52 protein-coding genes, 2 tRNA genes and 1 other RNA gene (2 of these 55 only partly in view) are annotated in these 55,821 nt (G+C 74.3%); 27 read left to right on the forward strand and 28 right to left on the reverse strand.

Features of this window, described 5'->3' with window-relative positions; translation table 11 throughout:
* The 5 genes from J0910_RS01280 to J0910_RS01300 all read left to right on the forward strand — a co-directional run.
* A protein-coding gene (locus J0910_RS01280) for an ImmA/IrrE family metallo-endopeptidase (RefSeq protein ID WP_420156669.1) crosses the window boundary here: on the forward strand, positions 1-311 show its final stretch. The gene continues 559 nt to the left of window position 1, outside the view; 311 of the gene's 870 nt are visible here — the last part of the coding sequence; the start codon falls outside the window, past its left edge; the stop codon is at positions 309-311.
* Positions 308-922, forward strand: coding sequence for a PIN domain-containing protein (locus tag J0910_RS01285; protein ID WP_420156670.1), 615 nt, complete (start codon positions 308-310; stop codon positions 920-922). The genes J0910_RS01280 and J0910_RS01285 overlap by 4 nt, the downstream gene beginning before the upstream one ends.
* A 1,266-nt stretch (positions 923-2,188) precedes the next feature.
* A complete protein-coding gene (locus J0910_RS01290; protein WP_420156671.1) occupies positions 2,189-2,641 on the forward strand; it encodes a hypothetical protein in 453 nt (150 codons plus the stop codon).
* A gap of 267 nt (positions 2,642-2,908) precedes the next feature.
* Positions 2,909-3,424, forward strand: a complete 516-nt coding sequence (locus J0910_RS01295) for a hypothetical protein (protein ID WP_420156672.1) — start codon at positions 2,909-2,911, stop codon at positions 3,422-3,424.
* Positions 3,425-3,512: 88 nt separating this feature from the next.
* The gene (locus J0910_RS01300; protein WP_420161857.1) at positions 3,513-3,692 is read left to right on the forward strand and encodes a hypothetical protein; all 180 of its coding nucleotides are present in this window, start codon (positions 3,513-3,515) and stop codon (positions 3,690-3,692) included.
* 347 nt (positions 3,693-4,039) lie between these two features.
* Here the strand turns inward: J0910_RS01300 and J0910_RS01305 are convergent.
* Positions 4,040-4,112, reverse strand: a tRNA-Arg gene (locus tag J0910_RS01305).
* 245 nt (positions 4,113-4,357) lie between these two features.
* Here J0910_RS01305 and J0910_RS01310 point away from each other — a divergent pair.
* The gene (locus J0910_RS01310; protein WP_420156673.1) at positions 4,358-5,278 is read left to right on the forward strand and encodes an ATP-binding cassette domain-containing protein; all 921 of its coding nucleotides are present in this window, start codon (positions 4,358-4,360) and stop codon (positions 5,276-5,278) included.
* A complete protein-coding gene (locus J0910_RS01315) occupies positions 5,278-6,084 on the forward strand; it encodes an ABC transporter permease (protein WP_420156674.1) in 807 nt (268 codons plus the stop codon). The genes J0910_RS01310 and J0910_RS01315 overlap by 1 nt, the downstream gene beginning before the upstream one ends.
* Before the next feature lie 447 nt (positions 6,085-6,531).
* On the opposite strand, the gene J0910_RS01320 is transcribed toward J0910_RS01315, so the two are convergent.
* The 5 genes from J0910_RS01320 to J0910_RS01340 form a co-directional block, all read right to left on the reverse strand.
* Positions 6,532-7,824, reverse strand: coding sequence for an alpha/beta hydrolase family protein (locus J0910_RS01320; protein WP_420156675.1), 1,293 nt, complete (start codon positions 7,822-7,824; stop codon positions 6,532-6,534).
* Between the two features lie 89 nt (positions 7,825-7,913).
* On the reverse strand, positions 7,914-8,600 hold the full coding sequence (locus J0910_RS01325; protein WP_420161858.1) for a response regulator: 687 nt from the start codon (positions 8,598-8,600) through the stop codon (positions 7,914-7,916).
* A 630-nt stretch (positions 8,601-9,230) separates the two neighbouring features.
* Positions 9,231-10,871 (reverse strand): sensor histidine kinase, encoded by a 1,641-nt coding sequence (locus J0910_RS01330; protein WP_420156676.1) that lies wholly within the window; start codon positions 10,869-10,871, stop codon positions 9,231-9,233.
* A gap of 57 nt (positions 10,872-10,928) precedes the next feature.
* Positions 10,929-11,798 (reverse strand): AraC family transcriptional regulator, encoded by an 870-nt coding sequence (locus tag J0910_RS01335; protein WP_420156677.1) that lies wholly within the window; start codon positions 11,796-11,798, stop codon positions 10,929-10,931.
* A 165-nt stretch (positions 11,799-11,963) separates the two neighbouring features.
* Positions 11,964-13,220 carry an aspartate aminotransferase family protein gene (locus J0910_RS01340; protein ID WP_420156678.1) on the reverse strand — a complete coding sequence of 419 codons (1,257 nt, stop codon included), beginning with the start codon at positions 13,218-13,220 and terminating at the stop codon, positions 11,964-11,966.
* A gap of 176 nt (positions 13,221-13,396) precedes the next feature.
* Here J0910_RS01340 and J0910_RS01345 point away from each other — a divergent pair, with 176 nt between their 5' ends.
* Positions 13,397-14,869, forward strand: a complete 1,473-nt coding sequence (locus J0910_RS01345) for an NAD-dependent succinate-semialdehyde dehydrogenase (protein WP_420161859.1) — start codon at positions 13,397-13,399, stop codon at positions 14,867-14,869.
* Between the two features lie 228 nt (positions 14,870-15,097).
* Here J0910_RS01345 and J0910_RS01350 read toward each other — a convergent pair whose 3' ends face one another.
* From J0910_RS01350 to J0910_RS01370, 5 genes are all read right to left on the reverse strand, one after another.
* Positions 15,098-15,523: an SgcJ/EcaC family oxidoreductase gene (locus tag J0910_RS01350; protein ID WP_420156679.1), complete on the reverse strand. Its 426-nt coding sequence runs from the start codon at positions 15,521-15,523 to the stop codon at positions 15,098-15,100.
* Between the two features lie 63 nt (positions 15,524-15,586).
* Positions 15,587-16,246 carry a GntR family transcriptional regulator gene (locus J0910_RS01355; RefSeq protein WP_420156680.1) on the reverse strand — a complete coding sequence of 220 codons (660 nt, stop codon included), beginning with the start codon at positions 16,244-16,246 and terminating at the stop codon, positions 15,587-15,589.
* 108 nt (positions 16,247-16,354) lie between these two features.
* Positions 16,355-17,101, reverse strand: a complete 747-nt coding sequence (locus tag J0910_RS01360; RefSeq protein ID WP_420156681.1) for a maleate cis-trans isomerase family protein — start codon at positions 17,099-17,101, stop codon at positions 16,355-16,357.
* Positions 17,102-17,141: 40 nt separating this feature from the next.
* Complete coding sequence (locus tag J0910_RS01365; RefSeq protein ID WP_420156682.1) at positions 17,142-18,044, reverse strand: maleate cis-trans isomerase family protein; 903 nt, start codon at positions 18,042-18,044, stop codon at positions 17,142-17,144.
* Positions 18,045-18,122: 78 nt separating this feature from the next.
* Positions 18,123-18,605 (reverse strand): DUF3830 family protein, encoded by a 483-nt coding sequence (locus J0910_RS01370; RefSeq protein WP_420161860.1) that lies wholly within the window; start codon positions 18,603-18,605, stop codon positions 18,123-18,125.
* 328 nt (positions 18,606-18,933) lie between these two features.
* Between J0910_RS01370 and J0910_RS01375 the strand changes: the two genes are divergently transcribed.
* From J0910_RS01375 to J0910_RS01405, 7 genes are all read left to right on the forward strand, one after another.
* Positions 18,934-19,962, forward strand: coding sequence for a D-2-hydroxyacid dehydrogenase (locus J0910_RS01375; RefSeq protein WP_420156683.1), 1,029 nt, complete (start codon positions 18,934-18,936; stop codon positions 19,960-19,962).
* 42 nt (positions 19,963-20,004) lie between these two features.
* On the forward strand, positions 20,005-21,453 hold the full coding sequence (locus J0910_RS01380) for an amidase (protein WP_420156684.1): 1,449 nt from the start codon (positions 20,005-20,007) through the stop codon (positions 21,451-21,453).
* A gap of 265 nt (positions 21,454-21,718) precedes the next feature.
* A complete protein-coding gene (locus J0910_RS01385) occupies positions 21,719-22,237 on the forward strand; it encodes a histidine kinase (RefSeq protein ID WP_420156685.1) in 519 nt (172 codons plus the stop codon).
* 106 nt (positions 22,238-22,343) lie between these two features.
* A complete protein-coding gene (locus J0910_RS01390; protein ID WP_420156686.1) occupies positions 22,344-23,141 on the forward strand; it encodes a DUF4097 family beta strand repeat-containing protein in 798 nt (265 codons plus the stop codon).
* A 23-nt stretch (positions 23,142-23,164) separates the two neighbouring features.
* On the forward strand, positions 23,165-24,130 hold the full coding sequence (locus J0910_RS01395) for an ATP-binding cassette domain-containing protein (RefSeq protein WP_420156687.1): 966 nt from the start codon (positions 23,165-23,167) through the stop codon (positions 24,128-24,130).
* On the forward strand, positions 24,127-24,918 hold the full coding sequence (locus J0910_RS01400) for an ABC transporter permease (protein WP_420156688.1): 792 nt from the start codon (positions 24,127-24,129) through the stop codon (positions 24,916-24,918). The genes J0910_RS01395 and J0910_RS01400 overlap by 4 nt, the downstream gene beginning before the upstream one ends.
* A 64-nt stretch (positions 24,919-24,982) precedes the next feature.
* Positions 24,983-26,188, forward strand: coding sequence for a cytochrome P450 (locus J0910_RS01405; RefSeq protein ID WP_420156689.1), 1,206 nt, complete (start codon positions 24,983-24,985; stop codon positions 26,186-26,188).
* Positions 26,189-26,527: 339 nt separating this feature from the next.
* Here J0910_RS01405 and J0910_RS01410 read toward each other — a convergent pair whose 3' ends face one another.
* Positions 26,528-28,063, reverse strand: coding sequence for a PucR family transcriptional regulator (locus J0910_RS01410; RefSeq protein ID WP_420156690.1), 1,536 nt, complete (start codon positions 28,061-28,063; stop codon positions 26,528-26,530).
* Positions 28,064-28,204: 141 nt separating this feature from the next.
* Here J0910_RS01410 and J0910_RS01415 point away from each other — a divergent pair, with 141 nt between their 5' ends.
* Together J0910_RS01415 and J0910_RS01420 are read left to right on the forward strand one after the other, a co-directional pair.
* Positions 28,205-29,464, forward strand: coding sequence for an NAD(P)/FAD-dependent oxidoreductase (locus tag J0910_RS01415; RefSeq protein WP_420156691.1), 1,260 nt, complete (start codon positions 28,205-28,207; stop codon positions 29,462-29,464).
* Between the two features lie 93 nt (positions 29,465-29,557).
* On the forward strand, positions 29,558-30,016 hold the full coding sequence (locus J0910_RS01420) for a GreA/GreB family elongation factor (protein WP_420156692.1): 459 nt from the start codon (positions 29,558-29,560) through the stop codon (positions 30,014-30,016).
* A gap of 245 nt (positions 30,017-30,261) precedes the next feature.
* On the opposite strand, the gene J0910_RS01425 is transcribed toward J0910_RS01420, so the two are convergent.
* The gene (locus J0910_RS01425; protein WP_420161861.1) at positions 30,262-31,458 is read right to left on the reverse strand and encodes a globin domain-containing protein; all 1,197 of its coding nucleotides are present in this window, start codon (positions 31,456-31,458) and stop codon (positions 30,262-30,264) included.
* 99 nt (positions 31,459-31,557) lie between these two features.
* On the reverse strand, positions 31,558-32,001 hold the full coding sequence (locus J0910_RS01430; protein ID WP_420156693.1) for an RrF2 family transcriptional regulator: 444 nt from the start codon (positions 31,999-32,001) through the stop codon (positions 31,558-31,560).
* Between the two features lie 101 nt (positions 32,002-32,102).
* On the opposite strand from J0910_RS01430, the gene J0910_RS01435 reads away from it, so the two are divergent.
* Positions 32,103-32,534 (forward strand): hypothetical protein, encoded by a 432-nt coding sequence (locus J0910_RS01435; RefSeq protein ID WP_420156694.1) that lies wholly within the window; start codon positions 32,103-32,105, stop codon positions 32,532-32,534.
* Here J0910_RS01435 and J0910_RS01440 read toward each other — a convergent pair.
* A complete protein-coding gene (locus tag J0910_RS01440; RefSeq protein WP_420156695.1) occupies positions 32,495-33,892 on the reverse strand; it encodes a flavin monoamine oxidase family protein in 1,398 nt (465 codons plus the stop codon). The two genes, J0910_RS01435 and J0910_RS01440, sit on opposite strands and share 40 nt — an antisense overlap.
* Before the next feature lie 189 nt (positions 33,893-34,081).
* A complete protein-coding gene (locus J0910_RS01445; protein ID WP_420161862.1) occupies positions 34,082-34,828 on the reverse strand; it encodes a phosphatase PAP2 family protein in 747 nt (248 codons plus the stop codon).
* A gap of 657 nt (positions 34,829-35,485) precedes the next feature.
* Between J0910_RS01445 and J0910_RS01450 the strand changes: the two genes are divergently transcribed.
* The 4 genes from J0910_RS01450 (at position 35,486) to J0910_RS01465 (ending at position 39,967) form a co-directional block, all read left to right on the forward strand.
* A complete protein-coding gene (locus tag J0910_RS01450) occupies positions 35,486-36,163 on the forward strand; it encodes a GntR family transcriptional regulator (RefSeq protein ID WP_420156696.1) in 678 nt (225 codons plus the stop codon).
* Between the two features lie 384 nt (positions 36,164-36,547).
* Positions 36,548-37,657 (forward strand): pyruvate dehydrogenase (acetyl-transferring) E1 component subunit alpha, encoded by a 1,110-nt coding sequence (gene pdhA, locus J0910_RS01455; protein WP_420156697.1) that lies wholly within the window; start codon positions 36,548-36,550, stop codon positions 37,655-37,657.
* Between the two features lie 13 nt (positions 37,658-37,670).
* Positions 37,671-38,669, forward strand: coding sequence for an alpha-ketoacid dehydrogenase subunit beta (locus J0910_RS01460; RefSeq protein WP_420156698.1), 999 nt, complete (start codon positions 37,671-37,673; stop codon positions 38,667-38,669).
* Between the two features lie 11 nt (positions 38,670-38,680).
* A complete protein-coding gene (locus J0910_RS01465) occupies positions 38,681-39,967 on the forward strand; it encodes a dihydrolipoamide acetyltransferase family protein (RefSeq protein WP_420156699.1) in 1,287 nt (428 codons plus the stop codon).
* Positions 39,968-40,080: 113 nt separating this feature from the next.
* Here J0910_RS01465 and J0910_RS01470 read toward each other — a convergent pair whose 3' ends face one another.
* Positions 40,081-40,983: a Gfo/Idh/MocA family protein gene (locus J0910_RS01470; RefSeq protein WP_420156700.1), complete on the reverse strand. Its 903-nt coding sequence runs from the start codon at positions 40,981-40,983 to the stop codon at positions 40,081-40,083.
* A 157-nt stretch (positions 40,984-41,140) separates the two neighbouring features.
* Here J0910_RS01470 and J0910_RS01475 point away from each other — a divergent pair, with 157 nt between their 5' ends.
* Positions 41,141-42,064 (forward strand): DUF6891 domain-containing protein, encoded by a 924-nt coding sequence (locus J0910_RS01475; protein ID WP_420156701.1) that lies wholly within the window; start codon positions 41,141-41,143, stop codon positions 42,062-42,064.
* Here J0910_RS01475 and J0910_RS01480 read toward each other — a convergent pair.
* Positions 42,033-42,623, reverse strand: a complete 591-nt coding sequence (locus J0910_RS01480; protein WP_420156702.1) for an NADAR family protein — start codon at positions 42,621-42,623, stop codon at positions 42,033-42,035. The two genes, J0910_RS01475 and J0910_RS01480, sit on opposite strands and share 32 nt — an antisense overlap.
* A 185-nt stretch (positions 42,624-42,808) precedes the next feature.
* Between J0910_RS01480 and J0910_RS01485 the strand changes: the two genes are divergently transcribed.
* Both J0910_RS01485 and J0910_RS01490 read left to right on the forward strand, forming a co-directional pair.
* Positions 42,809-44,596: a S9 family peptidase gene (locus J0910_RS01485; protein WP_420156703.1), complete on the forward strand. Its 1,788-nt coding sequence runs from the start codon at positions 42,809-42,811 to the stop codon at positions 44,594-44,596.
* 2 nt (positions 44,597-44,598) lie between these two features.
* Positions 44,599-45,330: a GntR family transcriptional regulator gene (locus J0910_RS01490; RefSeq protein WP_420156704.1), complete on the forward strand. Its 732-nt coding sequence runs from the start codon at positions 44,599-44,601 to the stop codon at positions 45,328-45,330.
* Positions 45,331-45,403: 73 nt separating this feature from the next.
* Here J0910_RS01490 and J0910_RS01495 read toward each other — a convergent pair whose 3' ends face one another.
* From J0910_RS01495 to J0910_RS01510, 4 genes are all read right to left on the reverse strand, one after another.
* On the reverse strand, positions 45,404-46,468 hold the full coding sequence (locus tag J0910_RS01495; protein WP_420156705.1) for an aspartate-semialdehyde dehydrogenase: 1,065 nt from the start codon (positions 46,466-46,468) through the stop codon (positions 45,404-45,406).
* On the reverse strand, positions 46,465-47,736 hold the full coding sequence (locus J0910_RS01500; RefSeq protein WP_420156706.1) for an aspartate kinase: 1,272 nt from the start codon (positions 47,734-47,736) through the stop codon (positions 46,465-46,467). Before J0910_RS01500 ends, J0910_RS01495 begins: the two co-directional genes overlap by 4 nt.
* Positions 47,737-47,954: 218 nt before the next feature.
* Positions 47,955-48,554: a recombination mediator RecR gene (recR, locus tag J0910_RS01505; protein ID WP_420156707.1), complete on the reverse strand. Its 600-nt coding sequence runs from the start codon at positions 48,552-48,554 to the stop codon at positions 47,955-47,957.
* A gap of 86 nt (positions 48,555-48,640) precedes the next feature.
* Positions 48,641-48,991, reverse strand: coding sequence for a YbaB/EbfC family nucleoid-associated protein (locus tag J0910_RS01510; RefSeq protein WP_420156708.1), 351 nt, complete (start codon positions 48,989-48,991; stop codon positions 48,641-48,643).
* Positions 48,992-49,181: 190 nt separating this feature from the next.
* Between J0910_RS01510 and J0910_RS01515 the strand changes: the two genes are divergently transcribed.
* Complete coding sequence (locus tag J0910_RS01515; RefSeq protein WP_420156709.1) at positions 49,182-50,324, forward strand: methyltransferase domain-containing protein; 1,143 nt, start codon at positions 49,182-49,184, stop codon at positions 50,322-50,324.
* Positions 50,325-50,386: 62 nt separating this feature from the next.
* On the opposite strand, the gene J0910_RS01520 is transcribed toward J0910_RS01515, so the two are convergent.
* From J0910_RS01520 to ffs, 3 genes are all read right to left on the reverse strand, one after another.
* On the reverse strand, positions 50,387-50,584 hold the full coding sequence (locus J0910_RS01520; protein WP_420156710.1) for a DUF6243 family protein: 198 nt from the start codon (positions 50,582-50,584) through the stop codon (positions 50,387-50,389).
* A 550-nt stretch (positions 50,585-51,134) separates the two neighbouring features.
* On the reverse strand, positions 51,135-53,201 hold the full coding sequence (locus J0910_RS01525; RefSeq protein WP_420156711.1) for a DNA polymerase III subunit gamma and tau: 2,067 nt from the start codon (positions 53,199-53,201) through the stop codon (positions 51,135-51,137).
* A 133-nt stretch (positions 53,202-53,334) separates the two neighbouring features.
* Positions 53,335-53,430: signal recognition particle sRNA small type (gene ffs / locus J0910_RS01530), an RNA gene on the reverse strand.
* A 128-nt stretch (positions 53,431-53,558) separates the two neighbouring features.
* On the opposite strand from ffs, the gene J0910_RS01535 reads away from it, so the two are divergent.
* A tRNA-Ser gene (locus J0910_RS01535) sits at positions 53,559-53,646 on the forward strand.
* Between the two features lie 77 nt (positions 53,647-53,723).
* On the opposite strand, the gene J0910_RS01540 is transcribed toward J0910_RS01535, so the two are convergent.
* The 3 genes from J0910_RS01540 to J0910_RS01550 form a co-directional block, all read right to left on the reverse strand.
* On the reverse strand, positions 53,724-54,989 hold the full coding sequence (locus J0910_RS01540) for a site-specific integrase (RefSeq protein WP_420156712.1): 1,266 nt from the start codon (positions 54,987-54,989) through the stop codon (positions 53,724-53,726).
* A 58-nt stretch (positions 54,990-55,047) separates the two neighbouring features.
* On the reverse strand, positions 55,048-55,260 hold the full coding sequence (locus tag J0910_RS01545) for an excisionase family DNA-binding protein (protein WP_420156713.1): 213 nt from the start codon (positions 55,258-55,260) through the stop codon (positions 55,048-55,050).
* Positions 55,261-55,556: 296 nt separating this feature from the next.
* On the reverse strand, positions 55,557-55,821 hold the 3' end of the coding sequence (locus tag J0910_RS01550; protein WP_420156714.1) for a DUF3631 domain-containing protein. 887 nt of this gene lie beyond the right edge of the window; only the last 265 of its 1,152 coding nucleotides appear in the window; its start codon lies off the right edge, out of view; it ends in the stop codon at positions 55,557-55,559.

Below are 55,821 nucleotides of genomic sequence, written 5' to 3' on the forward strand. Positions count from 1 at the left end.
AGTACCGCGCCCTGCAGGATGATTCCGCCCGGCGCAGAGCGCCGCAACGGCTCCTCGCTCGAGCGATCAGCGCCTACGCCGAAGGCGTATTGTCCGTGCAAGCCATCGCCACCCTTCGGGGCATCACCCGGCAGGAGGCGGAAACGGAGCTGCGGGAGGCCGGCGTAGTGCCGGCCGAACACCCGGTGGCATGGGCCGAACCCGCCGATTTGCCGGACGCGGACGTGGACCTCGCGGCCTTGGACGAGGCCCTCGGGGCACCCGACCACGACACTGATCCCTCTGACGTGAAGACGAGCGGGAACGGATGAGCCACCGGCCGATCATCGACGCCGGTCCCGGCCTGAACTTCCTCTCGGTCAACCAGGAGCGCCTCCTCATCTGTGTCCTGGGCAAGCTGAGTGCTCCGGAGACCGTGCAGAGCGAGGTGTTCAACAAGTCCCGGCGGGATGAGCGCTTTCGAGCCGCCGAGCACCTCTGGCGGAAGTTGACCCCGAACTGGATGCGGATCCTGTCCGACGACCAGACCCCCGAACTCGCGGCCGTCGTCCAGCGCATCACCCTCCAACCCATGGCCGAACGGCTGAAACGCCCCAAAGACCTGGGCGAGATCATGGTCATCGCGCACGCGGTCGTCGCCGCTGAAACAGGCGAGGAAGTCACCGTGCTCATCGACGACGGGCAAGGAGCGCGGACCGCGACCTCGGAGATCAGACGCCTTGAACGACTCCGCCGCAGCGGTCGTCCGGTGGGGGCGATCACCCTGGTCAGCACGGTGACCATCTTGGAGCGGGCCGCACAGGAGCAATACGTCGAGAGCAAAGCGGACATGCGCCGTCTCTACCAACGGCTGCGTGACCTGGATGACGGGCTGCCGCCGATCGAGTCGACCGGATTGCTGTCGCCCGGCCTCTGGTCCTGAACGATCACGGTGGTCTTCCCCGACCACATGCTGCTCGGCAGGGAGACCGTCGAGTGGATCGACTCCCTGCGCGAACTTGGTCCGACGGACGGCCGGCGCATCGGCCTGGCCCTGCTGCGATCAGGGGGCGCTCACGAACCCGCGCTACCAGGCCGCCACAGGGGTTGAGTCCTGCGTCGCGACGAGCGAGCTGCAGGGCCTGGTGGCTCGCGAGCTCGCGATACGGGAAGGAGCACGGGGGTCATCGCACTACCGTCCGCACCTATTTTAGTGACTTATGGAAACAATATATTTCACACACGAACCATTGCGGGAATCAAATCTCCGGTCGACTATTTTTCCGAAACCGTTTTTCCTGATTCGGATACAGTCAGGTGATCTCAGCGAGTTTGCTTTTCAAGTTTGCGCAGGACCAGGGCGGCTTTGGTGAGGTCGCCGATCTTCGAGGGGGCTCTTGGTGATGCGACGCAGAGGCCTCCAGCGTCCGGTCGGCAGGGCCATCGCGCGCTCCCCGAGGCCTCGCATAGCGCGTAGCAGGTCGGCGGCCTTGTCGTCGGTGCTGAAGCGCTCGGGATCCACGTCCCCGGGGCGTTTGACAGGGATGTGCACGCCGGTGCCGGCGCCTTCATGGCCCGGGTCGGCCAGGTCGGTGCCCGCAGGCGGGGTGGGCAGCCACTGCTGTCCGACCACAGCGGTCAGGGCCTGGCGCAGGCTGCGAGACTTGCCGGCGGCTGAGTCGCCTACCGCCAGTATCGGGTGGGCTGTGGGGGCGTCCGGCTGGTAGCGGTAGTTGCAGTGGACAATTCGCCGCCGCCCGGACTCCTCTGGTGACCAGTCGGAGGCGCCGGCATTCACGGTCTCTTGGGTGCGGCGCCAGGTCTCCTCTGTCTCCTCTTCGGATGCAGCAAGGGCGCTTGCCCTGCCCGAGCAGGGGCCGGAGGAGGCCACCGGCGATCCACCGGTCGATGTGCGTACGGTGAGTCAACGGCGCCGGTGACCCCATGTTCGGTGTATCAGCGACGGTGCGCGCCTGGACGGTCGTCCTCTTCTCCGAACTCCCATCCCATTGGACTCTTGGCGGCCCATACGTACGCCGCTGGTGAAACATGCGAACCCCGTTTTTTCGAGAACTTCTTGATCGTGCTGCTATGGGCAAGAGGTCGAGGTGTCCGGTTGCGGACAAGGCGTCGACCGGTGGAGGTGTTATTGTCGGCATCTGAACGAAAAATTTCCTCCAGGGATTGAAGATCGAGAAAGTAGGAGAATGTGAAGATCCGACTTGCCGTCATGGCGTCTGCAGTGGTGCTCACAACAGCACTCACCGGCACTCCTGCCTCTGCGGCAATCATCCCGTGCACGCAAAATAATGTCGACCCGCCTTGGGGGCCCGTGTGCGATCGCCGTCCCACCGACGGAGATGCGGGGGGAGTCAGTGGATCGGTTAGGGTCGAATATTTAAGGAATACCAAATACCATGCTTCGATTCGATTCGAAGCCAAAGGTGAGCATATTTACTTCAACAACAACACTACAACCGGGGCGACCCTGGCACTTTACATGCGGGATGATCTCGGGAGTTGGCGTCCTTATTATAAATATGCACTTGAAGCCGGGGGCTCTGAATATGTCAACGCCAAACTGGGGGAAGATCGTGCGGTCAGGCTTCAGGTGGAAGTTCACGGCCGTGGAACTGCCTGGCTGTCCACGCTCCGCACCTAGGAGCTCTATGCTGATCTTTAATTAGATGGTTGAAGCGAGTGGGTAGGGACCGAGTCCGACTGAGGCGATCTCAGCGACTTCTGATATGGGATGAAAGACCGCACAGCACGCGGACCAGATGAACCGGCGGATATCGCCGTTCCCCGGACACAGTCGTGGAGCCCCGGGTAGAAGGCGAGGTGCCGAATCCCTGCCGGGCTACCGTGAAAGGCTCCACGCGGCCGCCCATGATGCCATCCTCGACGTCCCCGGGGAACTCGTCCTCGAGTGATCCTTGACGGCAAGCTCTTCGAATCCGACCGCTGCTCCCAGCGCAGGCCCGGCGACAACGGGGTCGACCTCTGGTGCAGCGGCCACAAGAGGCGCCACGGGGCGAACATCCGATTCATCGCCGGCGCCGACGGCGAACCCCTGTGGACGGGCGACTCCGAGCCCGGATCGGTCTCCGATGTCACCGCCGCCCGCCTGTACGTTCCGCCCCTGCTGCGCGAGGCCGCGAAACAGGGCCCCATCATCCTGGCCGACCAGGGTCATGAAGGCGCCGGCACCGGCGTGCACATCCCTGTCAAACGCCCGGGGACGTGGATCCCGAGCGCTTCAGCACCGACGACAAGGCCGCCGACCTGCTGCTACGCGCTATGCGAGGCCTCGGGGAGCGCGCGATGGCCCTGCCGACCGGACGCTGGAGGCCTCTGCGTCGCATCACCAAGAGCCCCCTCGAAGATCGGCGGCCTCACCAAAGCCGCCCTGGTCCTGCGCAAACTTGAAAAGCAAACTCGCTGAGATCACCTGAGTGGCCAGGAGGCTTCGACGACTTCCCTGAGAGATCGCCGCCTACCTCAAGCGCCCCGCCACCATCGGAGACACCCTGATACGTCTCTTCAAGTTCGCCGGCCATGAGGTCATCCGTCAGAACCACCTTGGCGGTTGGCCCCGCCATACTCATCGAACACCTGGCGGACGAAGGCCAATCCCACCAGGACTCCTCTATCGTCGACCTCGCCAGGGGCCGGACGCCGCTCTCGAGTCAAGCGGATTCGAGCTCGCGTGATGCCACCGGGTCCCATGTGGCTCCGCAGGTTCCGGGCTGAGGGCGTCATCGCGGTGAGGAAAGAAAGTTGCCTGTACTGCGTCGTCCTAGCCGCGGTTCCGGTGAGGAGCGTCTGGAGCGAAGGCGAGGCCGGTGGTGCATGAAGGAGAACGCGCAGGCGAGGCGGCCAAAACGGGTTCCTGGCCTGTCCGCGCCCGATCGGGTGTGCGGAGTCGCAGGTCAGGGAGTGAGGAGTTGACACCCTGTTCGCACCCACGGGCCGGAGGACGCCCGCATGGCCTTGGGAGACAACCGAGCCCTGACCTGTCACTCCAGGTCAGGGCTCGATCATCGCTGTCTCAAGGCGGCGCACTCGGGAGGACTCGAACCCCCAACCTTCTGATCCGTAGTCAGATGCTCTATCCATTGAGCTACGAGTGCAGATTCTTCTGTTGTCGTCCCCCGGGCGACTTCCCGTCTCCCTGAGGACGAGTAAGACTCTACCACGGTGCGGAGCGGGTTCTGACCGGTTTATCGGGGTGAGCCGGGCCATGCCCGTCGGGCGGTGCGGGCGGGGGCGCTATGCACTCCGGCATAGCGGGACGGGTCCGGAGAGGCGATGTGCCGGGCCGGGGCGCGGGCCTAGCTTCTGGGGCGGAACATCCCAGGACGAGGACGGAGCCGGTGTGCTCACGGTACGCGGATTGACGAAGAGCTATGGCGGGGTGACGGCCGTCGACGGGCTGACCTTCGAGGTGCAGCCCGGGGCGGTGACCGGGTTCCTCGGCCCGAACGGGTCGGGGAAGTCGACGACGATGCGGGTGCTGCTCGGGCTGGACCGGCCCACGGCCGGCGAGGCGCTGGTGAACGGGGTCCGGTACGCCGACCTTCCCCGGCCGGCGCGGGAGGTCGGGGCGCTGCTCGACGGAGGGGCGGCGCACCCCGGGCGGAGCGCCCGCGCCCACCTGCTGGCGCTCGCCCGGGGAAGCGGGATGCCGCGGCGGCGGGTCGCGGAAGTGCTGGAGGAGGTCGGGCTGGCCGGGGCCGCCGGCCGCCGGGTCGGCGGGTTCTCGCTCGGGATGCGGCAGCGGCTGGGCATCGCCGCCGCACTCCTCGGCGACCCCGGGATCCTCCTCTTCGACGAGCCGGTCAACGGGCTGGACATGGACGGGGTGCTCTGGGTGCGCCGCCTGGTCCGCGCCCTCGCCGACGAGGGCCGGACGGTCTTCGTCTCCAGCCACCTGATGAGCGAGATGCAGCTGGTCGCCGACCGGCTCGTGGTGGTGGCGGGCGGCCGGCTGGTCGCCGACGCGCCGCTGTCCGAGCTGGTCGCGGCATGGACGCGCAGCCGGGTCCTGGTGCGCACCCCCGACCCCGGGCGGCTGGCCGAGCGGTTGCGCCGGGACGGGGCCGGGGTCGAACCCGCCGACGGCGGGCTGGTGGTGCACGGGGCGGCGGCCGAGGCGGTCGGGGACGCCGCGCACGAGGCCGGGGTGCGCCTGCACGGCCTCCACCGGGAGGAGGCCTCGCTGGAGCAGGCCTACCTCGAACTCACCGGCGCCGGTGTGGAGTACGCCGCCGGGCGCGGCGGGCAGGAGGAGGGGTGATGGCGGCGGTGCAGCGCATCCGGACGGCCCGGGGCGAGTTCGCCCGGGCCGCGGCCATGGAGTGGACCAGGCTGGCCTCCCTCCGCGCCACCTGGTGGTGCCTGGGCATCGGCGCCGCGGCCATGGCCGTGTTCGCGGTCCTGATGGGGGTCTCCGCGGCGGACCGGCTCGCCGACGACCCGGCCTCCGCGAGCGGGTTCTCCTACGCCCGGCTCACCTCGCAGGGCGTCTTCTACCTGCTGCAGTTCGTCGTCCTCACCCTGGCCGCGCTGATCGCCACCGGCGAGTACGGCAGCGGCGGGAGCGCCGCCGCGCTGCTGGCGGTCCCGCGCCGCGGCCGGCTGCTGGCCGCGCGCACCGCGGTCACCGCCGGGTTCGCGTTCGCCATGGGCACGGCGGTGACCGCGCTCGGCATCGGGGCGCTGCGGCTGGTGCTCGGCGGCGGGGTGCCGCTGGATCCGGGGTACGCGGTCCGCACGGTGCTCGGTGCGGGCGCGTGCATGGCGCTGTTCGCGGCGATGGCGGTCGGGCTCGGCACCGCGCTGCGCGGCACCGCGGCGACCATCGGGACGGGGCTGCTGCTCCTGCTGGGGATACCGATGGTGCTCCAGCTCAGCGGGACGGAGTGGCTCGGCGACCTCGCCGCGGCCTTCCCCGGCTTCGCCGGCATCGAGCTCTACGCCTCCGGCGACGCCGGCTTCTACACCGCGCCGCACGACGGCCCGGTGAACGCGTTCACCGTGCTCGGCTGGGCGGCCGCCGCCCTGATCGCCGGGTACGCGGAGCTGCGCGCCCGGGACGCCTGACCGGGGAGGGGGAGGGCGCGCTCCGGCGGTGCGCTCTGGAACGCACCGCCGGAGCGCGTGCTCCCCGCATCGGCCCGGGGGAGGCGTCGGGGCCCTCGGAGGGACCGCGATCGCCCGGCCGGCGGGCGGGTGCCGGCGCCGGTGCCGCACGCACGCGCGGCGGCGGAAGCGGAGGCGCCCTGCCGCCGGTTCGCGCGCAGACCGGTGGCCCGGCCCACCCGGCGAGGCGCGCGGCGGGCCCTCGTCCGTTCCGGCGGAGAGCCGGGCCCGCACCCGCGAGCGCCAGATCGGCGCTCCGGACTCCGGAAGGCGCCGCACCGGACGGCGGCGGGCGAACCGGAACGGGACGGCGAGACGGCAGGCCGCCGCCCTGCCGCCTCGCCGTCCTGCCGCCTCCGGCGGGGACCGCCGCCCGCACCGCCCCGTCGGGCGGCCCGGGGCGGCCGGTCAGTCGATGAACGACACGTCCGGGTGGTCCGGCGAGGGGCCGTCCAGCAGGGGCCGCTCCTCGCCGCGCAGGTGCTCGTCGAAGAAGGCGGTGAGGTAGGCGCGCTGCGCGGCGACGCTGCGCCCCGCGTCGACGGTGCCGATCGACGCCTCGACGGTCTGCCTCCACACCGGGCCGCCGGTCCAGCCGGCGGCCTCGACCTGCGGGACGTACCACTGGGTGTCGATGAAGCCCATGTGCTCCCCCTTCGCCAGATGGAGTTCGAGCACCTCGCCGGCGGAGGCGTCCCGGAACATCCGCCAGTCGGGGCTGTACTCGCTGGTGTGCGGGTGGCCGCGGCCGCCCGAGGTCCCGGCGCCGAAGAGCAGGAACGGCCGGTCGGCGCCGCGCAGGGTGGACTCCGCCCACTCCTCGTCGCCGACGTGGTAGGCGAGGCTGCCGTCCAGATCGGCCCCGGCGTCGATGCGGTCGTCGGCGAGCATCGCCTCGGCCGCGGTCAGCCCGCCCGCGGAGTGGCCGAACATGCCGACCGAGGAGAGGTCCAGCGCCGCGCCGAGCCCGTCGGGCAGCGGGTCGCCGCCGGCGGCGGGATCTCCCCCGGCGGCCGCCTCCTCCAGGGCGTCCAGCACCAGGCCGGCGTCGGCCACCCGGACCCCGGTCGCCTCCCGGTACATCTCCGCGGTGTCCATCCCGCCGGGGACGGAGTCCCGGAGCACCCGGCCGTCGGGCAGCTCCACCGCGGAGGACTCGTAGGGGTGGTCCATGGCCGCCACCGCGTACCCCCGGCCGGCCAGCTCCTCCAGCTGGGCGGTGGCCTGGTGCCGGGTCTGGTTGAAGCCGTGCGAGTAGAGCAGCACCGGCATCGGGCCGGCGCCGGGGGCGGGGTCCGCGCCGATCGCGGCGTTCACCCGCGACCCGGCGAAGTCGATCGCCTCGCGGGACAGCCCCGCCTGCTCCAGCTCGCCGTCGAGGACGCCCTCCACCGCTTCGGGCACGTAGCGGGCCCGCTCGCCGCCGCCCTCCGCGGCCGGGTACCAGAGGGTGACCATGAGGTCCCGCCGCTCGGCCCCCTCCACCCAGGGGTGGCCGCGCCCCTCGTCGACCAGGTGCAGCCGGACCTGGCCGACCGCGTAGGGGCCGGCCGGTTCGGGCGGGGCGAGGCGGACCGGTTCGGGGTCGGTCGCCGCGGCGATCGCCGCCGGGGCGGAGCAGCAGGCGGCCAGCACGGCCGCGGCCGCCGCGTAGCAGCGGACCCGCAGCCGGCGGGGGGAGGGCTCTCTGTTCTTCTGCATGCCCGGATCCTCGCCGCCGGGCGGTGCCGGGCGCATGACCCGGCGGTCTGCGGCCGGCTACCCCGATCGGCATAGCGGCGCCGGGCGGCTCAGCCGGAGGGCGGGAACGGGTCTCCGGCGACCAGGCCCGCCTCGTAGGCGAGCACCGCGGCCTGCACCCGGTTGCCCAGGTCGAGCCGGGTGAGGATGGACCCGACGTGCACCTTGACCGTCCCCGGGGCGATGCCCAGCCGGTCGGCGATGGCGCTGTTGGACAGCCCTTCCCCGAGCAGGGCCAGCACGTCGCGCTCGCGGGCCGACAGCGGCGCGGTCCTCTCCCGGGCGGCCGCGCCGCGCGACATCCGCCCCTCGGCGCCGGTGCCGCGCAGCTCGGTGATGATCCGCCGCGCGACCTCGGGGGACAGGTAGGCGCCGCCCTCGGCCACCCCGCGCAACCCGGCGATCAGGTCGTTCGGGTCGCCGGTCTTGAGCACGAAGCCGCGGGCGCCGCCGCCCAGCGCCCGGGCGATGTAGGCGTCCTCACCGAAGGTGGTCAGGATGACCACCGCGGTCCCGGGGAGCTCCGCGGTGATCGCCTCGGTGGCGGCCAGCCCGTCGGTACCGGGCATCTGCACGTCCAGCAGGGCGATGTCGGGGCGGTGCCGGCGGACCTGGTCGACGGCCTGCGCGCCGTCGGCGGCCTCGCCGACGACCTCGATCCCGGGGGCCGCGGACAGGATGGCGCGCATGCCCGCGCGCAGCATCCGCTCGTCGTCGGCGAGCACCACCCGGATCACCGGGCCCGCGCCGCTCCGCTGCTCTTCCGCCCGCTCGGCCACCGGCCCAGCCTACCGGCGGAGCCCCGGCGGGAGCGGAGCGCGCACCCGGGGAGGGGCCCTGGCCGGCAGGGCGGTGGTGCCGGTCCGCCGGACGGCGCCGGGGATGCGGCCGCGGCCGGGCGGGCGCGCAGCGGCCCGAAGGCGCCCCGAAGCCGGCGGGTGCGGCGGTCGGATGCGCTCTGGCGGCACAGGCGCGGGAAGCGGCGGCCCCGGCCTGCGGGGGGCCGCGGCGGCGCCGGCTCTGGGCGCGAGGAAGGCCCGCCGCCCTCCCCATCGCTCCGGATGTCCGCCGCGCCAAGCCGCGCGACACGCCTCAGAGACTGGTGGGTGTGCGGCCGGTCGCCCGGAGCGCCCGGCAGCGGACCCGCCCCGTTGATCTTGGCGCTGCGGGGGTATCAGGGCGCCCTGATACCCCCGCAGCGCCAAGATCAACGGGGAAGTGGGGCGGCGGCGCACGGCCCAGCGGCCGCGGCGACGTCGAGTCCCCGATCCCCGCCGATGCCGGCGGCAGGCCGGTCACGGCGGGGGCCCTGCGGCGCCTCCGAGCGCGCGGCGCGAAGCGGCCCCGCCCCCCGGACCGGGACGGGGTCATTCCCGCCGCGCGATGACGTCCTTGGCCGCCAGGCGGCCGTCGGCGAAGCAGAGCCGGTAGACCGGCGGCAGGCCGCTCTCGGCGGAGACCAGGTAGTAGGCGCAGGCGGAGCCGGACGGGGCGGGCGGCTCGCCGGGGAGGGGGCCGGGGTCGTAGTCGAACACCGGCAGCACCCGCTCGACGGAGCCCCGGTCGTCGCCGACGCGCAGCCGCTCGTAGTCCGCGCGCGCCAGCACGGTGTGCGTGCTGACGCCCCACAGCAGCAGGAAGCCCAGGGCGGCGACGGCGGCGCCCAGGCCCAGCGGCAGTGCGACCGCGGCCGCCAGCCGGCGCCGGGCGCCGGCGCGGATCAGGGCGCGGTACCGCGCCGCCCCGGTCGCCCCGCCGGGCTCCCCCGCCGGTGGCTCCCCGGGCTCCGCGGAGTCGGGGATCCGCGCCCGGACGGCGAAGCCGCCGCCCCGCTCCGGTCCGGCCCGGAAGGAGCCGCCCATCCCCTCGGCGAGGGCGCGCAGCCCGGCCAGGCCGGAGCCGGTGCCCGCGGCGGCGGGGCCGGCGGCCCCGCCGGGCGGGCCGCCGTCGGAGACCCGGACCTCGGTCGCGCCGCCCTCCCGGACCACCCGCACCCGGACCCGCGCGCCGGGGGCGTACCGGGCGGCGTTGGTCAGCGCCTCCTGCACCACCCGGTGCACGGCGCGGCCGGCGGGCCCGGCGGGGACGTCCGGCCCCTCGCGGACCAGCCGCACCGCCATCCCGGCCCCGGCGCAGCGGGAGACCAGCGCGGCGACGTCCTCCTCCCCCTCCTCGGCGCCCGGCCCGGAGGGTTCGCGGCCGTCCTCGCGCAGCACCCCGATGATCTCGCGCAGCCGCAGGGCGGCCCGGTGCGCGGAGGCGCGGAGGCCGGCCGCCGCGCTCCGCCGCTCCTCGGCTCCGGGGCCGGTCCCGGCCGTCATCTCCAGCGCGGCGGCGCCCACTCCGAGCAGGGCGAGTTCGTGCCCGAGCGAGTCGTGCATCTCGGTGGCGATGCGCGCCCGCTCGCGCAGCCGGGCGCGGTCCCGGTCGGCTTCGCGGGCGCGCTCCAGCCGCTCGGCCAGCTCCCATCCGGCGGCGCGCAGCTCCGCCTGGCGCCGGCGGAACCGGCCCAGCAGCCACGGCGCCAGCACGGCGGCGAGCACCGCGATCAGGCCGGCGGCCCAGTCGGTGAGCCCGGTCAGCGCGGCCCGCAGGTCGCCGCCGCGCACCCACACCGCGGCGTAGACCGCCAGCATCGCCAGCGGCACCCCGGCGGCGAGCGCGACCGCCGGCGCGGTGCGCTCGGAGCGCCGCCCGGCCTCGAAGGCCAGCAGCGCGCACGGGAGGGCGTAGGCGATCGGGAAGGACTCCGCGAAGCCGAGGACGGCCGCGGCGCTCGCCGCCGTACCGGGCGCGGCCGCCGCCCACACCGCGGCGAACGGGTGCGCCCGGCGGATCCCGAACGCGGCCGCCAGCAGCGCGGCCGCGGCGGCGGTCTCGGGCCGCGGGTCGGCGCGGAGCCCGCCCAGCTCCGCGGCCAGGAGGCCGGTGCACGCGGCCCAGAGCACCGCGTCGACCGCCCGTGCCCGCCACGGCACCGCGCGGCCGCCCGCTCCCTGCCCGTCCATGCCGCCAGCCTAGGGGCCCGCCCGGCGCCGGGCGGGGCGGCGGTCGGGGCGGCGGGGCTACCCGCCGGTCCTCTCCACCGGCATCCACACCTCGCCGGTGGCCAGGTCCCCCTCGTACTCGGCCTTCACCATGGACGGGCCGCGCCGGATCCGGTAGGCGGGGTTGGACGGGAACCACTCCGCGTAGGCGTACACCCAGATCCGCTGGATCTCCTCGGGGAAGCGGGCCCGGTCGAACCGGAAGGCGACCCAGGGGCCCGCCGGGACGTCCAGGGCCTCCATGCCCGCGGGGACCTCGGCGGCCGACGTGGCGGCCGCCTGGTAGTAGTCGATGTCGCTGCCCTCGCGCTGGTCGGGGTCGTGGGTGACGGTGACCGCCAGGCCGCCGCGGGGCTCCTGGTCGGACAGCTCCTCGATCCGCTCGTGCACGGAGTCGCCGAGGCCCTTGACGAAGTCGACCATGGGCCGGTTGACGCCCTCGTAGATCAGCGGGACCCGCGCCCTGGGGCCGATGAGGCGGAACGCGTCCTTCTCGATGATGCGGTAGCGCATGGCGGTGTTCCCTTCGACGGTGAGGTGGAAGGTCAGCCGCGACTGGGAGTTGAGCGCGGCGCCCGTCCGGCGGGCCTCGCCCGGACCGACCCCGTGCATGGCGCGGAACGCCCGGCCGAAGGCCTCGGCCGACCCGTAGCCGTAGCGGACCGCGATGTCGAGCAGGGTGTCCCTGCCCCCGATCACCTCGGCCCCGGCCAGGGTCAGCCGGCGCCGGCGCACGTACTCCGCGAGCGGCATCCCGGCCAGCGTCGAGAACATCCGCCGGAAGTGGTGCTCGGAGGTGAGCGCGGCGCGCGCCATGGCGGCCGCGTCCACCGGCCCGCCCGGGTCCCTCTCGACCTGTTCGAGCGCCTCGTTCAACCGGTCCAGCATCGCTGCCTCCCTCGTTCACCGCCCACGTTAGGAACGGCGCCCCCGCCCCGACCCGACAGCCGCGGTTCGGCTCCGATCAGGTCGGCGCGGGCATGCGGGGACGGCCGGACCATGGTCGCGGTCCGGCCGTCCTCACGGGCGTGCGGGGAGCGGTTCCCCGGCGGCTCAGGCCCCCGCCTCCTCCAGCGCCCCGGACCAGATGGACAGCGCCTGGTCGACCTGGTCGGCGTCGACGATCAGCGGCGGGATCATCCGCACCACGTTGCCGTAGGGGCCGCAGGTCAGCAGGAGCAGCCCGGCGTCGACCGCGGCCTTGTGCGCGCGGGCGGCGGTGTCGGCGTCCGGGGTGCCGTCCGGGGCGGTGAACTCGGTGGCGGCCATCAGGCCCAGGCCGCGGACGTCGGCGGCGCGCTGGTGCTTCTCGGCCGCCTTGGCCAGGCCGGTGAGGAGCCGCTCGCCCATCCGGGCGGCGTTGTCCACCAGGCCCTCCTCCTGGATGACGTCGAGGGTGGCCAGGGCGGCGGCGCAGGAGACCGCGTTGCCGCCGTAGGTGCCGCCCTGCGAGCCGGGCCAGGCCTTCTCCATCAGCGCGTGCGGCGCGGCGATGGCCGACAGCGGGAAGCCGCTGGCCAGGCCCTTCGCGGTGATGACGATGTCCGGGCGGACGCCGGCGTGGTCGATGCCCCAGAACCGGCCGGTGCGGCCGAACCCGGTCTGCACCTCGTCGGCGACGAGCAGGATGCCGTGGGCGTCGGCGCGCTCCCGCAGCCCGGCCAGGAAGGACGGCGGGACCGGCACGTACCCGCCCTCGCCGAGCACCGGCTCGATGAAGAAGGCCGCGGTGTCCTTGGGCGAGGAGACCGAGGCCAGCAGCAGGTCCAGCTCGCGCAGGGCGAAGGCGGAGGCCTCCTCCTCGGTCATGCCGAGCCGGTAGGCGTAGGGGAAGGGGGCGACCGCGACGCCCGGCATCAGCGGCCCGATCCCGGCCCGGATCTTCACCCCGGAGGTGGTCAGCGAGGCGGCGCCCATGGTGCGGCCGTGGAAGGAGCCCTGGAAGACGATCGCGTTCTGCCGGCCGGTGGCCTGCCGGGCCAGCCGCAGCGCGGCCTCGACCGCCTCGCTGCCGGAGTTGACGTAGAAGAGCCGGTCCAGCCCCTCGGGCAGCACCTCGCCCAGCCGCTCGGTGAGTCGGAGCAGCGGGCGGTGCATCACCGTGGTGTACTGCCCGTGGACCAGGGTGGCGACCTGCCGCTGCGCGGCCTCCACCACCTTGGGGTGGCAGTGGCCGGTGCTGGTGACGCCGATCCCGGCGGTGAAGTCGAGGTAGCGCCGGCCGTCCTCGTCGTAGAGGTGGGCGCCCTCGCCCCGGGCGGCGGTGACCGGAGTTGCCTGCTTCAGTACGGGGGAAAGCTCGGCGGTCATGCGCAGGACCTCTTCCGTAGGATTGTTGACAATCGACGGCGCTATGGAATCATCCGCCTGGGGCGCTGTCCAGGGCGCCCGCCCGTGTCCCGCCCGCTCCGCGGGCGGTCGGCCGGTGCGGGTGCCGGGAAGGCCCGCCCCTGGGAAGAGCACGGCTGATGAGCGGAGGAGAGGCCATGTCCGAGGCGATCGATGAGACCAAGGTCGTCGAACAGGTGGACAAGCGGCTCTTCATCGGCGGCCGCCGGCGGGACGCGGCCGCCGGGGGGACGTTCAAGGTGGAGGACCCCTCCACCGGGTCGGTGCTGTGCGAGGTGGCCGACGCCGGGCGGGAGGACGGGTTCGCCGCGCTGGACGCGGCGGTCGCGGCGCAGTCCTCGTGGGCGGCGACCGCCCCCCGGGAGCGCGGCGAGGTGCTGCGCCGCGCCTACGAGCTGATGATGCTGCGCCAGGAGGAACTGGCCCTGCTGATGACCCTGGAGATGGGCAAGCCGCTGCCGGAGGCGCGCGGCGAGGTCGGCTACGCCGCGGAGTTCTTCCGCTGGTTCGCCGAGGAGGCGGTGCGCATCTCCGGCGGCTTCTCCACCTCGCCCGACGGCAAGGCGCGGTTCATGGTGATGCGCCAGCCGGTCGGCCCGTGCATGCTCATCACCCCGTGGAACTTCCCGCTGGCGATGGGCACCCGCAAGATCGGCCCGGCGGTCGCCGCGGGCTGCACCATGCTGGTCAAGCCGGCCCAGCAGACCCCGCTGAGCATGCTGGCCCTGGCCGACGTGCTGCGCGAGGCGGGCCTGCCCGAGGGCGTGCTCAGCGTGCTGCCCACCACCGACCCGGGCGGGCTGACCGAGCCGCTGCTGCGCGACGGCCGGATCCGCAAGGTGTCGTTCACCGGCTCCACCGCGGTCGGCAGGAGGCTGCTGGAGCAGAGCGCCGAGCAGGTGCTGCGCACCTCCATGGAGCTCGGCGGCAACGCACCGTTCCTGGTCTTCGACGACGCCGACCTGGACGCGGCGGTCGAGGGCGCGATGCAGGCCAAGATGCGCAACATCGGCGAGGCGTGCACCGCGGCCAACCGGATCTACGTGCAGTCCGGGGTCGCCGAGGAGTTCTCCGCCCGGCTCAGCGAGCGGATGGGCGCGCTGCGGCTGGGCCGCGGCGTGGAGGACGGCGTGCAGGTCGGCCCGCTGATCGACGCCAAGGCCCGGGAGAAGGTGCAGGGCCTGGTGGACGACGCGGTGCAGCGCGGCGCCCGGGTGCTGGTGGGCGGCTCCGCCTCGGACGGGCCCGGCTACTTCTACCCGCCCACGGTGCTGGCCGGGGTGGCCCAGGAGAGCCGGCTGTCCAGCACCGAGATCTTCGGCCCGGTGGCCCCGGTCATCCCGTTCGACACCGAGGAGGAGGCGCTGGAGGCCGCCAACGCCACCGAGTACGGCCTGGTCAGCTACTTGTACACCCAGGACGTGACCCGCGCGTTCCGGGTCGCCGAGGCGCTGGAGACCGGCATGGTCGGCCTGAACCAGGGCATCGTCTCCAACCCGGCCGCCCCGTTCGGCGGGGTCAAGCACTCCGGCCTGGGCCGCGAGGGCGGCACCGTCGGCATCGAGGAGTTCCTGGAGATCAAGTACGTCGGCGTCGGCGGCCTGGGCTGAGGCGGCCGGCGCGGGCTTGACCTCGCGGTACTCCGGAAACGGCTGCGAAGAGTGAGCGTTCGCGCTCCGGGCGGAGCAGCGCAGAGCCGTCCGCTCCGCGGAGGGGGCCGCGCGGCCCCCTCCGCCCCGCCCCGGCGCCCTTCCGAGGAGCGCCGGGGGCGCCCTCCCGGCGGACGCGGTACGGCGGCGCTCCCCCACCCGGGCCGCGCCGGCCCCGCCGGGCGGGGCTCACACGTCGACCACCCCGGTGTTCTGGCCGGCCGCCAGCAGCCACTCCCCGTCCTCCTTCGCCAGGATGAGCAGCGGGGAGCTCTCGAACTCGTCCTCGACCAGTTCCCCGTCGACCGTCGACCAGCGCCGCTGGCGGATCTTGGCGGCGGCGACGTCGGGCCGGATGAACATCACGTGTACCACCTCCAGGGTGGTCTTCGCGCCCCGCATCGCCCCGGGGAGCACCCGGCGCGAGAACTCCGCGATCGCGTCGCGCCCCAGCAGGGTCCTGCCGCCGCCCGTCGTCCACACCGCGTCGTGCCGGAACAGGTCGATGAACTCGTCGGCGAGCTCGTTCATCTGGGAGTGCTGAATGGCCGCGGCCACCCGCTCGATCGCCGCGATGTCGGCCGCGCGGACGTCCTCGTCCCGTCGTGTCGTCATGCGGCCCAACCTAGGACCTCAACTCGAGTCGAGGTCAAGGCGTCCCGGCCGCGCCCCGGCGGCTCAGCCGCCGTTGATCCGGGCCACGGTGTCCACCATGTGCGAGCGGATCAGCCGGAGCAGCAGCTCCTCGTCGCCTTCGGTGATGGCGTCCAGGATCCGCTGGTGCTCCTCGACCAGCTCGGACGGCTCCGGGTAGACGTCCTGCATCACGGTGAGGCACATCCGGGTCTCCACCAGCAGGGTCTGCGCCATCCGCTCCAGCCGGGTGTTGCCCGAGCAGGACACCAGCGTCCGGTGGAAGGCCTGGTCGGCGTCGCTCATCGCGTCCCGGTCCGCGGTGGCCGCGGCGTCCACCAGGGCCTGCAGGGCGGCGGTGAGCCGGGCCACCGCCTCGCCCCGGTTGCCGTGCATGATGAGCTCGCAGGCGGTGCGCTCCACGGCCAGCCGCGCGGTGTAGACGTCCCGGACGTCCTCGGGGGCGAGGTCCCGGACGAACAGGCCGCGGTGCCGCTCGCTGCGCAGCAGCCCCTCCTGGACCAGGCGCTGCATCGCCTCGCGGAGCGGGCCGCGGCTCACCCCGAGCCTGCCGGCCAGCTCGGTCTCGCCGAGCTGGTCCCCGGGGGCCAGCGAGCCGTACATGATCGCCTCCCGGAGCTGGTCGGCGATCAGCTCCGAGGTGGACCGCCGCGGCACCGGATGGAGTTGTCCTGGGGACGTCATCTGCTCGTTCGGGGCGCCCGGCCGGGCCTTCCGGCCGGCCGGCCGCCCCGTCCTCCTCTCGCATGGCGCGGGCGGGCCCGTGCGGCCCGCCCGTCTCGTTCGGGCACCCTATGCGGGGTGCGGTGCGGTCCCCGCCGGAGCCGGGGTGCGGAACAGGGTGCCCAGCCCGTCCCGGGGGCCGGTGTCCCCGGCCAGCCGCAGCCCCTGCCAGACGCTGACCTGGTTGGCGGTGAGCACCGGCTTGCCGACCCGGCGCTCCAGGTCGTCCAGGATCGCCGCGCTGTGCAGCGCGGTGTCGGGCACCAGCACCGCGTCGGCGCCGGCGTGGTCGGCGGAGGCGACCCAGTCCAGCACGTCGGCGGCGGCCAGGGTGCCCACCTCGGCCGCGGTGACGATGCCGCGGCCGGTCCAGGAGGTCACCCCGATCCCGGCGTGCGCCAGGAAGTCGGCGAACCGGGAGGCCACGTCCTCAGGGTAGGTGGCGGCCACCGCGACCCGCTCCGCGCCCAGGTGCCGGACGGCGTCGACGAACGCGAACGAGGTGCTGGAGGCGGGCACGCCGGCCTCGGCGGCGACCCCGGCCGCCTGCTCGGCCGCGCCCTCCCAGCCGAACACGAAGCTGCCGCTGGTGCAGGCCCACACGGCCGCGTCCACGCCGAGCGCGCGCAGCTCGCGCGCGCCTTCGGCGAGCACGTCGGAGCCGCCGACGTCGAGCAGGGCGTCCACCCGGTGCGCGTCCTCGCGCATCAGGGTGTGCACCAGGTGGAGTTCGGTGCCGGGGCCGAGCCGCTCGGCGAAGGCCGGGTAGTCGTCCTCGGCGCTGTATCCGGGGTAGAGGAATCCCGCGCTGGTCATCGAGTGGGAACCGCCTTTCTGCGGGTGTGCGGGAAGGGGGTCACGCCGCGGGGGCGCGGTGGGCGGTGGTGTCGAGCAGGTGCTGGCCGGCGCCGACCGCGCGGCGGCCGATCGCCGACAGCGCCGCCCACATGGTGACCTGGTTGGCGGCCAGCACCGGCTTGCCCAGCATCCGCTCCAGCGGGGCGATGATGTCGTAGGTCAGCACGTTGGTGCAGCTGATGAAGACGGCCTCGGCGTCGGGCCGGTCGGCCTCGCGCACCGCGTGGACCACCTCGGAGTAGCCCACCTGCCAGATGTGGTCGAGCAGGCCCAGCCCGACGCTGGAGGTGGTCTGCACGGAGTGCTCGGACAGGTAGGAGAGCAGCCGGTCGGTGACGCTGTCCACGTAGGGGGTGACCACCGCGATCCGGCGCAGCCGCAGCGCCTCCAGGGCCTGGATGAGCGCGCCGGAGGTGGTGACCGCGGCGGGGGCGCCGGCGTCCAGGATGGCCCGGCGCAGCCGCCGCTGCCCCTCGGCGCCGTGCACGAAGCTGCCGGAGGCGCAGGCGTACCCGACGACCAGCGGCTCGGGCGCGAGCAGGTCGCGGGTGGCGCGCGCGGCGCCGTCCCCGTCGCTCAGCGCCGACGCCTGGTCGACGGTCACCGGGACCGGCACGAACGGCAGCCGGGTGACGTAGAGGGAGATGTCGTCGGGGGCCCACCGCCACAGCTCGCGGTCGAGGGCGAAGTCGTAGGGCGCGATCACGCCCACCCCGGACTGCCAGGGCGTCTGCGTGAGGGCGGAGATCTCCACCAGGCCGTCGGCGACCCGCTGGTCGGGGAGGAGTCCGGGCTCGCCGAGGAGCTCCATGGTCGCGGCGGTCTCCTGCTCGGGACGGACCCGCTCGCCGCCCCCGCCGTCACCCGATGCCGGAGAACCCGGGGTGTGTTCGGTCCGCATTGGTCACTCACCTCCTTCTCGCGTTCTTCTGTGCGTTCCTCTTCGGTGTCCTCGACGGACCGGGACCACGCGGCGCGGTCAGTCTTCGATGCGGCGGTAGACCAGGCGCTCGCCGACCGAGCCGGAGCGCCACACGTCGTGGCAGGCCTCGGCCATCCGGTCGAGCCCTTCGACGATGCCGCCGTAGACGTTGCCGGGCACCCAGCCCACATCGCCGTTGAGCAGCAGGTTGTTCCGGCCGTAGAAGATCGCCAGGTCGATCACGCCCGGGAGGTGGCCGACCCCCTTGTCCTCCTTGAACCGGCGGTCCAGCATGCCGCCGTCGAAGGCGAAGTAGACGACGTCGCCGGGGATCGGGGTGACCGTGGGGTTCTCCAGGCCCGGCTCCTCCGCGGCGAACCGGGGGACCATGGTGTACACCTCGTTGCGCGCGTACTTGGCGTGCTGGACGTCGCCGGCCTGCGGCAGCGCGCGCCAGACCGCCTCGCAGGTGCGCGGGGCGTCCTTGTCGTAGAGCTCGGCGACGCACTCGACGCCGCGCTTCTCCAGGGAGATGGACATGTACCTGGGCATCTCAAAGGCCCTTCCGACGCTGGGCTGGGGTCACGGGATACGGCGGGACCGTGCGGTGATCGCTCGCTATGCGGCCGCTGGGGCGATGGCACCGCGGAGACGCGTCATCCGCGGATTGTTGACAATCTTACGATCGGGGCGCCGGGGGCGGCAATGCCGACACCGGCCCCGATCCCGGCCGCGCACCGGAGCGCCGCCGACATCGCAGTTCACGGCCGGTTGCGGATTGTTGACAATCCACCGTGCGGGTCCCTAGCGTTTCAACCGCCCGGCGGAGCACCGCCGCGGCCCGCACCGCCGATCCGGAGCCGCCTTCGTGACCACCGGAACCCCGTCCCCGTCCAGCGGAGCCCCCTCGGCGCCGCGCCTCGTCGTGCTGCACGGCGGCGAGCCGCCGCCCGGCCGCGAGCGGATCGACGGCCGCCCCGGCCTCGCCGCGGTCGACTACGCCACCGCCGACACCCTCGGCGACGCCCTGCCCGGCGCCCGGGCGCTGCTGGTGTGGGACCTGTTCACCGAGGCGCTCACCGCGGCCTGGCCCAAGGCCGACGCGCTGGAGTGGGTGCACGCCGCCACCACCGGGGTGGACAACCTGATGTTCCCCGGCCTGGTGGAGAGCGGCACCGCGGTCACCAACTCGCGCGGGGTCTTCGACCGGCCCATCGCCGAGACCGTGCTGGGCTTCGTCGTCTCCTTCGCCAAGGGCCTGCACATCACCCGCGACCTGCAGCGCGAGCGCACCTGGAAGTGGCGGGAGACCGAGCCGGTCGCCGGGCGGCACGCGCTGGTCATCGGCACCGGCGGGATCGGGCGGGCCATCGCCCGGCTGCTCTCGGCCGCCGGGATGACGGTGGAGGGCGCGGGCCGCACCCCGCGCACCGGCGACCCGGACTTCGGCACCGTGGTCGAGGCCTCGCTGGAGGTCCCCGGCGCCGGGCTGCACGAGGCGCTGCCGCGCGCCGACTACGTCGTCGCCGCCGCGCCGCTCACCCCGGCCACCCGCGGGCTGATCGGGGCGGAGGCGCTGGGCAGGATGCGCCCCACCGCCCGGCTGATCAACGTCGGCCGCGGCCCCACCGTGGTCGAGGAGGACCTGGTCCGCGCGCTGCGCTCGGGCGCCGTCGCCGGCGCCGCGCTGGACGTGTTCGCCGCCGAGCCGCTGCCGACGGACTCCCCCCTGTGGTCGATGCCGCAGGTCATCGTCTCGCCGCACATGTCCGGCGACGTCGAGGGGTGGAAGGACGAGCTGGTCCGGCTCTTCCTGGACGAGCTCGACCGCTACCTCGCGGGCGAACCGCTGCGCAACGTCGTGGACAAGCGGCGGGGGTACCCCGCCGGGCACTGAACCCGCACCGCGCGGGCCGTCACGAGGAGAGAGGTCGCACCGATGACGATCGGATCGGAACGGGACCGCGCAGCGGCCGTACCCGCGCAGGGCGGGTCCGCCTCGCCCGCCGAGATGCCGGCCACCGAGCTGCTCGCCAGATACGCCTCGGGCGCGCTGTCCCCGGTGGAGGCGGTGGAGTCGGTACTGGCCCGGATCGACAGGGAGAACCCGGCGCTGAACGCGTTCTGCCAGGTGTGGGCGGACGAGGCGCGGGCCGCCGCGAAGGCCTCGGCCGAGCGGTGGCGGCGCGGGGAGCCGGCGGGCCCGCTGGACGGGGTGCCGGTCTCGATCAAGGACATCATGCTCACCGAGGGCCGCCCCACGCTGCGCGGCTCGGCCACCGTCGACCCCGACCGGGAGTGGCCGGAGGACTCCCCGGTGGTGTCCCGGCTGCGCGAGGCCGGCTCGGTGTTCACCGGCAAGACCACCACCCCGGAGATCGCCTGGAAGGGCGTCACCGACAGCCCGCTCACCGGCGTCACCCGCAACCCGTGGGACCTCTCGGCCACCCCGGGCGGGTCCAGCGGCGGCGCGTCGGCCGCGGTCGCGGCGGGCATGGGCCCGCTGGCCACCGGCACCGACGGCGGCGGCTCGGTGCGCATCCCGGCGTCGTTCACCGGGGTCTTCGCGCTCAAGCCGACCTGGGGGCTGGTCCCGCACTACCCGGCGAGCGCGTTCGGCTCGCTGGCCCACTCCGGGCCGATCACCCGCACGGTGGCCGACGCCGCGCTGATGATGGACGTGATCACCGGACCGGACCCGCGGGACTGGGGCGCACTGGCCCCGCCCGCGGCGCCGTTCTCCGCGGCCCTGGGCGATCGGGGCGTGCGCGGCCTGCGGATCGCCTACAGCCCCGCGCTGTGGGGGCTGGAGGTCGACCCGGAGGTGGCCGCGGCGGTGGAGACCGCCGTCGCCGCGTTCACCGAGCTCGGCGCGGAGGTGGAGCGCGCCGACCCGCCGCTGTCCGACTGCCGGCAGGACTTCCACGTGCTCTGGTTCAGCGGCGCGGCCAAGGCGATGGAGAACGTCCCCGAGGAGCGGCGGCACCTGATCGACCCGGGGCTGCGCGAGATCATCGCGGAGGGCCTGACCTACTCGGCGCAGGACTACCTGACCGCCACCGCGACCCGGATGGCGCTGGGCGAGCGGATGGGCCGCTTCCACCGGGAGTACGACCTGCTGCTCACCCCGACCATGCCGATCACCGCGTTCGAGGCGGGCCGCGAGGTCCCGCCGGACTGGCCGGACCCGCGCTGGACGTCCTGGGCGGGGTTCAGCTACCCGTTCAACATGACCTCCCAGCCGGCGGCCAGCGTCCCGTGCGGGTTCTCCTCCGCGGGCCTCCCGATCGGCCTGCAGATCGTCGGCCCGCGCCACTCCGACGCCCTGGTCCTCGCCGCCGCCCACGCCTTCGAGCAGGCCCGCCCCTGGGCGCACATCCGGCCCTAGCCGGCCGGCGGCGGGGAGGCCCGTCCCCTCCCCGCCGCCCTCGGGAGAGGGCCCGGCCCCGGCGCGGTGCGGCGGCGGCCGGGCCGGCCCGAAAAGGACGATCCGAGAACGCGGAGAAGGAGAGGGGACCGCGGCGTTCGCCGCGGTCCCCTCTCCTTCTCCGTGTTCTCCTCCTCCGCGGTCCCGGCGCCGCGTCCCGGCGGGTGACGCCACCGCCGGCCCGGAGGACTTGACATGACATCATGAATGACATCATTATGGCGTCATGGATTTGATGCCGTACGTCGACGAACTCCGCCGCCAGCTCATGGTGGCCGCCGAAGCCGGGGACGAGGAGACCCGGGTCATCGCCGAGCGCCTCAGCGCGGCCCTCGAACCCGCATCCCGACTGACCCTGCTGGACGCCCTGTCCGCCGCCGCCGACGAGATCACCAGGGACCTCGCCCCCGGATCGGTCGAGGTGCGGCTGCGCGGACGGCAGACCGACTTCATCGTGACGTCACCGGACTTCGATGACGCCCCCGATGACGGCATCGCGGCGTCACCGCTGCCGCCGGGGAACACCGCCCCCCGGCCCGAGGCCGAGGAGGGCGGAACCTCGCGGATCACCCTCCGGCTCCCCGACCGGTTCAAGCCGCAGGTCGAGGAGGCGGCCCGCGCCGAAGGGCTCTCGGTCAACGCCTGGCTGGTGCGCGCGGTGGCCGCGTCGCTCGACGGCGGCGGGCGCCGGCCCGGCGCCCGCACCCACCAGGTCGGCCGCGGCTACACCGGCTGGGTCCGCTGACCGGCCCCCACCGCTGACCGGGCGGGGCCGCCGGCCCCGCCGCACCGCCTCCACCACGTCTCCGACCAGCGGAGACGTTCACCACCGCCACTTCCAGGAGACCGCCATGCCTGTTTTCGACACCCCCGACCCCGTCACCGTCGACCTCACCCTGGTCGCCGGATCCGTCCAGATCAGCGCCGGGGACCGCACCGAGACCGCCGTCGAGGTCCGCCCCCGCGACGAGGCCAAGGAGGCCGACAAGCGCGCCGCCGAGCAGGTCGAGGTCGCCTACGCCGGCGGCCGCCTCGAGATCCGGGACCCCCAGCCCTCGGGCCTGGGCCGGGTGGTCGGGCGCAAGGGCATGGTCGACATCACCGTCGAGCTGCCCGCGGGTTCGCGGCTCCAGGCCTCAGGCGATTTCGGCACCTTCCGCTGCGACGGGCGCCTGGGCGCCGCCGGGATCGCCCTGTCCAACGGCAACATCGCCGTGGACCTCATCACCGGAAACGCCGAGCTCAGCACGGGGTACGGCTGGATCCGGGCGGGGGAGATCGGCGGCTCCGCCACCGTCAAGTCCTCCGGCGGGGCCATCACCCTCGGCACGGTGACCGGGGACCTGAAGGCGAACTCCGCCCACGGCGACATCACCGCCGACCGGACCCCGGCCTCCGTCACCGCCCGCACCACCCACGGCAGCGTCCGGCTCGGCCGGGTGTCCGCCGGCCGCATCGACGTGGGGACCTCCTACGGCGAACTGGAGATCGGCGTCCGCGAGGGCACCGCCGCCTGGCTGGACGCGGTCTCCAAGAAGGGCGTCGTGCGCAGCTCGCTGGAGGCCGCCGCCGACCCCGCGCCCACCGAGGAGACCGTCGAGGTCCGCGCCCGCAGCGTGCACGGCGACATCACGGTCCGCCGCGCCTGACCGGAGAGACGGGAGACATCCGCATGTCCGAGCACACCCCCCGCCCCGCCGTCTCGGCCGAGGGCCTCCGCAAGTCCTACCGGGACCAGGTCGTCCTGGACGGCGTCGACCTGGAGATCCCGGCCGGAACGATCTTCTCGCTGCTCGGCCCGAACGGCGCCGGCAAGACCACCATGGTGAAGATCCTGTCCACCCTGATCCGCGCCGACGGTGGCCGGGCCCGGGTCTTCGGGCACGACCTGGCCGCCGAGCCGGACGCGGTGCGCGCCGCGATCGGCGTCACCGGGCAGTACTCCGCGGTGGACGGCCTGCTCACCGGGCACGAGAACCTGATGCTCATGGCGAGGCTGCACCGCCTGCGCGGTGCCGCGGCCCGCCGCCGAGCCGCCGAGCTGCTGGACCGGTTCGACCTGGCCGGCGCGGCGAAGAAGCCCGCCGCCGCCTACTCCGGGGGCATGCGCCGCCGGCTCGACCTGGCGATGACCCTGGTCGGCTCCCCCCGGCTGATCTTCCTCGACGAGCCGACCACCGGCCTGGACCCGCGCAGCCGCCGGGACATGTGGCAGATCATCCGCGACCTGGTGGCCGACGGCGTCACGGTCTTCCTCACCACGCAGTACCTGGAGGAGGCCGACCGGCTCGCGGACCGGATCGCGGTCCTGGACCGCGGCGCGATCGTGGCCGAGGGCACCGCCGCCGAGCTCAAGCGGCGGATCCCCGGCGGCCACGTCCTGCTGCGCTTCGCCGAGGCCCGCGCGCTGGAGTCCGCGGCCAGGGAGCTGGGCGGCGAGACCGACCCCGAGTCCCTCGCGCTCAAGGTCCCCGGCGGCGGAGGCATCGCCTCGCTGCGCGGCCTCCTGGACCGGCTCGACACCGCGTCCATCGCCCCCGAGGAGCTGTCGGTGCACACCCCGGCCCTCGACGACGTCTTTCTCGCGCTGACCGGGAACCGGGGCGCGGACGACCACGCACGGAAGGCGAACCGATGACCGCCCTCGCCCGCGCCGCCGGCGACTCGGCCACCATGGTGGCCCGCCAGCTCCGGCACATCCTGCGCTACCCGTCCATGACCCTGCTCCTGGCCGGGATGCCGATCCTGTTCCTGCTGCTGTTCGTGTACGTCTTCGGCGGCGCCATGGGCGTCGGCGCGGGCGGGGCGGCGGCCGCCCGCGCCGACTACCTCGACTACATCGCCCCCGGAATCCTGCTGATCACGGTGGCCAGCGCGGCCCAGGGGACCGCCATCTCGGTGGCCATGGACATGACCGAGGGCATCGTCGCCCGGTTCCGCACCATGGACATCGCCCGGGTCTCGGTGCTGACCGGCCACGTCGTGGGGAGCCTGATCCAGGCGATGCTGATCACGGTCCTGGTCGCGGCGGTGGCGCTGCTGATCGGCTTCCGGCCCACGGCCGGCCCGGCGGAGTGGCTCGCGGCCTTCGGCCTGCTGGCGCTGGTCTCCTACGCCCTGACCTGGCTCTCGGTGGCGCTGGGCCTGGTCTCCAAGAGCGTCGAGACGGCGAGCAACCTCCCCATGCCGCTGGTCTTCCTGCCCTTCCTGGGCAGCGGCTTCGTCCCCACCGAGACGCTGCCGGCCGGACTGCGCTGGTTCGCCGAGTACCAGCCCTTCACCCCCATCACCGAGACGCTGCGCGGGCTGCTCACCGGCACCGGGGCCGGCGGCGCCTGGATCGCCGCGGTCGCCTGGTGCGCCGGCATCACCCTGCTCTCCTACGTCTGGGCCAAGCGGCTCTACGACCGCGACCCGTCGGCCTAGCACCGGCCGCCGCGGCCCGCGAACGGCCCCCGTACCGCCCCCCACTCTGAAACGAGGAACGGCCATGAGCGACCCCGTCCACACCATCGCCGCGCTACCGACCAAGCGCACGCCCGGCTGCCCCTTCGACCCGCCGGCCGAGCTGCTCGAAGCCCGCGAGCACGGCCCCATCAGCCGCTACGTCTTCCCCGGCGGGAAGGAGGGCTGGCTGGTCACCGGGCACGAACTGGTCAGGGCGGTCCTGGCCGACCCGCGGTTCAGCTCCCGCAGGGAGCTCATGCTCCACCCGACCATCGACGTCACCGGCATGGACGTCCCCCCGGCGCCGCCCGGCGAGTTCCTCCTGATGGACGAGCCTCGGCACGGCCGCTACCGGAAGCCGCTCGCGGGCAGGTTCACCGCCCGGCGGATGCGCCTCCTCACCGAGCGCGTCGAGGAGATCACCGCCGAGCACCTGGACGCCATGGAGCAGGCCGGGCCGCCGGCCGACCTGGTGACCGCGTTCGCCAAGCCCATCCCCTCCATCGTGATCTGCGAGCTGCTGGGGGTGCCCTACCGGGACCGCGACGTCTTCCAGGCGGACGTCGAGTCGTTCCTCAGCGGGGAGGCGACCGAGGAGGAGCAGATGGCGGCCTACACCGCGACCCAGGGCTACCTCGCCGAACTGGTGGCCGCCAAGCGCGCGGACCCCACCGACGACATCCTCAGCGACCTCACCGGCGGCGACTTCACCGATGAGGAGCTGCGGGGGATGGGCCTGCTCCTGCTGGCGGCCGGGTTCGACACCACCGCGAGCATGCTGGCGCTGGGCACCTTCGCGCTGCTGCGCCACCCGGCGCAGGCGGCCGCGCTCCGCTCCGACCCCGGCCTCGCCGACGGCGCCGTGGAGGAGCTGCTGCGCTACCTGGCCGTCGCGAAGGCGTTCATGCGGGCGGCGCTGGAGGACGTGGAACTGGGCGGGCAGACCGTCAAGGCCGGCAGTACGGTGGTCCTCTCCTACAGCACCGCCAACCGCGACCCCGAGCGCTTCACCGACCCGAACGTCCTCGACGTCCGGCGCCGGCCCGAGGGGCACCTGGCCTTCGGCCACGGCGTCCACCTGTGCCTGGGCGCGCAGCTGGCCCGGGTCGAGATGCGGGTGGCGCTGCCCGCGCTGCTCAGGCGCTTCCCCGGCCTGCGCCTGGCCGTCCCGGAGGGCGAGATCGGGCTGCGCCCGGAGACCGCGGACGTCTACGGGGTGAAGAGCCTCCCGGTCACCTGGGACGCCTGACCGCGGCCGCCGGCGGAGGGGGCCGGAGCCCGCCGGCGCCCCCCTTCCGGCGGGGCGGACCGGGCGGCCGCTCCCGGCGGGCGCCCCGGGAGCGGTCCCGCGTTCCGGGCGGCGGCACCGCGGCCGCCGGCCGAACCGCCCGCCGAAGCCGGCGCCCGCCCCGGGGAAGGCGCCGCCCCTCCGGCCGCGGCGGCGGGAGGGCGGCGGAGTCCCGCCCGCCCCGCTCCCCCACTCCCGGGAAAGCGGTCCCGGCCGGGGCCGCCGCGGCTCGGGGACCGGCCGGGGAGACCGCCCGCCCCGGCCCTCCCCGCGGTCCGGGGAGGCCGCCGGGGCCGGCCCTCAGCCCTCCCCGCCCGCGTAGACCTCCAGGGCGATGGCCAGGGCCAGGCGCATCCGCGGGTCGTCCAGTTCCAGGCGGGTCTGCTCGGCCATCTTGCGGAGCCGGTAGCGGACCGTGTTCGGGTGCACGTCGAGCAGGCGGGCGGCGGCCGCCGGGTCGCCCTGGGCGAGGAGCCAGGCGCGCAGGGTCGGCACGTACCGGGTGCCCTGCTCGGCGTCGTGCCGGGCGAGGTCGGCGACCGGGCCGTCGGCGGGGCGGCGGCCGGAGGCGGAGGCCATCCGGAGCCGGTGCAGCAGCACGTCGTCCCAGGACTCGTCGTAGGCGACCGGCGGCTCCGACGGGCGGGCGGCGTGCAGGGTCAGGCTCTCGTCGGCCTCCCGGCGGCTGGCCGGCAGCCGGGACAGGTCGGCCGGGCCGCCGACGCCGGCGTTGACCACCACGTGCTCGGGCAGGCCGCGCCGGGTCTCGCGGACCCAGTCCCGGGCCGGTCCGGGGTCGGCGCCGCAGGGCAGCACCGTGTAGACCGTGCTGCCGAAGACGGTGCTGCGGCCGGGCCGGGACCAGCCGAACCCGGTGGTGGCCCGCTCGAAGGCCATCAGCACCGCGGCGTGCCGCTCCCCCGGGGTGTGCGCCTGGAGCGCCACCACCCGGTACCGGTCGGCGGCCAGGCCGAGCCGGCCGGCCGCCTCGGTCGGGTCGGTCCCGCCTTCCAGCAGCCGGTTGACCAGGTCCGACTCGACCCGGCGCTCCAGGTCGGCGCTGACCCGGGTGCGCAGCAGGTGCAGCGCGACGGTGCGCGCCCCCTCGGCGAGGAGTTCGCGGCGGGCCGCGTCCAGCGGCCGGTCGCCGACGGCCCACAGCGACCCGAGCACCTCCCGGCCGACCCGGACCGCGACCGCGGTCCGCCCGGCCAGGCCGTGCTCGGGGGCGGGCGGCACGAACACCGGTTCCGCGGAGGACGCCAGGTGCGCGGTGACCCCGGTCTCGGTGAGGTGGCGCTGCAGGTCCTCGGGGACCCTGCGGCCGAGCACGGTGTCCAGCCGGGCCCGGTCGGCCGCCTCCTGCCGGTCGGAGTGGGCCAGCACCCGGAACCGGCGGTCCTCGATGGTGACCGGGGCGCCGACCCGGGCGGCGATGGTGTCGGCGAGCGCGGGCAGGTCGGCCGGGCCGCGTCCGGACTCGGTCTCGCCGCCCTCCTGCACCAGCCCGTAGACGATCCCGGCGATCTGCCCCCAGGGGACGGCCGGATCCACGGCGAGCACCGCGACGCCGTGCCCGGCGGCGAGCACCGCGCCCTCGGCGGAGCACGGGCCGCGCAGCACGACCGCCACCGCGCGCGCCGCCGCCGCCAGCCGGACCGCCTGCTCTGCGGAGTCCGCGCCCACGGCGAGGAAGACGTCGCCCTCCTCCGGCCGCGGCGCGGTCGGGTCGTGCAGGGCGACGCCGCGGATGACCGCGCCGGGGTCCGGGCGCGGCCCCGCGGGCCGGGCGCCGTAGGCGCCGAGCACGTTGATCAGCCTGTCCAGCAGGACCACCGGCCGCCCCTCCCCCGCGCTTGTCCGGCCTGTACAGGAGCCTAGTCGGAGATTGTCGGGCGGGAACAACGCCCGTGCGGGCCGCTCGGGCGAGACTCGGTCGGAGGAATGCGAACCGGTACGGTACGGAGGCTGTTGGTCATGGGTGGTGCCGGAGGCACCGGGGCGCCGCGCTCCGCGGTCGTCGTCGGTGCGGGGATCGTCGGGCTGTCGACCGCGTGGTTCCTGCAGGAGCAGGGCGTCGAGGTGACCGTGGTCGAGCGGGACCGGATCGCCGCGGGCGCCTCCTGGGGCAACGCCGGGTGGCTCTCCCCCGGGCTGGCCGTCCCGCTGAACGAGCCGGCGGTGCTCCGCTACGGGGTGCGCGCGCTGCTCGACCCGCGCGCGCCGCTGTACGTCCCGGCGACCGCCGACACCGAGCTGCTCCGCTTCCTGGCGCTGTTCGCCGCGCACTGCCGCCCCGCCGCCTGGGACCGCGCGCTCCGCGGCAACCTGCCGCTCAACCGGGCCTGCCTGGACGCCTACGACGAGCTGGCCGACGGGGGCGTCGCCGCGCCGACGCACTCGGCGCCGATCACCGCGCTGTTCGCCTCGGAGCGGGCCGCGGCCCGGCTCCTGGTCGAGCTGCGGCACTCGGCCGGGACCGGGCTGCCGATCGGGTTCTCCGCACTGACCGGGGAGGCCGCCCGCGCGGCGGTCCCGCAGGCCTCGTCGGAGGTGCGCGCCGCGGTCCGGCTGGACCGGCAGCGCTACATCGACCCGGGCGCGTTCACCCACGCGCTGGCCGGCGCGGTACGCCGCCGCGGCGGGACCGTCGTGGAGGGCTTCGAGGTCAGCGGCTTGAAGCAGACCCGCGGATCGCTCTCGGTGCACTCCGCGCACGGCGAGGTGGAGACCGCCGACGCGGTGGTCGCCGCCACCGGCGCCTGGCTCGGCCGGCAGGGCCGGTCCTGGGGGATCCGGGTGCCGCTGAGCGCGGGCCGGGGGTACAGCTTCACGGTCCCGCTCGACGAGCCGGTGCCCGGCCCGGTCTACCTGCCGGAGGCCCGGGTGGCGTGCACCCCCTACAGCGGCGGCCTGCGGGTCGCCGGGACGATGGAGTTCCGCCGCCCGGACGCTCCGCTGGACCGGGCCCGCGCCGACGCGATCGCCGCGTCCGCGCTGCCCTACCTGGACGGCGTCGACCTGTCCGCGCGCAGCGACGAGTGGGTCGGGCCGCGCCCGGTCACCGCGGACGGCCTGCCGCTGATCGGCGCCACCGCCGTGCCGGGGCTGTACGCCGCGGGCGGGCACGGCATGTGGGGGCTGACGCACGGCCCGGTCACCGGCCGGCTGCTGGCCCGCGCCATCGCCACCGGGCGCACCCCGGCCGAGCTGCGGCCCTTCGACCCGACCCGGTGACCCGGGGGCCGCCGGCGGCCCTCCCCCGCTCCCGTTTTCCGTACGCGCTCCGCCTTCGAGGAGGCGGAGCGCACCCGTATTCCAGGAGGACCCATGTCCCGTTCCGGCCGCACCTGGCTGACCCCGTCCGCCCACGACCGGCTCACCCGGGAGCTGGCGCTGCTCTCCGGCGGCGCCCCGGAGGAGGGCGCCGGCCCCGGCGAGTTCGACTACATCCCGGACAAGGACGCCCGGGACGCGCGGATCACCCGGATCGAGGAGATCCTGAAGAACGCCGTGGTCGGCGAGGCCCCGCCGGACGACGGCATCGCCGAGCCGGGCATGGTGCTGACCGTCCGGTACGAGGGCGGCGAGGAGCCGGAGACCTTCCTGCTCGGCGTGCGCGACCGGGCCGACACCGAGGGGATCACCGTCTACTCCCCGGAGTCCCCGCTGGGCACCGCCCTGGTCGGCGCCCGCCAGGGCGAGACCCGCTCCTACCTCGCGCCCAACGGCCGCACCTTCCGGGTCACCCTGGTCAAGGCGGTCCCCTACGGCGGACACCCCGCCTGACCGGCGGTGGGGCGCCGCGGTGGCGGCGCCCCCGCGCCGGGCCCGCCGGCGATCCGCTCCCGGCGGCCGGCGACGCCCCGCTGCGGCCGGCCCCGGCGGACACCGGCGACGGTGCCCGCGCCCTCGGGCGGAGCCGTGCGGGGGAACCCCTGCGACCGGAGACCGCGCGGCCCCCGCTCTCCCGTCTCCGCTCCGCCGCGGAGGCGCCGGGGCCGGGCTGCGGCGGCCGCTCCGGAAGCGGCCGGTCAGTCGGCGGCGAGCCAGAGGTCGGGGCCGAAGACCTCGTAGTGGACGGAGTCCGCGGGGACCCCGCGCCGCAGCAGGTCGGTGCGGAGGCCGCGCATGAACGGCAGCGGGCCGCACAGGTAGGCGGTGAGGCCCTCGGGGAGGTCGAGGGCGGACAGGTCGGCGCGGCCCCGCGCTGCCTCCGGGGCGGAGTCGCCCGGCTCCTCGTACCAGAGGTGCAGTTCGGCGCCGGGGATCGCGTCGACCAGGCGGCGCAGCTCGGCGCGGTGGGCGTGCGCGGCGGGCGCCCGGTCGGCGTGCAGCACGGTGACCGGGCGGGTCGCGCCGGTGTGGACGAGGTGGCCGAGCATGGCCAGCACCGGGGTGCAGCCGATGCCCGCAGAGGCCAGCAGCAGCGGGCCGTCGCCGTCCGCCGGGACCAGGTCGCCGAAGGGGTGCGAGACGCGCAGCCCGGTGCCGGGCCGGGCGTGCTCGTGCAGCCAGGCGGAGACCTCCCCGTCCGGGCCGTCCTCCGAGAGCTCCCGCTTCACCGAGATCGCCCACTCCTCGGCGCCGGGCCGCGAGGTGAGGCTGTACTGCCGGATCTGGTGCGCGCCGTCGGGCAGCTCCACCTGGACGCTGACGTACTGGCCGGGGCGGGCCGCCGGGAGCGGCGCGCCGTCGCGGCGGCGCAGGGTGAGCGCGAGGACGCCGTCCGCCTCCTCGCGGCGGCCGGTGACCTCCATCGCCCGGAACACGTCGCCCTCGGCGGTGCCCGCCTCCCGGTAGAGGCCGGCCTCCGCGCCGATCAGCACCTCGGCCATCAGCCGGTACACCTCGTCCCAGGCCTCGGCGACCTCCGGGGTGACCGCGTCGCCGAGCACCTCGGCGATCGCGGCGAACAGGTGCTCGTGCACGATCTTGTACTGGTCGGCGGTGACGCCGAGCGAGGCGTGCTTGTGCGCGATCCGGGAGAGCATCTGCTCGGGGAGCTCTCCGGGGCGCTCCACCAGGGCGGCGGCGAAGGCGGCGATCGCCCCGGCCAGCGCCCGGCGCTGCTCGCCGCCGGCCTGGTTGCCCCGGTTGAACAGGTCGCGGAGGAGTTCCGGGCGGGCGGCGAACATCCGCCGGTAGAAGAGGTCGGTGATGTCCTCGATCGCGGCCCCGACCGCGGGGAGGGTGGCGCGGACGACGGGGGCGGACCGCTCGGAGAGCATGGGCACGGTCATGGACGACTCCTTAATTGGTATCTCATATTCGTATTTACCATCGGGAGCCGATCCCCTCGATCCGGGGTCCGGGTTCGCCCGGCCGGCTCAGCCGCCGCGCCGCGGGCCGAGCGAGACCAGCACCGGCCCGGTGGGCGCGGCCACCAGGTCGGCCACGGTCAGCCCGCCCAGGGAGGCGTAGAAGGCCTGCTGCGCCTCGCGCAGCGCGCCGCGCAGCCGGCAGGCCGCGCGCAGCGGGCAGGGCGCCTCGCCCTCGCACTCCACCACCTCGCCCTCCCCTTCCAGCTCGCGGACGAGCCAGCCGAGCGAGGCGCGCATGCCGAACGGGGTGAGCACCAGGCCGCCGCCGCGGCCGCGCCGGGCCTCCACCACGCCCAGCTCGCGCAGCCGGGTCACCGCCTTGGCCGTGTGCGTGTACGGCACGTCCATCCCCTCGGCCACCTCGCGCGTGGTCAGGGGCTCGTCGCCGCCGGAGGCCGCCAGGCGCATCACCGCGCGCAGGGACAGGTCCGTGAACTTGGTCAACCGCACGGAACGAGGCTAACAAACCCGTATCCCCGATGCGGATTATCCGGACGGCCGGGGTAGGCTCGGAGGTCCGCCCCGCCCCGGAACCCCGCTTGGAGGATCCCGTGCCGAGCGACCCCGCGCCCCCGCAGCGGCTCTGGCGGCTGGACGCCCTCCCCCGCCCGCTGGACGCCGCATCCTTCCGGCTGCCGCCCGGCGGCACCGCGCACCCCGCCGGGGAAGGGCTGGACGTGCTGCTGGTGCCGCTCTCCGGCGGCGGCCTGCTGGACCTCGGCGACGGCGGCGCCGAGGTGCGGGCCGGGGTCCCGGTCTGGCTCCCGCACGGCTCCCCGGCCGAGCTCACCGCCGGCCCGGACGGGCTGGAGTACCTGGCGGTGCACCGCCGCCGCCCCGCCCCGGCCGGGTCCGGCGGCGCGGCGCCGGGCGGGGACCCGGCCTGCCGGCTGGACCGGGTCTGCGCGCTGTGCGGCCGGCTCTCCGAGGAGTCGGACGCCCGCTACTGCGCCCGCTGCGGCGCCCCGCTGGACACCGACTGACGGCGGCGGAGCACCTCGTCGGCGGCGCGCCGGGCGCTGGTCAGCGCCCCCTCCAGGGTGCTGTTCTCCGGGAAGCCGGAGGTCTCGGCCGCCGCCCAGTGCACCGCCCCGGAGGGCTCGCGCAGCAGCGGCCCGTACTCGGTGAGGAAGCCGGGCGGCATCGGCGACTGGTAGGCCCGGCTGTAGGTGCCCGGCGAGGCCACCGACTGCGCCAGTGCCACCGGCTCGGCGGCCTCGTCGCCGAACGCGCCCTCCAGGTTGCGCAGCAGCACCTCGCGGTGGCGCTCCGGCGACTCGGCGACGCGCTGGTCCGCGCCGAGCGGGCTGGCCGCGCCGAAGGTGTAGGTGTGCGCGATCAGCCGGCCGAAGCGGTCCCCGGGCGGGCTGTCGTCGATGGTGTAGGCGGGGATGCCCTCGTCGAAGTAGGCGTCGCCGGAGAGGCCGGCCTCGCGCCAGAACGGCCGCTCGTAGATGACCTCGGTGCGGATGATCTCGGCCTGCGGCCACTCCCGCTGGAAGCGCCGCCGGCTCGGCGCCGGCTCCGGGCGGAAGGCGACCCGGTAGGCGTCGGCCGGGGATACGGCCATGATCACCTGGTCCGCCTCGATCCGGCCCCAGTCGCCGGAGGCGCGGATCCGCTCCCCGGAGGTGTCCACCTCCGCCACGTGGTGCCCGGTGCGCACGCTGATCCCCGGGTCCGCGCCGACCTCGGCGGCCAGCCGGCCGGCCAGCAGCACCGGGTCCAGCCGGAGCGGGTGGGCGTCGGGGACCGGGGTGGGGCCGATGTGCGCGAGCAGCCACAGCATGCTGATCCGCTCGGCCGGGGTGCAGGCCTCCACGGTGAGGTTCTCCTCCAGGAGGGTGAGCAGCTCCCGGTCGGAGGAGTGCTCGCGGAGCCAGGCGTGCACCGAGCGCTGGTCCAGCTCCTCGGCCTTGGGGTGCCGCCAGGGGCAGACGAAGTCCATCTTCTCCGCCATCCGCACCACCCTGCTGATCAGCAGGTCCTTGCGGAGGCGGGTCCACCAGGTGACGTCCAGCGGGATGTTGTCCCGGCTGACCCGGGTGTCGCCGTCGTCGTCCATGCACAGGTCGTCATAGGAGCGGTCCAGCGCGGTGTCGCGCACCGGCACGCCCAGCTCCCCGGCGAGCCGGACCAGCTCCCGGTCCGCCCTGCGCAGCCACATGCTCCCCGGGGCGTACCCGTTGAGCGGGGCGTCGGCCATCACGGTCGCCCGGCCGCCCGGGCGGGCGGCTCCCTCCAGGACGGCGACCCGGGGCACCCCGGCCGCGCGCAGCCGCCGCGCCGCGGCGAGCCCGGACAGCCCGCCCCCGACGATCGCGACCTCGACCTGCTCCATCGCCACTCTCACCCTCTCGCGCCCGGTGGCCGCCGGACCGCCCAGGTCCGGTCCTGCCGGGACCGGAACGGCCGATGGTAGCCGTTCCCCGCGCGTTCCGCCCGGCGCCCGGCCCCGAAGAGGGTCATACCGCAGCGGCCCCCGGATAACCCCGGATCGGCGCTCCGGTACCGGGCCTCCGCGGCGGGCTCAGGCGACCTCGGCCCGGGCCGGTCCGTCGCCGTCGCCGGATTCGGAGGCGGGCGGGTCGGCGCTCCAGAAGCTGCCGCCGTACCAGGGCCACCACATGGTGGTGCGCCCGCCGGGGATGAGCGCGTCCAGGCGCATCACGATCCGCAGCGACAGGCCGCCGGCGATCATCCCGGTGGCCAGGTCGGTGAACCAGTGGAAGTGCAGGTAGGTGGAGACCAGCGACTGCAGGATCGCGATGCCGACGATGCAGTAGCCCAGCCGGCGCACGATGTGCGGGCGGGCCGCCCTGTACCGGATGATCAGGAACAGCACCAGGCCGTAGATGAGGATGGCGTTGGCGCCGTGCCCGGAGGGGAAGGAGACGCCGCCGGCGTCGCCGAAGAACGCGGGGTCGCCGGTGCGCGGGTGGTTCCGGGCGAGCAGCAGCTTCATCGACGCGACCAGGCCCATCATGCCGACCACGCCGACGCCGCCGAGGATGATCGGCCGCCAGGACCGGTGCCAGTAGGCGAGCTGGAGCGCGGTCACCGCGAGCACCGGGATCGCCACGAACCGGGAGGCGACGGTGTCCGGCCAGATGATGAGGAAGGTGCGGAGCTCGTCCCAGTACGGCCGGGGTGCGTTGTTGATCAGATTGTCGATAGGGTGCAACGGGCCGGCTGAGAGCATCGTCATGGTGATGAGGAGCACGGCCATCACGATGGCGATCTTGTCCGACGCGATCCCCCAGGCGATCTCGCTCACACTGGGCCACGTCACGCGCGGTGCGCCCGATCCCCGCGAGATCCTCGCGGGCAGGCGGGGAACCGCGTCCAGGACGCGCAGCGGTCTATGGGGAGAGGGTGTCGAACCGCCCGTACTCGGCGACGGGGTCGACCTGATCCGCGATATGTGCATCATGTGTGCTCAGTGCTGTCTCACGTTTCGTGGGCTGGCCTGCGGCACTGCTGTGCTTTCGGGGGGACGGGCTCGCCGCTCGGACTGGGCTCGGCAGGGGCTCGGGGTCGGGGAGTACGGGGGCGCGAGGTCAGAGCGCCCGGGCCGCCGGGAGGGCCGCCTCGGTCACCGCCGCGGTCAGGGGGCGCGCGGTGCACCGGGGCCGTCTCGGCCCGCAGGGGGCGGGGCCGGTCGGCTGCCGGTCCGGGGCCATCGGTCCACGGTACCCGGCTTTGATCGAACATTTCCGACAGGAGAGCATAGCGCTCCGCCGCGTCACGGCACCCGACGCCCTGTTGAATACGATCGTCCCAACCTCGTACTTTGCCGTGCGGTCAGCGAGTCCGCAGGTGAAGTTCACCTGCAGGCACCCCTGCCGTGCGCGTTCGGCCGGCCGGGAGCGACCGGTTGCGGCCGCTCGGCCCGGTGTGCACCGCGCCCGTCCTTCGAGCAGAAAGGCCGTTGATGGTCGACCGATCCGTGACCCCGGACGACGGGGCGGAGATCGCCCGTAACCCGCTGCGGGAGCAGATCCGCCGCGTCCTGGTGGAGGGTCTGCTGTCCGGCCGCTGGAAGCCCGGCGAGCGGATCGTCGAGCGCCGGATCGCCGTGGAGCTCAACGTCAGCCAGGCGCCGGTGCGCGAGGCCCTGCGCGAGCTGGAGACGCTCCGGCTGATCGAGTCGGTCCCGAACAAGGGGGCCCGGGTGCGCGAGTTCGGTGTCGCGGACATGGCGGAGATCTATCCCGTCCGGGCCGGTCTCGAACGCGTCGCCGCCGAACTCGCCGCCGAACGGCTGGCCGCCGACCCCGCCCCGCTGCTCCGCGAGGTGGACGCGCTGCGCCGGGCGACCGCCGCCGGGGACGTGGAAGAGCAGATCAAGCACAGTGTGGAGTTCCACCGCGAGATCGTGCTCGCGGCCCGCAACGGGGTGCTGATGCACACCTGGGAGTCGCTGGGCGTGGAGGTGTGGACCCGCCTCTCGGTCCGCTGGCTCAATATGGAGCTGCACGCCAAGGCCGCCGACCACGCCCAGATCACCGAGGCGTTCATCGCCCGCGACCCCGCGGTCGGCCGGATGCTCAGTGACCATGTGCACAACTACGTGGACGCGGCCATGAAGTCCCGCACCGCCGAGCACTGAGCGCCCGGCACCGGCCCGACGCCGCGGCGTCGGACAAGGTTGCGGCAGGTTTCTCCGGACATTTCACTTAGGGTCGGATTGATCGATCATCGATCAATCCGTAGAGTGTGCGCGATACAACATCACAGGCACCCGCCCCGCGGGACCCCGCACCGGTTTCCTCCTCCGGCGAACGGGGCCGAGGCATGTCCGCGGCCGCGCGGGGAACCGAGCTGTACAGACGGCTCGGACCACAACTTCACACCAGCCACCGAGCGCCGAGCCGTTGAGCCCGGCCCCGCGCTCTGCGCCCTGGTCCACGTCCCACAGCGGGCCACGGCAGCGGACCCGGAGGGCCGAAACCGCCCGCCCCGGGACCGATCCCGCACGTAGAAAGGCACGAGCATGGCTGACACGGCCAAGCCGAAGGGCGGCGGCACCGCCAGGAGCACGGGCGGCCGCCGGCGGAGCCGCAAGGGCGACGCGCCCCTCACCGACGAGCAGCCCAAGGTCCTCCTCGACTACTACCGGCAGATGCTGCTCATCCGCCGCTTCGAGGAGCGCACCTCCCAGGCCTACACCCAGGCCCGCATCGGCGGCTACTGCCACCTCAACCTGGGCGAAGAGGCCACCGTCGTGGGGCTGATGACCGCCCTCAAGGACGAGGACTACCTCTTCACCAACTACCGCGACCACGGCTACGCGATCGGCAAGGGCATGAGCCCCCGCCGGGTGATGGCCGAGCTCTACGGGCGCTCCACCGGCGTGTCCAGGGGCTGGGGCGGGTCCATGCACATGTACGACACCGAGACCCGGATGCTCGGCGGGTACGGCATCGTCGGCGGCCAGCTGCCGCTGGCCACCGGCGCCGCGCTCGCGGTGTCCTACCGGGGCGGCGACGAGGTCGTGATGTGCCAGATGGGCGACGGCACCACCAACATCGGCGCCTGGCACGAGTCGCTGAACATCGCGGCGCTGTGGAACCTGCCCATCGTCTTCGTGGTGATCAACAACTTCACCGGCATGGGCACCACGGTCGAGATGTCCTCCGCCGAGCCCGAGCTGCACAAGCGCGGCTCCGCGTTCCGCATCGAGGGCGTCCGGGTGGACGGCCGCGACGTGCTCGCGGTCCGCGACGCCGCCGCCGACCTGGTCGAGCGCGCCCGCTCCGAGCAGCGCCCCTTCCTGCTGGAGGCCACCAGCTACCGGATGAAGGGCCACTCCGTGGTGGACCCGGCGAAGTACCGCACCGAAGAGCAGTGGGCCGAGGCCAAGGACGACCAGAACGACCCGCTCGTGCTGTTCCGCGCCCGGCTGACCGAGGCCGGCGTGCTCACCGAGGAGCTCGACTCCGAGATCGCCGAGTCGGTCAAGGCCGAGGTGGCCGACGCCGCCGACTTCGCCGAGAACAGCCCGCACCCCGAGGTGTCCACGCTGTTCGACTACACCTACGCCACCCCCGTGGCGAACGAGTCGCGCCGCATGCCCGCCGACCCGGTTTTCGCCGAGCAGTAGAAGGAGCGGGTTCATGTCTGTCATCACCTACCGCCAGGCCCTGCGGGACACGCTCCGCGCCGAGATGCTCCGCGACGACGACGTCTTCGTGATGGGCGAGGAGATCGGCGTCTTCGAGGGGTCCTACAAGATCACCGAAGGCCTGCTCAAGGAGTTCGGCGAGAAGCGGGTCCGGGACACCCCGATCGCCGAGGAGGGCTTCGTCGGCGCCGCCATCGGCGCCGCCATGCTGGGCCTGCGGCCGGTCGTCGAGCTCATGACGATCAACTTCTCGCTGATCGCCATCGACCAGATCGTCAACCACGCCGCCAAGATCTACGGCATGTTCGGCGGCCAGACCAGCGTCCCCATGGTCATCCGCACCCCCGGCGGCGGCGGCCAGCAGCTCGGCGCGACCCACTCGCAGAACATCGAGCTGTACTACTCCTTCGTCCCCGGCCTGAAGGTGCTCGCCCCGAGCACCCCGGCCGACGCCGCGTCCATGCTGCGCGCGGCCGTCCGGGACGACGACCCGGTGCTCTTCCTGGAGAACCTGGGCCTGTACAACACCAAGGGCGAGGTCCCCGAGGGCGACGAGAGCGTCGCCGAGATCGGCCGCGCCGCGGTGACCCGCGAGGGCACCGACATCACGCTGATCGGCTACTCCCGGATGGCCATGGTCGCCGGCCAGGTCGCCGAGCGCCTCGCCGAGGAGGGCATCAGCGTGGAGGTCGTCGACCTGCGCAGCCTGCGCCCCCTGGACCGGGAGACGGTCGTCGAGTCGGTCCGCAAGACCAACTCCGCCGTCATCTGCGAGGACGACTGGCTCACCTACGGCATCGGCGCCGAGATCGCCGCCTCCATCCAGGAGGGCGCGTTCGACTACCTGGACGCGCCGGTCCGCCGGGTGGCCATGGCCGAGGTGCCGATGCCCTACGCCAAACCGCTGGAGACCGCGGCGCTTCCGTCGATCGACTCGATCACCGCAGCCGTGAAGGAGACCCTGGACGCCGTCGGCCGGCGCGTGGGTTAGGGGGAGTACACATGTCCGAGATCTACATGCCGCGCCTCTCCGACACCATGGAGGAAGGCGTCATCAGCTCCTGGGTCAAGAAGGTCGGCGACAAGGTCGCCTCCGGCGACGTGCTGGTCGAGATCGAGACCGACAAGGCCGTCATGGAGTACGAGGCCTACGAGGACGGCTACCTGGTCAAGCAGGCCGCCTCCGAGGGCGAGACGGTACCCATCGGCGCGGTGATCGGCTTCATCGGGGACAGCCCCGACGCCGTGCCGGACGACTCCGGCTCCGGCTCCGCCGCCCCCGCCGAGGAGAAGGCCGAGGAGAAGGCGGAGCAGCCCGCCGAGGAGGAGAAGCCCGCCGCGGCCCCCTCCGCCCCCGCGGCCGCCCCGGCCGAGGGCGAGCAGGCGGCCCGCCCGCGCACCTCCCCGCTGGCCCGCCGGCTGGCCAAGGAGTACGGCCTGGACATCGAGAAGATCCAGGGCAGCGGCCCCAAGGGCCGGGTGGTCCGGGCCGACATCGAGGCCGCCCGCGAGCAGGGCACCGCCGCCGCTCCGGCCGCCGCCCCGGCGGCCCAGGCCCCCGCGGCCGCCGCTCCCGCCGCCTCCTCCGCCGACGACCTGCGCGCCTCCGAGGAGCTCAAGGTCACCCAGATGCGCAAGACCATCGCGCGCCGGATGGTGGAGTCCAAGCAGGAGGCCCCGCACTTCTACCTGCGCCGCACGATCGACGCGGAGGAGCTCAAGGCCTTCCGGGCGCAGATCAACGCCCAGCTCGCCGAGACCGGCGTCAAGATCAGCTTCAACGACCTGATCGTCAAGGCCGCCGCCACCACCCTCAAGGCGCACCCCGAGGTCAACCGGTCCTGGGTGGACGGCAAGCTGTTCCAGCACCACCGGATCAACGTCGGCGTCGCGGTCGCGATCGACGAGGGCCTGGTCGTCCCGGTCCTGCACGACACGGACAAGGCGACCCTCTCCGACATCTCCTCCTCCACCCGCGAGCTGGCGGGCAAGGCCCGGGACGGCAAGCTCAAGCCGCAGGACATGAGCGGCGGCACGTTCAGCGTCAGCAACCTGGGCATGTTCGGCATCGACAGCTTCTCCGCGGTGATCAACTCCCCGGAGCCGGCGATCCTCGCGGTGGGCGCGATGAAGCCCACCGCGGTGGTGCACGACGGCGAGCTCGCCGTGCGCAACACCATCGCCCTGGAGCTCTCGGTGGACCACCGCGCCGTCGACGGGGCCGTCGGCGCGGCGTTCCTCAAGGACCTGGCCGAGGTCCTGGAGAACCCGATGCGGATCATCCTCTAGCAGCGGATTCCCCGTCAGCGGGGCGCCCCGGCCGTCTCCCGGCCGGGGCGCCCCGCCCGTTTCCCCCGGCTGCCGGGGCCGCCGGTTCCACGTGAAACATCGGGGCGGAGGGCTCAGATCTCCGCCTCCGCCTCCTCCGTGATCCGCTCGCACAGCTGGTGGGTGCGGAGCGCGTCCCGGACGTCCAGCGGCGCACCGGTCCGCACCGCCTCCAGGAACGCGGTGCAGATCTGCTCGATGCCGCGCTGCCGGGCCACCGGGGTCCAGTCACCGCGCCGGGTGACGCGCAGGTCGCCCTCGTAGGAGACGGTCTCGGCGAGTCCGACCACGGTGAGCTTGCGCCCGCCGCCGGAGACCTCCAGCCGCTCCTCCTTCGCGCCGCTGGCCCGGTTCATCGCCCCGATCGAGGTCCAGCCGGGGCCGGCCAGCCGGAGCAGCACGTGCTCCAGGGCGCCGCCGGCCGTCCGCACGTCCACCGAGACCTGCTCCGGCTCCCCCGGGGCGAGGAAGCGCAGCGTGTCCACCACGTGGATGAAGTCGTCGAAGACCACCTCGCGCGGGGCGGCCGGGATGCCGGGCTGGTTCTTCTGCATGACCACCAGGTCCCGCGGGTGCTCCCGGGCCGCGAGGTAGCCGGGCGCGTAGCGCCGGTTGAAGCCCGTCATCAGCGGGGTCCCGGTCCGCTCGGCGAGGGCCGCGATCCGCTCGGCGGCGGCCAGCTCCGGGGCGATCGGCTTGTCCACGTAGGCCGGAACGCCCGCCTCCAGCAGCCGCTCCAGGATCGGCCCGTGCGCGGCGGTGGCCGCGTGCACGAACGCCGCGTCCAGCCGGTTGCGCAGCAGCCCGTCCAGGTCGGTGAAGCAGCGCTCGTCCGGGATCCGGTAGGCGGCGGCGGTCTCGGCCAGCCGATCGGACGAGCGGGTCATGAGCCAGGGCTCCACGCCGGGGCGGACGGCGATGGTCGGCAGGTACGCCTTGCGGGCGATGTCGCCCAGGCCGATCACGGCTACTCTCATGCCGCGAACCTACCGCTCCGGCCTGCCGGCCCCCCGGCACGGCGGACCCGGAGGGCGCGATGACCGACCGGACCGGGTCCTTCCCCGCGGCGGCCGGGCCGGCCGCCCCCGGCCGCGCGGTGCGCGATCGTCGCAGCGGCACGGCATGATGTCCGCCATGGACGAGAAGGAGCTCTACCGGATCCCCCTGCCCGCCGTGCTGAAGCGGCACGGCTCGCGGGAGCCCGTCGAACGCCCGACCGCGGAGCAGCTGTCCGACGCCGTCGAAGCGGTCGGATCCTCCTTCCTCGACACCTGGCTGATCTGCTCCCCCCTGCCCGAGCGGGAGGAGGCCTCCGTCTCGGTGATGCGGAAGGCCGACGGCGGCTACATCCTGGAGACGCGGTACGGGCCGGGGAGCCGGGCCGACGAGGTGGAGATCCCCCCGGGCGACACGGCGACCGAGATCTTCCTGGAGCGGATCCGGTCCTGGGCGCCGGAGGAGGAGCGCGCCGCGATCCCGACCGCCGCCCCGCCGGACGTCCCGCTCGACCCGGACGTCCGCGCCTACGCCGAGCAGGTCGCGACGGACGCGGTCCGCGGCGGGTTCCTGGACTTCCCGGAGGCCGTGGACGAGATCGTGGACTCGGCCGAGCACGACCGGCCGGTCGCCCCGGTGCAGGCCCGGCGGCTGCTCCAGCCGATCTGGGAGGCCCGCGCCGCCGAGCAGGAGCAGTGGTCCGGCACCTCGGACAACGACCGGCTGGACGCCGCCTTCGCCGCGCTGGAGGCCGGCGGCATCACCGCCCGGCAGAACTTCTCCTGCTGCCGCAGGTGCGGGACGGGCGAGATCGGCGACGAGCGGAAGGAGGGCGACCGCGGCTTCGTCTTCTACCACTCCCAGGACACCGACGCCGCGTCCGCCGGCCACGGGCTGCACCTGGCCTACGGCGGCTTCGACGGCTCGGAGGAGACCACCGCCGCCGTCGGCCGGGAGGTGGCCGCCGCGCTGGCCGAGGCCGGCCTGGAACCGGACTGGAACGGCAGCCCCTCCAAGCGGATCCTGGTGCCTATGGAGTGGCGGCGCCCGCTTCCGGCGTGAGCCCCCCGGCCGCGAGCCGCGCCCGGGCCGCCATCAGCGCGAACCCCAGCAGGTTCGCGCCGCGCCACCGGGCCGGGTCGGCGGCCCGCTCGTCGTCGGCGGCCAGCCCGATGCCCCAGATCCGGTCCAGCGGGCTGGCCTCCACCAGCACCCGGCCCCCGGTCCCGACCAGGTAGCCGCCGATCTCCGGGTTCTGCCCGAACTTGTGCACCGACCCCTCGACCACCAGCCCGAACCGGTGCTCGCGCCAGCGCTCCTCGTCGAAGCCGCGGACCTCGCGCCCGGCGTTCTTCGCCTCGGCCGGGGAGGACGCGGCCAGCACCCGGTCCAGCGCGCGCCCGTCATCGAAGAGCCGGGCCTTGCCGGCCATCATCCAGTGCTCGGCGGAGCGGTACCCCGTCCCGTCCACCGTGAAGTCCGCCGGCCACCACTGGCTCAGGCAGCCGGGGCCGGGGGCGCCGTCCCGGCGCGGCCGGTGCCCCCAGAAGAACAGGTACTTCCACCGCTCGCCGCGCTCGATCGCGGCGATCAGCTCCTCCGCCGACGCCGGTTCCGCCATGGGTCCGCTCCTCTCCGCTCCGCGCTCCCACCGGGCCCCGCCGGGCCGCCGCCGCGGCACCGCCCGGCGCCCCGGCCGCGCCCTCCCCACCAGGTCGGCGGGGATGTGCCGATTCGACCGGGAGTGGTCAAGGCGACTCATCGATTCGGCCCCGCCCGCCCGTACTCCGCTGCTTTACTGGAAGCATGGGCGAGCGTTGGCAGGATCGCTTCCGAGCGGGCAGGATCAGTCTTCCCTCCTGGGCCGAGAAGGCCCCCGACCACTCCCTCTACCGCAGCAATTCCAGCGGCACCTGGGAGCTCTACACCTGGGACCGCGGCACCGGCGAGCAGCGCCAGGCCACCAAGCGGCACCACGGTACCGAGGCCGGCGCCCTCGACCCCACCGGGGCCTGGCTGTGGTGGTTCGCCGACACCGACGGCGACGAGTTCGGCGTCTGGCGGCGGCAGCCCTTCGGCGGCGGCCCGGACGAGGAGGCCGCCCCCGGCCTCGCCCCCTCCTACATCGGCGGACTCGCCCTGGGCACCTCCTGCTCCCTGATCGGGCGCTCCACCGACGACGGCTTCAGCGTCCACCTGGTCCGCCCCGGCACCCCGCCGGCCGTGCTCTACACCCACCGCGAGGAGGGCTTCCTCGCCGACATGTCCGATGACGAGGCCTGCTTCGCCATCGGGCACAGCGAGCACGGCGACTCCCGGCACATGGCCGTGCGGGTCTACCGGATCGGCGGCGACACCGCCGAGCCCGTCGCCGAGCTCTGGGACGGCCCCGGCAAGGACCTCACCCCGGTCGCCTTCCAGCCCGGCGGGCACCGGCTGCTGGTGCTGCACGAGCGCCGCGGCCGGACCGAGCCCCTGCTGTGGGACCCGCACACCGGCGAGCAGCACGAGATCGACCTGGGCCTGCCCGGGGAGCTGTCCGCCGGGTGGACCCCGGACGGCCGCTCGCTGCTGGTCTCCGCCGACCACCGCGCCCGCTCCACCCTGCACCTGCACGACCTGGAGACCGGCCGGACCGAGCGGCTGGACACCCCGCCCGGCGTGGTGGCGGCGGCCGCGGCCCGCCCCGACGGCACCGTGGAGTACTCCTGGTCCAGCTCGGAGCTGCCCCCGGTGGTGCGCAGCACCGCCGGGCACGTGGTGCTCTCCCCGCCGGGGGCCGCCGCCCCGCCGTCGGTCCCGGTGATCGACGCCGAGGTGGAGGGCCCGGGCGGCCCGGTGCACACCCTGGTCTCGGTGCCGGAGGGGGGCGAGGCCCCCTACCCCACCGTGTTCCTGGTGCACGGCGGGCCGCAGGCGCAGGACTTCGACTCCTTCTCCTCCGACGTCGCCGCCTGGGTCGACCACGGGTTCGCCGTGGTGCGGGCCAACTACCGCGGCTCCACCGGCTACGGCAGCGCCTGGCGGGACGCCCTGGAGCGGCGGGTCGGCCTCACCGAGCTGGAGGACGTCACCGCGGTGCGCGACTGGGCGGTCCGCACCGGCCTGGCCGACCCGGACCGCCTGGTGCTGGAGGGCGGCTCCTGGGGCGGCTACCTGACCCTGCTCGGCCTGGGCACCCGCCCGCAGGACTGGACGCTGGGCATCGCCGCGGTGCCCATCGCCGACTACACCGCCGCCTACGCCGACGAGATGGAGGCGCTGCGCGCCTTCGACCGCTCCATGTTCGGCGGCTCCCCGGACGAGGTGCCCGAGCTCTACGCGCGCTCCTCGCCGATCAGCTACGTGCAGGACGTGGCGGCGCCGGTGCTCATCCTCGCCGGGGAGAACGACCCGCGCTGCCCGATCCGGCAGATCGACCGCTACATCGACCGGCTGCGCGAACTGGGCAAGCCGCACGAGGTGTACCGGTTCGACGCCGGGCACGGCTCCTTCGTGGTGGAGGAGCGGATCCGGCACATGGCGGCCGAGCTGGACTTCGCGCTGAGAAACCTCGGCATGGCCAAGGAGGCGCACGCTCCGGGGACCGCTTAGCCGTGCCCGGGCAACCGCGCTACCTGTGGCTCGCCGAGCTGCTGCGCGGGCCGATCCTCACCGGTGAGCTCGGGCCCGGCAGCCGGCTGCCGTCCCGGTCCCGGCTGGCCCGCACGCACGGCGTCAGCGAGCAGGTGTCCCGGCACGCGCTCCGGCTGCTGGTCAGCGAGGGCCTGGTGGAGGCGCGCCCCGGCTCCGGCTACTTCGTCCGTCCGGTGCCGGCCGTGCACCGCTTCTCCCGCACCGACCGGGCGTCGGGGTCGGGGGTGGACCCGCTGCGCACCGGCGAGGCGGAGATCGCCACCGTGCAGGCGGACAACGGGGTGGCCCGGCGGCTGGCGCTGCGCGACGGCGAGGCGGTGTTCCGCAGCCGCCGCCTGGGCACCTCCGACGGCCGGCCGATCGCGCTGCACACCGCCTGGGAGCCGGCCCGGCTGACCGCCGGGACGCTGCGCACCCCCGCCGACGCCGACCCCGGCACCGGGGTGCTGGACCGGCTGACCGCCGCCGGGATCGGCATCGACCGGGTGGTGGAGGAGGTCGGGGTCCGCCCGCTGCGCGAGCCCGAGGCGGCCGCGCTCGGGCTCGCCCCGGGGCTCCCCGTGCTGGTGGTGGAGCGCACCCACTTCAGCGGCCGCCGCCCGGTGGAGACCTCCGACCTGGTCGGCTCCACCGAGCACTGCCGCCTGGTGTACCGGCTCAGCCTGGCCCGCCCGCAGCGCCGCCGCCCCTGAGGCGGCCGCGCTCCGGACGCGGAAGAGCCCCGCCGGGCCGCGGCCCGGCGGGGCTCCGCCCGGTGCCGGCGGGTCAGCCCTGGGTGAACTCCGCGGCGACGACCTCGGCGATCTGCGCGGTGTTCAGCGCGGCGCCCTTGCGCAGGTTGTCCCCGCACAGGAAGAGGTCGAGGGAGTTCGGGTCGTCGATGGAGCGGCGGATCCGGCCGACCCAGGTCGGGTCGGTGCCCACCACGTCCGCCGGGGTGGGGAACTCCCCGTTGGCCGGGTCGTCCTGGACCACCACGCCGGGGGCCGAGGCCAGCAGCTCGCGGGCCTTGGCGGCGTCCACCTCCTGGGCGAAGGTGGCGTGCACGGTCAGCGCGTGCGTGGTGACCACCGGGACGCGCACGCAGGTGGCGGCGACCCGCAGGTCCGGGTGGCCGAGGATCTTCCGCGACTCGTTGCGGACCTTCAGCTCCTCCGAGGAGTAGCCGTCCTCCTTCAGCGAGCCGGCCCACGGCACCACGTTCATCGCCAGCGGCGCCGGGAACGGGCCCAGCTCCTCGCCGACGGCGGCGCGGACGTCGCCCGCCCTGGTGCCCAGGGTGCGGTCGGCGGCGACCTTGCCGATCTGGTCGTGCAGCGTGTCGATGCCCTCCTGGCCGGCGCCGGAGGCGGCCTGGTAGGAGGAGACGACCAGGTCGGTCGCCCGGTAGGCGCGGTGCAGCGCCCCGATCGCCACGATCATCGAGAGCGTGGTGCAGTTCGGGTTGCTGATGATGCCGCGCGGCCGGTTGCGCACCTGGTCGGCGTTGACCTCCGGGACGACCAGCGGGACGTCGGGGTCCATCCGGAACGCGCCGGAGTTGTCCACCGCGACCGCGCCGCGGGCGGCGGCGACCGGCGCCCACTCCTTGGAGACCTCGTCCGGAACGTCGAACATGGCGACGTCCACCCCGTCGAAGACCTCCGGGGCCAGCGCCTGGACCTCGACCTCCTCGCCGCGCACGGTGAGCCGCTTGCCGGCCGACCGGGGCGAGGCGATCAGGCGGATCTCGCCCCAGACGTTCTCCCGGGTGGAGAGGATGTCGAGCATGACGGTGCCGACGGCGCCGGTGGCGCCCACGACGGCGAGGGTGGGGAGACGGTTGCTCATCGGCCGGTACCTCCGTAGACGACGGCCTCGACCTGGTCGGCGTCGAGCTGGAACTCGGTGTGCGCCGCCGCGACGGCGGAGTCGACCTGGTCTTCTTCAACGATGACGGAAATGCGGATCTCCGAGGTGGAGATCATTTCGATGTTGGTGCCCGACTTCGCGATCGCGTCGAAGAACCGCGAGGTCACACCCGGGTAGGAGCGCATGCCCGCGCCGATCAGCGAGACCTTGCCGACCTTGTCGTCGTAGCGCAGCGACTCGAAGCCGACCTTCTCCTGCACCTTCTTCAGCACCGACAGCGCGGTCTGGCCCGCGTCGGCGGGCGCGGTGAAGGAGATGTCCGTGCGCCCGGTGGCCGCGGCCGACACGTTCTGCACGATCATGTCGATGTTGATCTCGGCCTCGGCGAGGGCGTTGAAGATCGAGGCGGCCTCGCCGACCCGGTCCGGGACACCGACGACGGTGATCTTGGCTTCGCTGCGGTCGTGCGCGACGCCGGAGATGATCGGTTGTTCCATGCCTTCGCTTTCCTCGACTTCGGAGACGACCCAGGTTCCGGGCTTCTGACTGAAGGACGACCGCACGTGCAGCGGGATGTTGTACCGCCGGGCGTACTCGACGCAGCGCAGGTGCAGGATCTTGGTGCCGGAGGCGGCCATCTCCAGCATCTCCTCGTAGGAGATCTTGGGGATGCGCTGCGCGCTGGGCACGATGCGGGGGTCGGCGGTGAACACGCCGTCCACGTCGCTGTAGATCTCGCACGCGTCGGCGTCCAGCGCCGCGGCCAGCGCGACGGCGGTCGTGTCCGAACCGCCCCGGCCCAGCGTGGTGATGTCCTTGCTGTCCTGCGAGACGCCCTGGAAACCGGCCACGATGCAGATCGCGCCCTCGCCGAGCGCCTCCTGTATCCGGCCGGGCGTGACGTCGATGATCTTGGCGTTGCCGTGCAGCGACGTGGTGATGACACCGGCCTGGGAGCCGGTGAAGGAGCGGGCCTCGTAGCCGAGGTTCCCGATCGCCATCGCGACCAGGGCCATCGACATGCGCTCGCCGGCGGTCAGCAGCATGTCCAGTTCGCGGCCGGGGGGCAGCGGGGAGACCTGCTCGGCGAGGTCGAGGAGTTCGTCGGTGGTGTCGCCCATGGCAGAGACCACGACGACGACGTCATAACCCGCCTTTTTCTGGGCGACGATCCGCTGGGCTACCCGCTTGATGGCCTCCGCGTCGGCGACGGAAGAGCCACCGTACTTCTGCACGATCAAAGCCACGGTCGGCGCTCCTGAGGATTGGGAATCACGTTGATCAGATATGGAGTGTAGCTTTCGGCTGTCATCGAATGCCCTCCCACCTGGGCTTAAGGCATCAGCGGCAGCCCTTACCCGCTTCCGGGCGCGTTACTCGTGTTTCCGGCAAGTAACGCCGCCAACTCGGTCGATGCGGGTGCGGAACCGCCTGGTTCAGCGGCGGAACCGGATTTCGGTGTGAGTTAGAACTCCAGGCTCCGGCGGCCCTCGAAGGCCCGGCCGAGGGTGACCTCGTCGGCGTACTCCAGGTCGCCGCCGACCGGCAGACCGCTGGCCAGGCGGGTGACTTTCAGGCCCATGGGTTTGACCAGCCGGGCGAGGTAGGTCGCGGTGGCCTCGCCCTCCAGGTTGGGGTCGGTGGCCAGGATGAGCTCGGTGACCCGGCCGTCGGCCAGGCGCGCCATCAGCTCCTTGATCCGCAGGTCGTCCGGGCCGACCCCCTCGATCGGGCTGATCGCCCCGCCGAGCACGTGGTAGCGGCCGCGGAACTCCCGGGTGCGCTCGATCGCGACCACGTCCTTGGCCTCCTCCACGACGCACACCACCGCCTCGTCGCGGCGCGGGTCGCGGCAGATGCGGCACTCGCTCTCCTCGGCGACGTTGCCGCAGACCGAGCAGAACCGCACCCGCTCCTTGACCTCGACCAAGGCGCTCACCAGGCGTTTGACGTCGGCGGCCTCCGAGGCGAGCAGGTGGAACGCGATGCGCTGCGCACTTTTGGGACCGACGCCGGGCAGCCGCCCGAGCTCGTCGATCAGGTTCTGGACCGCGCCTTCGTACATCGCCTACCCACCCTGCCGGTACTCGCTCCCCTCACGATATCCGCAGACGGGCCGCCGCGGGGTCCCCCGGGGCGGCCCGCCCCGGATCACATTCCGGGCAGGCCCGGCATCCCGCCGCCGGCCCCGGGCATCCCGCCGAGGGCGTCGTTGAGCGGGCCCATCTTCTCCTGCTGGAGCCGCTCCACCGCCGCCTCGGCGTCCCGGATCGCCGCGAGCACCAGGTCCGCGATGGTCTGCGCGGTCTCCGCCGGGTCCTCGGCGTCCACCGCCCCCGCGTCGATGCTGATGTCCTCCACGCTGCCGCGCCCGCTCACGGTGACCTTGACCAGGCCGCCGCCCGAGGTCCCCTCGACCTGGGCCTCGTCCAGCTGCTGCTGCGCCTCCATGAGCTGCTGCTGCATCTGCTGAGCCTGCTGCAGCAGGGCCTGCATGTCCATTCCGCCGCCAGGGTTCACTTGCCCACATCTCCCTCAGGTCTCGTGCCGACTCTGCCGAGCGTAACCGCTCGCGGCCGCCGGGAGCCCTCGCTCCGGACCCCAGGGTTGGACGCGCCCGCGCGCGGGGACCATTAAGGCGGTGCCGCCGCCGCGGCCCGCGGTGCGGCCGATCACGACCGGGACGGACCGCATGCTCTCAGCCGAGCAGCGCCACAGCGCGCTGATCGACGCCCTCGTCGCCGCCGGAGACCTCCGCGACCCCGCGCTGATCGACGCGTTCCGCGCGGTGCCCCGGCACCTGTTCGTGCCGCGCCGGGGCGCCGCCACCGCGCACGGCACCGCGCTGGACGCCGACACCCGCCCCGACCACTGGCTCGCCTCGGTCTACACCGACGACGCGATCGTCACCCAGATCGACGACGGCGACCCGGAGCGCCCCCGCGGCCTGCCCACCTCCTCCTGCTCCGCCCCGACCGTGGTCGCCCGGATGCTGGAGGCCGCCGAACTCCGCGACGGCCACCGGGTCCTGGAGATCGGCACCGGCACCGGGTGGAACGCCGCGCTGCTCGCCGCCCGCCTCGGCGACGACCGGGTCGTCTCGGTGGAGATCGACCCCGAGGTGTGGGCCCGCGCCCGCAAGGCGCTGCGCGCCGCCGGCCGGGCGCCGCCCGCGGTCCTCTCCGACGGCGCCGAGGGGCACCCGGCCGGCGCGCCCTACGACCGGACCATCGCCACCTGCGCCGCGGTCCGGGTGCCGCCGGCCTGGATCCGGCAGACCGCGCCCGGCGGCCTGGTCGTACTGCCGTGGACCGCGGCGGAGGGCGCCGGGGCGCTGGCCCGGCTGCGCACGGCCGGCGACGGCTCCGCGTCCGGCCCGTTCCTCAGCGGGATCGGCTTCATGCCGCTGCGCGCCCAGCGGCCCCCGCCGGAGGCGCCCGCCGCACCGGAGGACGCGGTCCCGGACGAGACCCGGCTGCTCCCCGAGCCCGACCCGGTCTCCCCGCTGACCCGGTTCGCCTCGGCGTTCCCGATCACCTTCATGGTGCCCGGGTGGCGGATGGGGCTGCGGCACTCGCCCGGGATCGGCGGCCGCTCGCTCTGGCTGGCCTCCGCCGACGGCCGCTCCTGGGCCCGGGTGGTGCCGACCGGCGCCGGGTGGCGGGCCGAGCAGGCCGGTCCGCGGTCGCTCTGGGACGAGGTGGAGGCGGCGCGGGCCCGCTGGACCGCCCTGGGCAGGCCGCCGCTGGAGCGGTTCGGCCTCACCGTCGGGGCGGACGGCCGGCACCGGGTGTGGCTGGACGCACCGGACGGCCCCGGCTGGCCGCAGGGGTGAGGACCTCCCGGGCCGCCCGGGGCCGGTGCGCGATCGGTGTGCGCTCGGTGCGCGGGCCGGGGTCAGCGCCGGCCGGGAGCGGCGCCCTCCCCGCCCGGTTCCCCGGTGCGCCTCCGGAACCGCTCCAGCAGCTCTCTGCGGGCCTCCCCGGACCCGCCGGACGCGCCCTTACCGCGGCCGCCGCCGCGCAGCGCGCCCTTGGACACCTTGGTCCGCTGCCCGCCCACGCCGAGCAGGTTGTCTCCGCGCCCCTTGGCCATGGGGACCTCCTTCCGCCTCGCCTGCTTCTCCCCCGGGCAGAGGCGAGACGAGACGGTCCGCACCGCCACCCGGGCACGCCCGACCATAAGCCGGGCCGCACGCCGGTGTCACCTGGTTTTTCCGCCCCCGGCGGCCGAGCGGACGCGGCCCGCCTCCGACCGGGGGCGGGGCGGCGTACGGCCCCCGAGGGCCGGGGATTCCACCGCCCAGGTGCCGCCCCGGGGACGCGGGAGGGCCGGCGGAACGCCACCGGGAGGCGGCCCCGGCATCCCGCTCCGGGAGAGCGGCGCGCGGAGGCGGACGGGCGGCGGAGTCCCCGCCGCCCGGGGACGCGGCCCGTCTCCGGCAGGGGTGCGGCGCCGGACCGCCGCGCAGGCGGTGCTCGGCCGCCCGACCGGGCGCACCGCGGTCCGCCGGAGCGGTGGGAAGGCGGGGAGAAGCCCGCCGGACCCGGCCGGACCTCGCGCGGCGCGGCCCCGCGCCCGCGGATCGGCCGACGGCGCTCCGGCCCTCGGAGCCGACCGGTCCGGTGCGGCCCGCGCCCGCCGGTCAGCCCGAGGTGTGGTCGATCTCGTCGATGACCTTGCCGCCCAGCTCGGACTCGATCAGCGCGTAGGCGGACGGCGGCGGGCCGTCGTCGGCGTCCAGATCGTTCTCCGGGTCCGGGATGTCCGGCTCCGGCGGCAGGTCCGGCTCGACGGCGTTCTCGTAGGGGTCGGGGGGCGGCTCCTCCAGCCCGGTCGCGATCCGCCGCGCCTGCTGGGCGGCGGGCGACGGGGCGGGCTCCGGAGCGGGCGGCGCCTGCCGCTGGGGCCGCTGCGGCTGCTGCTGGACCTGCGGGGCCTGCTGCGCCGGGGCCGGGGGCCGGGGCGCCGAGCCCCCTCCCGCGGGAACCGCGCCGACCCGCACCTCCACCCCGAAGACCTGCTTGATCGCGGTCGCCACGATCTTGTCGCTGCCGCTGTTGGCGAACCCCTTGGCCTCGTTGGGGCGGGGGAAGCCGAGCTGCACCATGCCGCCCTCGACGCCCACCGGCATGATGCCGTTACCGCTCAGCATCATCCAGGTGAACCGGCGCAGCCCCTTGACCGCCTCCATCACCTGGCCCCAGGAGGCCTGGAGCGCGCCGATGTCGATCGGGCCGCCGGGCGGCGCGGAGGCCGCAGCGGCCGCGGGGGCCGGTTCGGGCTCCGGGGCCGGCGGCGGCGCCCCCTGGCCGGGGCGGACCGCCTCGGGCCAGTCGTCGCCGCCCGGTGCGGGCGGTGCGCTCCGCTCCTCGGCCGGGGCGGGCTGCGGATCGGGCGCCGGGGCCGGGGCCGGTGCCGACTCCGGCCGCTGCTGTACCGGGGCGGCCGGGGGCGGCGCCTGCGCGGCCGGCGGTGCGGGCCGCTGGACCGCGGCGGGGGTCGGAGGCTGCTGGGCGGGGGGCTGCTGGACCGCGGGCGCCGGACCGGCCGGCCCGCGCCGCTCCAGCTGCTCCACCCGGGCGAGCAGCGCCGCGCCGTCCTCGCCGTCCGCGCCGGGCAGCAGCACCCGGGCGCAGAGCAGCTCCAGCAGCAGCCGCGGCGAGGTGGCGCCGCGCATCTCGGTGAGCCCCTGGTTGAGCACCTCGGCGGCCCGGGTGAGCTGCGCCGGGCCGAGCCGGGAGGCCTGGTCGCGCATGGCGTCCACGGCGTCCGGCGAGACGTTGATCAGCCCTTTGTCCAGGGCGTCGGGGACCGCGCCGAGCACGACCAGGTCGCGCACCCGCTCCAGCAGGTCGGCGGTGAACCGGCGCGGGTCGTGTCCGCCCTCCATCACCCGGTCGATCAGGCCGAAGGCCGCGGCGCCGTCCCGGGCCCCGAGCGCGTCGACCATCTCGGAGAGCAGCGAGGAGTCGGTGTAGCCGAGCAGCGCGACGGCGCCGTCCCGGGTGATGCCCTGCTCGTCGGAGCCGGCCAGCAGCTGGTCCAGGATGGACAGCGAGTCCCGGGCCGAGCCGGCCCCGGCCCGCACCACCAGCGGGAGCGCCGCCGGGTCGTAGGCGACGCCCTCCTGGGTGAGGATCTCCTCCATCAGCTCGCGCAGCGTGCTCGGCGGGATCAGCCGGAACGGGTAGTGGTGGGTGCGCGACCGGATGGTGCCGATGACCTTGTCCGGCTCGGTGGTGGCGAAGACGAACTTCAGGTGCGGCGGCGGCTCCTCGACGAGCTTGAGCAGCGCGTTGAACCCCTCCCGGGTCACCATGTGCGCCTCGTCGATGATGTACACCTTGTAGCGCGAGCTCACCGGGGCGAAGAAGGCCCGCTCCCGCAGGTCCCGGGCGTCGTCGACGCCGCCGTGCGAGGCCGCGTCGATCTCGATCACGTCGATGCTGCCGGGGCCGTCGGGGGCCAGCGCGACGCACGAGCCGCACTCCCCGCACGGGTCCGGGGTGGGCCCCTGGTCGCAGTTGAGGGAGCGCGCCAGGATCCGCGCGCTGGAGGTCTTCCCGCAGCCGCGCGGGCCGCTGAACAGGTAGGCGTGGTTGATCCGGCCGTTGCGCAGCGCCTGGCGCAGCGGGTCGGTGACATGCTCCTGCCCGCGCACTTCCCCGAACGTCGCGGGCCGGTACTTGCGGTACAGCGCGATGCTCACGGCGTGTTCACGGCTCCCTCCGCGGACCGGGGCACGGCCGCAGGCCCGGCCCCGGGGTCCCTGGTCGCATCCACGCCCCCATTGAACCCCGTCCCGACGACGGGCCGGGCCGCATCGTAGGGATCAGGGGACAAGAAAGGACCCCCCGCGCACCCGCCAGAGCCTACTTATCCTTGCTGCCTTCCGGCCCTGGGGAGGTTCGTAAGATGACGCCGCACGAGGGGTCTGCCCCCATCGTATCGGACTCCGGGCCCGCTCCGCACCGCCCCGCCGTCCCCGGTCCGCGGACCACGCCCCTCCCGCCCCCCTCCGCGAAACCGTTCGAAGCACCCCTGGCGGACGTGTAGAGTTGTCTGCGGAGGATTCGCCTAGAGGCCTAGGGCGCACGCTTGGAAAGCGTGTTGGGGGCAACCCCTCACGAGTTCGAATCTCGTATCCTCCGCCAGCCTCTACGAGGCAGAACGAAGGGCCCCGACCGGGTGCGCGGTCGGGGCCTTCGTCGTTCCAGTCTCAGTTTCAGTCTCAGTTCCCCGTTTCGCGGGGGTTCTCGTCCTCTTCCGGCGGCTCCCAGATGAGCCCGCCGAGGCGGTCGGCCACGCCGTCGCGGACCTGTTCGACCACGTGCTGGTAGCGCTTGAGCATCGACGACGAAGACCAGCCCATGAGCCCCATGACGGCCCGGTCCGGGATCTCCAGGATGAGCAGCACGGTCGCGGCCGTGTGCCGCGCGTCGTGCAGGCGCGACTCGCGGAGCCCGGCTTCGGAGAGCAGGGCCTTCCACTCCCGGTAGTCGGTGTTGGGGTTCAGCTCCCGCCCGAACGGGTCGGTGAACACCCACCCCTCCTCGCACCACCGGTCGCGGGCGGCCCGGCGCTCCTGCTCCTGCACCGCCGCGTGCCGGCGCAGGAGTTCGACCAGCGGACCGGGAAGCCCGATCGGCCGACGCCCGGCGGCGGACTTGGTCTTCTTGGTCTTGGGGTTCGCCCGTGCCCGCTCCGGGCAGTAGCCCGGCGCCCGGCCGCACGTCCCACCGCATCCGTGGCCGTACTTCGGCCGGAGCAGGCTCCGGCGCACCCGGAGGGCGCCGGCCTCCAGGTCGATGTCGGACCAGCGGAGTGCCAGCACCTCTCCTTGGCGCAGCCCCAGCGCCAGGGCGATGGCCCACCGGGCGCCGTTGCGCCGCTCGGCCACCAGCTTCATGAGCCGCCGGACCTCTTCCACCGAGTAGGGCTCGATCTCCTCCTCGGTGAGCTTCGGCGGCTTGGCCAGCACCGCCGGGTTCTTCGCGAGGTGGCCCCGCCGGACCGCCTCGTTGAGCGCGGCCCGGACGGTGCGGTGCGCGTGGTGCGCGGTCCCCGCGCTGCTGCCGTTCTTCTGCATCTTCGCGTAGAACCGCTCCAGGTGTTCGGGCTGGAGCTTGTCGAGCCAGTGGGCGCCGACGCCGGGGATCAGGTGGACGCGCACGTCCACCCGGTAGCCGCTGTGGGTGCTCTCCCCCACCGACGGCTTGGCGATGTTCTCCAGCCAGTGCGTCAGCCAGTCGCGGACCCGCTGCCGCTCCCCCGCCTTGCGCACGGTCCCCTGGTCCCGCTCCCGTTCGAGCTTGCGTACCGCCTTGGTCAGCACATTGCGGTCCTTCCGCATCACGTGGCGCCGATCCGGGCTCCCGTCGTCCTTGACGCCGACGGTCACCCGCCCGTGCCAGTAGCCGTCCTTCCCGAAGTAGATCGACGAAGCGCCGTTCGGCTCCCGTGTGCGCTTCTTCGAGGTGTCTTCCTGCTCCGTCATCGTTCCTGCTCCTGGTGATCGGGGCGGGTGGGCGTCGACGACGCCCACCCGGAGGGGGTTAAGCGGCGGCGCCCTCGGCGCTCTCGGAGATGAGCAGGGCGACGAACTCGTCCAGGGCCTCAGCGGGGACCAGGCGGGTCGTTCCGAGCTTGACCGACCGCAGCCGGCCGAGGCGGATCTGCTCGAACGTGCGCGTCCGTCCGATACCGAGCAGCTTCGCGGCGTCCTCGACACGCAGCAGCTTCTTCTCGGTCGTGATCGGGTTCATCATGGAAGTGCTCCTGATTCTGGGAGTGCGGTCCCGGCGGTGTGCTTGGCGGCTATGCGCCGGGGCCGCTTTGTGAGAGTGGTCAGCCCGCGGCGCGCTTGGCGCGGGCGCAGGGGGCGTAAGCGGCCGGGTCATCTCTCCACCTCGCTAGGTTGAGGGGGAGCCGTACCAGCCGTACCAGCCTCGTTTTCGCTGGTCATGAGTGGTACGGCTTGCGGGGTGGTACGGCTCAAGCCGTACCGCTTGGAAACCTCCGGCGACGTCAGCGGTACGGCTCAAGCCGTACCGCTGACGAAGCCTCATTGGCCCTGAACTGCGATGTTGAGGCTGGTACGGCTGGTACGGCTCCCCCTCCCCATGGGGAGAACCGCTGCCTCCGTCTCGGGAGGATCAGGGCAGTAGCGCGCCCAGGCGTCGGCGAAGTCGTCTCGCAGGTACCCCTTGGCCTGTCCGACCGGCCCAGGGAACCGGATGGTGGCCGGCCTGATGTCGTACTCGCGCAGCAGTCGGCCGAGCTTCATCGGCGTGAGCCCTGTGGGTCCGTACTCTGCCCAGGGTGCTTCG

This window comes from Nocardiopsis oceanisediminis (assembly GCF_048595525.1).
GTDB classification, from domain to species: domain Bacteria; phylum Actinomycetota; class Actinomycetes; order Streptosporangiales; family Streptosporangiaceae; genus Nocardiopsis_A; species Nocardiopsis_A oceanisediminis.

Bases quoted from the DNA above. Each gene is read 5' to 3' on its own strand.
- J0910_RS01285 (WP_420156670.1), top strand. From the start codon at position 308: ATGAGCCACCGGCCGATCATCGACGCCGGTCCCGGCCTGAACTTCCTC.
- J0910_RS01315 (WP_420156674.1), top strand. From the start codon at position 5,278: ATGGCGGCGGTGCAGCGCATCCGGACGGCCCGGGGCGAGTTCGCCCGG.
- J0910_RS01320 (WP_420156675.1), bottom strand. From the start codon at position 7,824: ATGCAGAAGAACAGAGAGCCCTCCCCCCGCCGGCTGCGGGTCCGCTGC.
- J0910_RS01330 (WP_420156676.1), bottom strand. From the start codon at position 10,871: ATGGACGGGCAGGGAGCGGGCGGCCGCGCGGTGCCGTGGCGGGCACGG.
- J0910_RS01335 (WP_420156677.1), bottom strand. From the start codon at position 11,798: ATGCTGGACCGGTTGAACGAGGCGCTCGAACAGGTCGAGAGGGACCCG.
- J0910_RS01340 (WP_420156678.1), bottom strand. From the start codon at position 13,220: ATGACCGCCGAGCTTTCCCCCGTACTGAAGCAGGCAACTCCGGTCACC.
- J0910_RS01345 (WP_420161859.1), top strand. From the start codon at position 13,397: ATGTCCGAGGCGATCGATGAGACCAAGGTCGTCGAACAGGTGGACAAG.
- J0910_RS01350 (WP_420156679.1), bottom strand. From the start codon at position 15,523: ATGACGACACGACGGGACGAGGACGTCCGCGCGGCCGACATCGCGGCG.
- J0910_RS01355 (WP_420156680.1), bottom strand. From the start codon at position 16,246: ATGACGTCCCCAGGACAACTCCATCCGGTGCCGCGGCGGTCCACCTCG.
- J0910_RS01360 (WP_420156681.1), bottom strand. From the start codon at position 17,101: ATGACCAGCGCGGGATTCCTCTACCCCGGATACAGCGCCGAGGACGAC.
- J0910_RS01365 (WP_420156682.1), bottom strand. From the start codon at position 18,044: ATGCGGACCGAACACACCCCGGGTTCTCCGGCATCGGGTGACGGCGGG.
- J0910_RS01370 (WP_420161860.1), bottom strand. From the start codon at position 18,605: ATGTCCATCTCCCTGGAGAAGCGCGGCGTCGAGTGCGTCGCCGAGCTC.
- J0910_RS01380 (WP_420156684.1), top strand. From the start codon at position 20,005: ATGACGATCGGATCGGAACGGGACCGCGCAGCGGCCGTACCCGCGCAG.
- J0910_RS01385 (WP_420156685.1), top strand. From the start codon at position 21,719: ATGGATTTGATGCCGTACGTCGACGAACTCCGCCGCCAGCTCATGGTG.
- J0910_RS01390 (WP_420156686.1), top strand. From the start codon at position 22,344: ATGCCTGTTTTCGACACCCCCGACCCCGTCACCGTCGACCTCACCCTG.
- J0910_RS01395 (WP_420156687.1), top strand. From the start codon at position 23,165: ATGTCCGAGCACACCCCCCGCCCCGCCGTCTCGGCCGAGGGCCTCCGC.
- J0910_RS01400 (WP_420156688.1), top strand. From the start codon at position 24,127: ATGACCGCCCTCGCCCGCGCCGCCGGCGACTCGGCCACCATGGTGGCC.
- J0910_RS01405 (WP_420156689.1), top strand. From the start codon at position 24,983: ATGAGCGACCCCGTCCACACCATCGCCGCGCTACCGACCAAGCGCACG.
- J0910_RS01415 (WP_420156691.1), top strand. From the start codon at position 28,205: ATGGGTGGTGCCGGAGGCACCGGGGCGCCGCGCTCCGCGGTCGTCGTC.
- J0910_RS01420 (WP_420156692.1), top strand. From the start codon at position 29,558: ATGTCCCGTTCCGGCCGCACCTGGCTGACCCCGTCCGCCCACGACCGG.
- J0910_RS01425 (WP_420161861.1), bottom strand. From the start codon at position 31,458: ATGCTCTCCGAGCGGTCCGCCCCCGTCGTCCGCGCCACCCTCCCCGCG.
- J0910_RS01440 (WP_420156695.1), bottom strand. From the start codon at position 33,892: ATGGAGCAGGTCGAGGTCGCGATCGTCGGGGGCGGGCTGTCCGGGCTC.
- J0910_RS01450 (WP_420156696.1), top strand. From the start codon at position 35,486: ATGGTCGACCGATCCGTGACCCCGGACGACGGGGCGGAGATCGCCCGT.
- pdhA (WP_420156697.1), top strand. From the start codon at position 36,548: ATGGCTGACACGGCCAAGCCGAAGGGCGGCGGCACCGCCAGGAGCACG.
- J0910_RS01460 (WP_420156698.1), top strand. From the start codon at position 37,671: ATGTCTGTCATCACCTACCGCCAGGCCCTGCGGGACACGCTCCGCGCC.
- J0910_RS01465 (WP_420156699.1), top strand. From the start codon at position 38,681: ATGTCCGAGATCTACATGCCGCGCCTCTCCGACACCATGGAGGAAGGC.
- J0910_RS01470 (WP_420156700.1), bottom strand. From the start codon at position 40,983: ATGAGAGTAGCCGTGATCGGCCTGGGCGACATCGCCCGCAAGGCGTAC.
- J0910_RS01475 (WP_420156701.1), top strand. From the start codon at position 41,141: ATGGACGAGAAGGAGCTCTACCGGATCCCCCTGCCCGCCGTGCTGAAG.
- J0910_RS01480 (WP_420156702.1), bottom strand. From the start codon at position 42,623: ATGGCGGAACCGGCGTCGGCGGAGGAGCTGATCGCCGCGATCGAGCGC.
- J0910_RS01485 (WP_420156703.1), top strand. From the start codon at position 42,809: ATGGGCGAGCGTTGGCAGGATCGCTTCCGAGCGGGCAGGATCAGTCTT.
- J0910_RS01495 (WP_420156705.1), bottom strand. From the start codon at position 46,468: ATGAGCAACCGTCTCCCCACCCTCGCCGTCGTGGGCGCCACCGGCGCC.
- recR (WP_420156707.1), bottom strand. From the start codon at position 48,554: ATGTACGAAGGCGCGGTCCAGAACCTGATCGACGAGCTCGGGCGGCTG.
- J0910_RS01510 (WP_420156708.1), bottom strand. From the start codon at position 48,991: ATGGACATGCAGGCCCTGCTGCAGCAGGCTCAGCAGATGCAGCAGCAG.
- J0910_RS01515 (WP_420156709.1), top strand. From the start codon at position 49,182: ATGCTCTCAGCCGAGCAGCGCCACAGCGCGCTGATCGACGCCCTCGTC.
- J0910_RS01520 (WP_420156710.1), bottom strand. From the start codon at position 50,584: ATGGCCAAGGGGCGCGGAGACAACCTGCTCGGCGTGGGCGGGCAGCGG.
- J0910_RS01540 (WP_420156712.1), bottom strand. From the start codon at position 54,989: ATGACGGAGCAGGAAGACACCTCGAAGAAGCGCACACGGGAGCCGAAC.
- J0910_RS01545 (WP_420156713.1), bottom strand. From the start codon at position 55,260: ATGATGAACCCGATCACGACCGAGAAGAAGCTGCTGCGTGTCGAGGAC.